The following is a 57,122-nucleotide window of genomic DNA, read 5'->3' on the forward strand; positions in this document are numbered from 1 at the left end:
ATCGGCTGGTCTCCGCACTGCTGACCGGGCCGATGTCTTCGTACGCCGAGGGCGCCCGTGGCGATGCCCACGCGTTCCTGCCGCTGGAGAACGGTCTTGCTGTGATCAGCCGGCACGCCAAGTCGCTCGGCTACGACGGCATCATTCTCTTCCTTGATGAGCTGATCCTCTGGCTTCAGGCACACATGTCGAACCGCGAGAAGGTGAACTCAGAGGTCAGCAAATTGGTCAAGCTGATCGAGTCGGGGGACAGCGCGCGGCCGGTACCCATCGTTTCGCTCATCTCCCGACAGCGCGATCTTTCCCAGCTCGTCGGTGCCGATGTAGTGGGCGCTGATGTGAAAAATCTGGAGCAGCAGGTCGAGTACCTTGCTGGACGCTTCGACGTGATCAGCCTTGAAGACCGCAATCTGCCGGAGATCATCAAGGAGCGAATTCTCAAGCCCAAGGATCAGCTCGCCCGGGCCGCCCTCGATGACGCCTTCGCGACCATCGAGTCGAGCAACTCGCAGGTCAAGGATGTTCTGCTCGACGCCCACGGTGCGACACATGCTGATTGGTCAGATTTTCGCGCGGTATATCCCCTTTCGCCTGCATTGCTCAACGTTCTCGTGGCGCTCTCCGGCGCCCTGCAGCGCGAACGCACCGGTCTGAAGCTGCTGCAGGAGATGCTTCGGAGGCGGCGCGCGGATATCAAGCTGGGCGAACTGATTCCGCTCGGTGATCTGTGGGACGTGCTCTCGGACGGTACCGGGGAAGCCTTCACCGACCGGCTCAAGAACGAGGCCGAGGCCGCGCACACCTTCCACGCCAAGGTCCGGGCGCATCTCCTGGAGAAGTACGGCTCCGAGCAGAGCGAAAAGTTCATCGCCGACGACAGGTTCGTCAAGACCCTGCTTCTTGCCGCGCTCGCCCCCGATGTTCCGGCGCTCAAGAGGCTCACCGGCGGGCGGATCGCCGCGCTGAACCACGGCTCGATCCGCTCGCGTACGGTCGCCCCCGGCTCGCTCGTGGTGACCCGACTGCGGGAATTGCAGGCCGAGTTCGGTGAAATCCGTGCCGATGGCGACCAGGACCCCGTGTTCACCCTCCACCTCTCCGACCTGGACATTGAGCCGCTGCTCGACATGGTCGCCGACGAGGACAGGACCGGAGCCCGGCGTATCTGGGTCAAGGATCAGCTGTGGAAGGCGCTCGGACTCAAGGATTCCGGAGCCTTCGTGTGCGAGCACGAACTCGTGTGGCAGGGAACGAAGCGCACCGCCGAGTTCGTCTTCGAAAACGTCCGCGACACCGCGCAGCTGTCCGCCGACCAGTTCCGCCCAGGCGTGGACGGGCGGGTGCGGTTCATTCTGGACTACCCGTTCGACGACGGTCAGCATTACCCGAATGACGATGCGCAGCGCGTGGAGGCGCTTCGGTCCGAAGGGCTTATGGCTCCGACGCTGGTCTGGCTGCCCTCGTTCTTCTCCGAGCAGAAGAGCGCCCAGCTCGGACGGCTGATCAAGATCAACTATCTGTTGGAGCGGGACCGGCTCGACGACTACGCAGGCCACCTCCACTCCGACGACCGGGTGCGGGTGCGTCACCAGCTCGCCGCCCAGCGCGACACCCTCACATCGCAGCTCACCGCGACGCTCGCTCAGCTGTACGGCATCGCGAAGGTGGACGAGAACAGCGTCTCCGCGGAGGTGAGCGAGGGCAAGCACATCCTGTCCCTGCTGCCTGAGTACGCGAGGCCGCAACTGCAGGGCGGCAAGTCCTTCCAGGACAATCTGCAGCACCTGGCCGACGGTGTCTTTCGCGCTCTTTACCCCAAGCACCCCGACTTCAGCAGGACCGGAGACCGCAAGGCTGTCAGCCTCGGAGAGCTGAAGACGGCACTGACCTGGATCACCCGTGCCATGGACGACGGCGGCCGCCGCATCGAGGTCGACAGCCACCATCTCAAGATCGTCAAGCGAATCGTCGAACCGCTGGAACTCGGCCAGGTTCACGACGGCCCGCTGGTTCTGCGCAACGACTGGCGTGCGCGCATCAACCAGGCCGCCCACCAGCACCGCCCCGGGGTCGAGGACCTGACGGCCGAGGAGGTCCGTACCTGGATTGCTGAGGATCTCGGCTGGACCGGCCTCGACAAGAACACCAGCAGCCTGATCATCGCGACCTACGCACTGCTCGACGACCGTGCCTGGACCTACCACGGCAGCCCGCTGCCCCAGCCGCCCGAGCTGGAGCGCATCGGCGCCGGCTACGGGCTGCGAGCACAGCAGTTGCCGACCGATGAGGAATACGCGACCGCGAGGGTGCGGGCGGCAAAGCTCTTCGGCGTGCCCGTCCAGCCGACACTGTTCGCCCGGAATGTGAACAAGCTCTTCACTGGCGTCAGTGAGAAGGTCGCGGAGTACGAGCGGCCGGTCAATGCCCTGCGCACCTCGCTGAACAGGCATGCGGAGGCACTCGGTATGGACCGGGAGACGAGCGAAAGGCTGTCTTCCGGCAAGGATGCAGCGGACCTGCTGGCCCGCCTCGGGCGTCACCGGGACGCGACCGCGCTCGTACGGGAACTGGCAGGCGCCTCCCACGACACCGGTGACGCCGTGCTCGCCACCGCGCTCACCTCGGCACCCGACGTCCTTCAGGCGCTCGACGACGCGGACTGGGCGCTGCTGGAAGGCGTGCGGGGGTTCGCGGGGCGTCAGGACAGTGTGGGGGAACGGGCCGAACGGCTGATCGCGGAGATCGCGGACGCTGCCGCGACCACTGAATTCGAGCGCTCGCTGATCCCCGTACTCGAATCGATCCGGACTAAGGCCGTTGGCCTGGTCCAGGACGCGGCACGGCTGACACAGGTGGAGACCCCCGTCGCACCGCAACCGGTGGCGGTTCCCGAACCGCCCGCTGCCGACGACGTATCCCTCACCCGGCACGGCACGCCGTCCGTTCCCTCCATCAGCACCTCCGCAACCATGAACCCCGCGCAGCCGAGCACGGGCCGCTCCCGTACGGTCAGGCTCCAGCCCAGCCACGTCGAGAACTCGCTGAACAAGGCCATTGACAACCTCTGGGACGAGATCCTGGCCTACTCGGCCGCACACCCCGGCATGGCTGTGGAAATCACGTGGCAGGTCGTCCCTGCCGAGAACAGCACCGAGAGCTCCACGGAAGACGAGGCACAGTACTGATGGCCCTCCGGCCGCTCATCGACCGGCGGATCGTCGAAGCGCTCCTCGAGACCGAGCTGCGCCGTGCCGCGGACCGCAGACTCCTTCTCGTCAACGCACGGTACGACAGCACGGCTCCGACGGAGTTCGCTGCCCGGATCGACGGCAGGCAACGGCAGGTAAGGGTCACCGACCAGGACTCAGTGCTCGGGATCGTTGCCGCCTGGCAGGAGCTCCTAGACGGCTCCGACCGCGAGCAGCTGCTCGTCGTCACCAGCGACGTACCCGCGACCGTGCTGGGCTGGGACGTTCGCGCACACGCGGTGGGGCGCCGCAGCCTCGGTGTCGACCGGGCCGAGATCGTCAAGCAGCTGTTCGGTGCCGCTGACCTCGATCCCCGGATGATCAGGGAGACGTGGCTGCTCACCGCGCTGCTGGAGGCCGAACCGGTGGACGGCTGGCCGCGCAGCGGCTCGGTTCTCACCCGGGACGCCGCGGTGCGGGCGCTGGTCGGCGAGCGGCTGGGCCTCGGACGTGGTTCCGTCGGCCACCGCCTCGAACTGGACACAAATGCTCTTCTCGCCTGGTCGCGGACGACAGCCGGTCCTGCCCGGTTCCGGGAGTTGCCGCGGGCGGAACGCGACGGCCTGACCGCCTGGCTCACCGACACCGTCGGAGCAGCCGCACCCACTCTGCTCTCCCTGGTCGCCGACGGCCGGGGGCAGGACGCGATGGCACTCGGCGTGCTGGGCTCCGTACTAAGCGCACCGGAGGCCCCTGCCGGGACGAGCTTCGCGCTCGGGGGCCTCTTCGGCTCCACTCTGCGCTCGGTGGAGGACCTGCCGAAGTTCACCGCCACTGTGATCGGCACCCTCGCCCGCTGGATCACCGAGGCGGAGGTCAGCACCCCTGCGGGCGCCGAGGCACGGCAACGTGTGTACGCCGTGCTCGACCGGGCCGACGAACTCGCCTCCGAAGCAGGGCTGGGGCAGGCGCTGCGCGTCGACCCGCTGTTGCCGTCGGGCTTCAGGGCGCGGCTGCGGGATCTCGCCGCTGCCCTCCCGGATTCCCCCAAGACGGCCGAGGCCGCTCTGGACCACGTACTGGCACACCAGCTGGCACGACTGCACCCGGCGAGCTGCGAGGCGGCGCGGATGGCAGTGAGAGTGGTGCGGTGGCTCGACGGGCCGACCCCGACGGCCGAGTCCGTCGGCCAGGCCGTCGGTGAGCAGTTCGCCCAGTGGGGGTGGACCGACCGCGCCTTGCGCGTCCTGGCGGCCGGGGACCCCATGGGCGATCCGGTTGTGGGACAGGCGTACCACCTGCTCATCGGCAGTGCACGAGCACGGCGCAGCACCCTTGACGAGCAGTTCGCCACACGGCTCGCCGGCTGGACCCGCACCGCGTCGTCCCAGGCGCCTGGGGGAGCCCTCCTGATCGAGGAGGTACTCAAGACGCTGGCCGTGCCGTTGGCGTCGACAACGAGTCCGCTGGTGCTCGTGCTGGACGGTATGAGCGCCGCGATAGCGGCCCAGCTGGGCGACGAGATCGACCGCCGGGTATGGACCGAGATCGTGCCCGCACCGCAGACTGCTGCTCCTCCGCGACGCCAAGCCGCCGTTTCCATGCTGCCCTCCGTCACCACCATCAGTCGCGTATCCCTGCTCTCGGGGGCACCGGCGAACGGCAAACAGGCCGCGGAGATCACTGGGTTCGAGGCGTTCTGGAAGCGGCATCGGCGCGTCGGCAGGCTTTTCCACAAGGGGCAGATCGGCGGTGCCGAGGGGCATCGGCTGGCCCCCGAACTGCTGGTCGCGCTCGCCGGGGACGACGTCGTCGCCGTCGTACTCAACACCATTGACGACGCTCTCGACCACGGGCAGGAAGGCGAGCGCACCAGCTGGCGGCTGAGGGACATCAGCCACCTGCTGGATCTGCTCAACGCGGCGCGCGGATACGGCCGTCCCGTCATGCTCGTGTCCGACCACGGGCATGTGCTCGATCGTTCGCCGCAGGGGCAGGGGCCCCTGAAATCGCCCGGGGCGCAGAGCGCCCGCTGGCGTACCGGTGAGGCGGGCGAAGGCGAAATCGAGCTCAGCGGCCCGCGGGTGCGAGAAGGCGGCGGCACCATCATCGCGCCATGGCGCGAGGACATCCGATACACGCCACGCAAGGCCGGCTACCACGGCGGCGCAGCGCTCGCCGAGGTGACCGTGCCCGTGATCATGCTCGTACCGTCACAGGAACTGCTGCCGTCCGGCTGGGTGGTGCTGCCGAACGAGCAGACCGTGCCCGTCTGGTGGCGGGCCGGCGACGACGCCGCGACACCATCGGTGGAGGCAGGGGAGCAGACGGTCCGCAAGGCTCGGCGCCGAGTGGAAGCCCAGGCCGGCGAGGCGCTCTTCGCCGCTGATGAGGTGACCCCGGCGACGCTGACCCTCGGTGGAAAAGTCGTCGGCTCGCAGCGTTACAAGACCCAACGGAAATTCGTACGCCGCCCGCCGGACGGCAAGGCCGTAGTCGCCGTCATCGACGCGCTGGCCGACGCCGGTGGCAAGCTCACCCCGGACGCCGTGGCCGCAGCAGCAGCCGAGGCCACCGGTCGGTCGCAGCGGAACGCGGAAGTCTTCGTCACCGTGGTGCAGCGGCTCCTGAACATCGAGGGATACGGCGTGATCAACCTGGTGGACGCGGGGCGGACCGTGGAACTCAACATCCCGCTCCTTCAGGAGCAGTTCGGAACGGAGCAGCCATGACCGGTGCACCCGAGGTCAGCGCGGCACGCCGCCGCGAAGTGGTGGACGCCCTGCGCCGCGGAACCGTACCCCAGTCCGGGCTCGATCTCTTCGCAGTCGGCCTCGACTATTTCAGTGGGGCGCTGAACGACGACATCGCGACCGTCGCACGTGGTGGCTCCGCTTTTCACGCCATCCGTGGTGAGTACGGTTCCGGCAAGACCTTCTTCGCAAGGTGGCTCGCCGAGCGGGCCAAGCGCGCGGGCCTCGCCACCACCGAGGTTCAGATCTCCGAGACCGAGACACCATTGCACCGGCTGGAAACCGTCTACCGACGGCTCACCGAGCGACTCACCACAGCCACCCATCAGCCCAGTGCCCTGCGGGCCGTGATCGACTCGTGGTTCTACACGCTGGAGGAGGAAATCCTCGACGCGGGTGAAGTGGAGGACGACGACGAGAAGGCCCTCGGGACAGCCGTCGACGCGCTCATGGAGCAGCGCCTCGCCGAGGTGGCCCGCACTACTCCCGCCTTCGCCGCAGCCCTTCGCGGTTACCGCGAAGCGCGGGCTGCCGGGGACGCGGCTACGGCCGAGGCGCTCATCGCGTGGCTCGGTGGGCAGAAGTCGGTCGCATCCTCCGCGCGGCGTGCGGCCGGTGTGCGCGGCGATCTCGACCATTTCGGTGCACTGGGCTTCCTCCAAGGGCTCCTGACCGTGCTTCGGGACTGCGGCCACCCCGGACTGCTTGTGGTGCTCGACGAGATCGAGACCTTGCAGCGCGTCCGCGGAGACGTACGCGAGAAGGGCCTCAATGCCCTGCGACAACTGCTCGACGAGATCGACACGGGCCGCTTTCCCGGCCTCTTCCTGGTGATTACGGGAACACCCGCCTTCTACGACGGACAGCAGGGCGTGCAACGACTTCCCCCGCTTGCCCAGAGACTCGCCACCGACTTCACGACCGACCCGCGATTCGACTCACCGCGCGCCGTGCAACTGCGGCTGGCCGGATTCGATCTGCCGCGGCTCGGGGAACTGGGGAGGAACGTGCGCGACTTGTACGTGGGAGCGGCCCGGAACCCCGAGCGGATCGCGGCGCGCGTTGATGACACGTACATCAGTGAACTGGCCACCGCGGTGACGGGTGGCCTCGGGGGAAAGGTCGGCGTGGCACCGCGGCTCTTCCTACGCAAGATCGTCGCCGATGTGCTCGACCGGGTCGACGAGTTCGACGAGTTCGATCCTCGGCAGCACTATGCGCTCACCGTGTCCAGCGCCGAGCTGAACGAAGTGGAGCGCAACGCGGCGGCATCGAGTGCCGACGGCATCGAACTGGAACTGCCGTGAGCCCCCTCGATGATCTGGATCCGGTCCTTGTGCACCACATCGTCAACTCTCTCGGGTGGCGCGGACTGCGTCCCCTGCAGGAGGAGTCGATCGGGCCTGTCATGGCCGGGGAGGACGCCATTCTGCTGGCTCCCACAGCAGGAGGGAAGACCGAGGCAGCCGGTTTTCCTCTGCTGTCGAGGATGACGGCGGAACGCTGGTCGGGCACGTCGGTGCTGTATGTCTGTCCGCTCAAGGCCCTGCTCAACAACCTGCTGCCGCGACTCGAGACGTACACCGGCTGGCTCGGGCGTACTGCGGCTCTCTGGCACGGGGACGTGACCGCCGGCCGGCGGAAGAGGATCCTGGCCGACCGGCCGGACGTGCTGCTCACCACACCGGAATCTCTCGAAGCGATGCTGGTCAGCGCCAACGTCGACCACAGAGCATTCTTCTCGGGTCTGCAGACGATCGTCGTGGACGAAGTCCATGCGTTCGCCGGTGACGACCGCGGGTGGCACTTGCTGGCCGTGCTGGAGAGGCTTCAGAAGACGGTGGGCCGACCCGTGCAACGCATCGGGCTCTCCGCGACCGTGGGCAATCCTGCCGAGCTGCTCCACTGGCTCCAGGGGTCAGCCGCGGGCCGCCGTTCGGCCCGTGTGGTCGCGCCGCATCTCGACGAGCCGCAGCAGCAGGGTGCGCATGCGGTGCCGGGCGATATCGAACTCGATTACGTCGGGTCGGTCGAGAACGCGGCGACTGTGATCGCTGCACTTCATCGAGGTGAGAAACGCCTCGTGTTCTGCGAATCGCGCCGCCTGGTCGAAGAGCTGGGCGAAAAGCTTCGACTGAGAGGCGTCACCACGTTTCTTTCGCACGCGTCTCTGTCCGTGGACGAGAGGCGCCGTGCGGAGCAGGCATTTGCCGAGGCGCGCGACTGTGTCATCGTTTCGACCAGCACGTTGGAACTCGGCATCGACGTGGGTGACCTGGACCGAGTGATCCAGCTCGATGCCCCTATGACGGTGGCATCCTTCCTGCAGCGTCTCGGGCGCACCGGCCGCCGCGCGGGGACGAGGCGCAACTGTCTCTTTCTCGCGCTAACCGAGGGCGGACTTCTTGCCGCAGCCGCTCTGTTGCTCCAATGGAAACGCGGCTGGGTCGAGCCCGTCGTCGCACCCCCGGAGCCCCGCCACATCGTGGCGCAACAGCTCCTCGCGCTGTGTCTCCAGGAACACCAGGTGGGCGACAAGCTGTGGCAGGAGTGGTGGAACGGCTTCGGCCCCTTCGGGCAGCCGGCCGAGCCGATCGTGCGCCATCTCGTCGAAGAGGGATACCTGGACCAGGACGGCGGCATGCTCTTCATCGGTCCCGAGGCGGAACGACGCTTTGGGCACCGGCACTTCATGAACCTCACCGCCGTCTTCACCGCGCCGCCCCAGTTCACTGTTCTACAGGGCCGCAATGAAATCGGCAGAACCGATCCCGACCTGCTCACCGAGGAGATCGAAGGGCCGCGCAAGCTGCTCCTCGCAGGGCGGAGCTGGCTCGTGACGTACATCGACTGGCATCGCAAACGCTGCTTCGTCGAGCCGACCGACAGCGGAGGGAAAGCCAAGTGGAGCGGCCTCGGCTTCGAACGTGCCACTGCGTTCGAACTTATGCGAGCCATGCGTGAGGTGCTGCTCGGGGCCGACCCGGACGTAGCCCTTTCGAAGCGTGCCGTCACGGCGCTCGCCGAGGCGCGGGACCACTTCATGGATGTTGTGCACCCGGGCGGCACACTCATCACTCGTGCTTCCGGCGGGCAGGTGCGCTGGTGGACCTGGGCGGGTCACCGGGCCAATGCCACGCTCGCTGCGACGCTCGGCACCGTTGTTGCGCCCGCCCAGCGGGTGAACGACTGCTGGATTCGGCTACGGGAGGACGTGGACCGGCAGCACTGGAAGCAGGCCGTGGCCGATGTGTCGGACCAGCTCTGCCTGCCCGAGGTCGACGAACGGGCCGTAAAGGGGCTGAAGTTCGGTGATGCGCTGCCGCCTCGCCTTGCGCAGGCGACTCTGGCGACGAGGTTCTCCGACCTCGAGGGTGCACGGGCCGTCCTGGAAGAGCCGGTCAGATTTGTCACCCTGACACCTTCCTGACGTCACGCTCATCGGCGGATACGGTCCGCCCCCGGTACCTGTTCGGTACCGGGGGCGGACCACCGGGGCAGTCGTGCAAGCGAGAGGGTCAGCGCAGCTGCTCGTACGCCGGCAGGGTCAGGAAGTCCGCGTAGTCCTGGTCCAGGGAGACCTGGAGCAGGAGGTCGTGGGCCTGCTGCCACTTGCCCGCAGTGAACGTCTCCTCGCCGATCTCGGCGCGGATCGCGGTCAGTTCCTCGGCGGCGACCTTGCGGGCCAGGTCCGCCGTGGCGTGCTCGCCGTTCTCGAAGATCACGTCCGCGTTGATCCACTGCCAGATCTGCGAGCGCGAGATCTCGGCGGTGGCCGCGTCCTCCATCAGGTTGAAGATGGCGACGGCGCCCATGCCGCGCAGCCATGCCTCGATGTAGCGGATGCCGACGGCGACGGCGTTCTGCAGGCCCTCGTACGTGGGCTTGGCGTCCAGCGTGTCGATGGCGATCAGGTCGCCGGGCGCCACGGAGACGTCCTCGCGCAGGCGTTCCTTCTGGTTCGGCTTCTTGCCGAGGACCGCGTCGAAGGAGGCCATGGCGATCGGGACGAGGTCGGGGTGGGCGACCCAGGAGCCGTCGAAGCCGTCGGCCGCCTCGCGGTCCTTGTCCGCCTTGACCTTCTCGAAGGCGACCTTGTTGACCTCGGCGTCGCGGCGCGAGGGGATGAAGGCCGCCATGCCGCCGATCGCGTGGGCGCCGCGCTTGTGGCACGTGCGGACCAGGAGTTCGGTGTAGGCGCGCATGAACGGGGCCGTCATCGTGACGAGGTTGCGGTCGGGCAGTACGAACTTGGCGCCGCCGTCACGGAAGTTCTTGACGATGGAGAAGAGGTAGTCCCAGCGGCCCGCGTTCAGCCCGGAGGCGTGGTCGCGGAGCTCGTACAGGATCTCCTCCATCTCGTACGCCGCGGTGATCGTCTCGATCAGGACGGTCGCGCGGACCGTGCCCTGCGGGATGCCGACGTAGTCCTGGGCGAAGACGAAGATGTCGTTCCAGAGGCGGGCCTCCAGGTGCGACTCCGTCTTCGGGAGGTAGAAGTACGGGCCCTTGCCGAGCTCGATCAGGCGCTGGGCGTTGTGGAAGAAGTAGAGGCCGAAGTCGACCAGCGCGCCGGGCACCGGGGTGCCCTCGACCTGGAGGTGACGCTCGTTCAGGTGCCAGCCGCGGGGGCGCATGACGACCGTCGCGAGCTCGGCTGCGGGCTTGAGGGCGTAGGACTTGCCCGAGCCGGGGTCGGTGAAGTCGATCGTACGGTTGTAGGCGGCGGTCAGATTGAGCTGGCCGAGGATCACGTTCTCCCACGTGGGGGCGGACGCGTCCTCGAAGTCGGCGAGCCAGACCCTGGCGCCCGAGTTCAGGGCGTTGATGGTCATCTTGCGGTCGGTCGGACCGGTGATCTCCACCCGGCGGTCGTTGAGCGCGGCCGGGGCCGGCGCGACCTTCCAGGAGTCGTCCTCGCGGATCTGTGCGGTCTCCGGGAGGAAGTCGAGAGTGGAGGTGCGGGCGATCTCGGCACGGCGCTCGCCCCGGCGGGCGAGCAGCTCGTCACGGCGGGGCGTGAACTGCCGGTGCAGTTCGGCCACGAACGCGAGGGCCGCGGGGGTCAGGACCTCATCCTGCCGGGGCAGGGGCTCGGCATCGACAATGGCCAGCGTGGACGGCGCTGGTGCGGACATGAGCTGTCACTCCTTCAGCGGGCGGTGCGAGCGGCCTCTCACGGCCGCCGGGTCGCCAGAAATGGCACGGCGTGCCAGGGCTCCGAGATACGGCAATGGGCGCCGTCTGGGGTTCAGAGGGCTTCTGACCAGTGGATAGTAGTTTCCTCATGGTGGAAGTTCAATGGTTTGTTGATGTCGAGATTCTCCGGGTCGACAGATGTGGGCGGCTGCTGGCGCAGCGTGCCAGGGCCGCCACGGTCCGTTCGTCCGAGTCATTCGAGGTGCGTCAGATCCTCCACCGTGTCGATGTCGTACGCCTGAGCCACATCGGAACACTCGACGAGCGTGATCGCATCGCGATGCGCCCGCAGATACGTCCGCGCCCCCTGATCACCGACCGCGGCCCCCGCGATGTCCGCCCAGCGCTCGGCGCCGAACAGCACCGGATGGCCGCGTTCCCCGTCGTACGAGGCCGCGACGAGGCTCGACCGCGAGCGGTACGCCGACCGCACCCGGGACACCGCATCCGCCCCGATGCCCGGCTGGTCGACCAGGAGGACGAGCGCCGCGTCCGCGCCGGTGGCGGAGAGCGAATCGAGGCCGGCCCTGAGCGAGGAGCCCATGCCCTGTTCCCACCTCGGGTTGACGGTCACCGTGCACCCGGAGAGGTTGGACCGGGACCGCACCTCTTCGGCCGCCGCGCCAAGCACCACATGGACCGGGTCGCAGCCCCCGTCGCGCAGCACTCGTACGGCGTGCTCGACCAGTGGACGGCCGCGGTGTTCCAGGAGCGCCTTCGGCCGGCCGCCGAGCCGACGGCCGCCACCTGCGGCAAGCAGGAGACCGGCGATCACCGGGTTCTCTGATGGAGGAGACATGCGCCCTGGATACCACCGCGCCGTTCGCACAGGCGAAAGACACGTCACCCGCAGGGGTAACCATGAATTCTGTCCACGGAGTGGCGCACGCCACCTTCGATGGCGTTAACTTGCGGACAACCCCGGGCACTTGACCACGGTCCGGGGTCTGGTCGAAACACCGGCACAAAGGCGTGCGAGGGGGAGTGCTTTGTTGCGAAGCGTGGGGCAGAAGCGGGTGGCCGGAAGCGGTGAGGACCCGAGAGTGACGGAGTTGCGTACGGCCGTCTCCAGGCTCCGCCGTGAACTGGCCGGACATCCCGCGGAGTTCCCGGACCGCGGGATCGCCGAGGACGAGCTGGCGGCGCTGGACGCCATGGCGATCAGCGGTGCCCCGGAGATTCCCAGGCTGCGCCGCTCGCTGCTGCTGATCGCGGGGGCGATCGGCTCGGTCAGCGCACTGGCTCCCGGGCTCCGGGAGGTACGGATCGCGGTGGACCTGTTCGGGGAGCCGCCGCGCCGCTGAACCGCGTACAAGCCGCTGAACCGCGTACAAGCTGAACCACGTACAAGGGGGAGCGTCAGCGGCGGATCAGGCGCCGTGCCGTCGCCGTCGCGACCGCCGAGGTGCGCGAATCCACACCCAGCTTGGCGTAGATGTGCACCAGGTGGGACTTCACCGTCGCCTGGCTCAGGAACAGCCGCTTGCTGATCTGCTGGTTCGACAGGCCCTCTCCCACGAGCTGGAGCACTTCCAGCTCACGCTTGGTCAGTGCCTCCGAAGGCGTCCGCATCCGGTCCATCAGCCGGTGGGCGACCGCCGGGGCCAGCGCCGAGCGGCCGGCCGCCGCCGTACGGACCGCGGCGGCCAGTTCCTCCGGCGGCGCGTCCTTGAGCAGATAGCCGCTCGCGCCCGCCTCCACCGCCGCCAGGATGTCGGCGTCGGAGTCGTACGTGGTGAGGATCAGCACCCGGGGCGCGTCCGGTGCCGCGGTGATCGCGGCCGTCGCCTCCGAGCCGTGCATGCCCGCGCCGAACTGGAGGTCCATCAGGACCACGTCGAACGCGCCGGTCGCGGCAAGGGCCACGGCCTCCTCGGCGGTCGCCGCCTCCGCCGCGACCCGGAAATCCGGTTCCGTGTCGAGTACGGCGCGCAGCCCCGCCCGTACGACCGGATGGTCGTCGGCCAGCAACAGGCTGATCGGCGTGTTCACGCGGCGTCCTCCGTGGGGTGCGGGAGCGGCATGGTCACCGCGACCGCGGTGCCCTGGCCCGGGGCGGACTCGACACTCAGGGTGCCGCCCAGCGAACGGGCCCTGGACCGCATCGCGGGCAGTCCGAAACCACCGTTGCCGGAGGCCGGGCCGGACCGGGCGCCCGGTTCGAAGCCGCAGCCGTCGTCCACGACGTCCAGCGACACCGAGGTGTCCATGAAGCTGAGGGTGATCTCCGCCCGCCCCGCCCCGGCGTGCTGCACGGCGTTGGCCAGCGCCGACTGTGCGGTACGGAGCAACGCCACCTCGTACGGAGTGGGCAGCTCCACCGGGGTGCCGCTGACCGCGAACTGCACGGTGAGGGCGGGGGACGTGGTGCGGGCGCGGAGGCGTTCCAGAGCGGCGGCCAGCGAGCCGTGCTCCAGGTCGGGCGGGGTCAGGGCGCGTACGAAACGGCGGGCCTCGGCCAGATTGTCCTGGGCGGCCTCGCGGGCCTGGCGGACATGGGCGGTGGCGGTGCCGTCGGCGGGCAGCGAGCGCTCGGCCGCCCGCAGCAGCAGCTGAATGCTGGAGAGGCCCTGCGCCAGGGTGTCGTGGATCTCGCGGGCCAGCCGTTCCCTTTCGGCGAGCGTCCCAGCGGTGCGTTCCGCGACGGCCAGTTCCTCCCGGGTGGCGACCAGTTCCTCGATCAGCTCGCGGCGCCGCTCGCTCTCCCGGAACAGCGCGTCGTACCCGAGCACCGTCGCCACCGCCACGGCCGCGCCGAGCAGCGGACCGATGAACGTGCCGGGCGTGACCTCCTGGCCATGCAGTACGAAACTGGTGATCGCGGCAGCCGCGGTCGCCACCACGGCCGGCAGCGCCCAACGCATCGGCAGCAGATGCAACTGGAGGAAGTAGAGCGGGAACGCCACCCACAGGGCGTCGGGCGAGAGCGCGAGCAGCGCAAGCCAGACCGCGCCGAGCGCGCCCAGCCAGACGGCCGCGGCCCGGTTCTGCGGCTGGACGGCGGGGGTCAGGGCGCCTGCGGCGTAGACCGCTGCCATCACACCCGTCATGACGAGGACCGCCGTGCCGCGCGCGGCGCCGTCACTGACCGCGCGCACCGCGACGAGCGCCAGCAGCCCCACCAGCAGGGCGTGCAGGCAGAGCCGCAGCGTGGCGGTGACAGGTGTGTGCGAACGCGAATCCATGGTCCGTCCAGCGTAGACGCGGCGGCCGGATCGCAGGTCAATCGAAAGGTTGAGGTCGGGCCCCTCCGCCGCGCGATGTTTCCGCAGGTCCGCCGCGTGAGTCTGGATACATGTTTGTCGCATGGAGAGATCTGCGGTTCGCCAGGGGCCGGTTCGCGCTGATGGGCACGGTCGTGGTGCTGATCACGCTGCTCGTGGGTCTGCTGTCCGGTCTCACGGCCGGTCTGGCCAGGGAGAACACCTCGGCCGTCACGGGGCTGAACGCCGACCGCATCGCGTTCGCCGCCCCGCCCGACGGCCAGTCGGTGTCCTTCACCAATTCGACCGTCGAGGAGCGCGCCTGGCAGACCTGGGCGGAGCAGCCGGGCGTCGCCGCCGCCGAGCCCCTCGGCATCCGGACGCTCAACGCGGCCGTGGTCACGGGGGACCGTACGGCCGGCGTCTCTGCGTTCGGTGTCGAGCCGGACGGGGGGCTCGCACCTGAAGGGGTTCGGCCGGGGAAGGCGGTGCTGTCGGAGCAGGCCGCGGAGGATCTGGGGGCAGCGGCCGGTGACCGGGTGCGGCTCGGCAGCGTAGAACTGACCGTCGCCGCCGTCGCGGGCGATGCCTCCTACAGTCATACGCCGGTCGTGTGGACCTCCCTGGACGACTGGCAGGAGCAGGGTCAGGAGCAGGGTCAGGAGCAGGGTCAGGGGCGGGAACAGGCCACCGTCATCGCCCTGACCACCACCGGCGAGGCCGACCTGGCGGCCGGTGACGCGGCTGCGGGCACCAGCACGTCCACCCTCGACGATTCCCTCACCGCGATCGGCTCCTACCAGGCCGAGAACGGCTCGCTCCAGCTGATGCGCGGCTTCCTCTTCGCCATCTCCGCCCTGGTCATCGGCGCCTTCTTCACCGTATGGACGATCCAGCGCAGCGGCGATGTCGCCGTTCTGAAGGCGCTGGGCGCCTCCACCCCGTATCTGCTGAGGGACGCGCTCGGCCAGGCCGTGGTCATGCTCGCCATCGGTACGGGGGTGGGCACCGCCCTCGCCGCGGGCATCGGCGCCCTGATCAGCGGCGGCGCCGTGCCGTTCGTCCTCGACGCGGCGACCGTCCTCGTACCGGCGGCCGTGATGATCGCCCTCGGCGCGCTGGGGGCGGCCCTGTCCATACGGCGGATCACCGCCGTCGACCCGCTCACCGCACTCGGGAGTGCCCGATGACCCTCACCCTCGCAGATGTCACCCTCACCTACCCCGACGGCGACGGCCGGCTCACCGCACTCGACCGGGTCTCGCTCGACGTCCCCGAGGGCTCGCTCACCGCGGTCGTCGGACCGTCCGGTTCCGGGAAGTCCAGCCTGCTGTCGGTGGCGGCCACACTGGTCACGCCCGATGAGGGGCGGGTGGTGGTGGCCGGTACGCAGACCGCCGGGCTCGGCCCCGCTGACAAGGCGGCCCTGCGCCGCGAGCGCATCGGCATCGTCTTCCAGCAGCCGAACCTGCTGCCGTCGCTGACCGCCGCCGAGCAGCTTCAGGTGATGACCCATCTGTCGGGCAGAGCGGCACGGGCGGCCCGCGGCCGTGCGCTCGAACTGCTCGACGCGGTGGGGCTCGCCGACAAGGCGGACCGCCGGCCGCACCAGCTGTCGGGCGGTCAGCGCCAGCGGATCAACATCGCGCGGGCCCTGATGAACGACCCGGCGGTCCTGCTGGTCGACGAGCCGACGAGCGCGCTCGATCACGAGCGGGGGGCGGCGGTGCTGGATCTGCTGGTCACGCTGACCAGGGAGCGGTCGACGGCGACGGTGATGGTCACGCACGACCGGGCCCATCTGGACCGGATGGACCGGGTGATGGTGATGGAGGACGGACGGCTGTCGCCGGCTGCGGACCGCGTGGCGTGACCTGTCCTGCAATCGCCGGGCGGGCGTGAGATCAAGCCCGCCCGGCGATTGCAGGACACAGCCTCAGCTTGTGGCGCCGCTGCTCGCCAGCGCCTCGGAGAGCTCCTTCGCGACCTGCTGGAGAATCGGCACGATCCGTTCCGTCGCCGTCTCCGTCACCCGCCCCGCAGGACCCGAGATCGAGATCGCGGCCGACGTGGGGGAGTTGGGTACGGAGACCGCCAGGCAGCGGACCCCGATCTCCTGCTCGTTGTCGTCCACCGCGTACCCCGACCTGCGCACCAGGTCGAGCGCGTCGAGGAAACCGTCCGGGGTGGTGATCGTCTTCTCGGTCGCGGCCGGCATGCCCGTCCGGGCGAGCAGCGCGCGTACCTCGTCGGCCGGAGTGTGCGCGAGGAGCGCCTTGCCCACGCCCGTGGAGTGGGGGAGGACCCGGCGGCCCACCTCGGTGAACATGCGCATCGAGTGCTTCGACGGCACCTGGGCGACGTACACGATCTCGTCGCCGTCCAGCAGGGCCATGTTCGCCGTCTCGCCGGTCTCCTCGACCAGGCGCTGGAGGTACGGGCGGGCCCAGGTGCCGAGCAGCCGGGACGCGGACTCGCCGAGCCGGATGAGGCGCGGGCCGAGCGCGTAGCGGCGGTTGGGCTGCTGGCGGACGTAGCCGCACACGACGAGTGTGCGCATCAGCCGGTGAATGGTCGGCAACGGCAGTCCGCTGCTCGCGGAGAGCTCACTCAGCCCGACCTCGCCCCCGGCGTCCGCCATCCGTTCCAGCAGATCGAAGGCGCGTTCAAGGGACTGCACACCGCCGCTGGGGCCGGCGGGCTTGGAGTCGGATGTGCTGGCGTCGGACGGCGGCACGTCAACGGTCCTTTCGAAGCGGAACAGCAAGGCAGCAGCCTACCGGGCGGTTCCCGATCGGCCCACTGCCCCGGGGGCGGCGTCCTTGCCGGTCAGGGGCTGTTTTGTCCCGGTGCCGCAGGTGGGTGGGGCGGTCGCCCGAGGTCCCTCCTGGTCCATGCTACATTCCGCTCTACGAAATTACTCTTTTACTTCGTGGAAACGTCCAATCGCCTCGGCGGGTGGCCGGCTTGCTGTCCGGCGAGGACAGTGAGGGTCTTGACGAGGAAGAATCCCCGATGAAGACTCCTTCAACAGTTCGTTGAAACCACAAGGTGAGGAGCACGGGTGTCCGGTGCGGACGTGAACCTGGTACTGCGCTCGACGCGCGTCGTCACTACGGAGGGGACGCGCCCCGCGACGGTCGCCGTCGCCGACGGGACGATCGACGCCGTCCTTCCTTACGACGCCGAGGTGCCCGAGGGTGCCCGGCTTGAGGACTTCGGGGACGACGTCCTGCTCCCCGGCCTCGTGGACACCCATGTCCATGTGAACGACCCGGGCCGCACCGAGTGGGAGGGCTTCTACACCGCCACCCGCGCCGCCGCGGCGGGCGGCATCACCACCCTCCTCGACATGCCGCTCAACTCCCTCCCGCCGACCACGACCGTCGACAACCTCCGTACCAAGCAGCAGGTCGCCGCACCCAAGGCGCACGTCGACACCGGCTTCTGGGGCGGTGCGATCCCGTCCAACACCAAGGATCTGCGTCCGCTGTACGAGGCCGGGGTCTTCGGCTTCAAGTGCTTCCTGTCGCCTTCGGGCGTCGAGGAGTTCCCGGAGCTGGACCAGGAGCAGCTGGCCCGCTCCATGGCCGAGATCTCGGGGTTCGGCGGACTCCTGATCGTGCACGCCGAGGACCCGCACCACCTGGAGGCCGCCCCGCAGCGCAGCGGACCGGCGTACGCCGACTTCCTCGCCTCCCGCCCGCGCGACGCGGAGAACACCGCGATCGAGGGCCTCATCGCCCACGCCAAGCGGCTGAACGCCCGCGTGCACGTGCTGCACCTGTCGTCCAGCGACGCGCTGCCGCTGATCGCCGCCGCCAAGCGCGAGGGCGTCCGCATCACCGTGGAGTCCTGCCCGCACTTCCTCACCCTCACCGCCGAGGAAGTCCCGGACGGGGCAACGGAGTTCAAGTGCTGCCCGCCCATCCGGGAAGCCGCCAACCAGGACGTGCTGTGGCAGGGGCTCGCCGACGGCACGATCGACTGCATCGTCTCCGACCACTCGCCCTGCACCACCGACCTCAAGACGCCGGACTTCGCCTCCGCGTGGGGCGGCATCTCCTCCCTCCAGCTCGGCCTCCCCGCCATCTGGACCGAGGCGCGCAGGCGCGGCCACTCGCTCGACGACGTCGTCCGCTGGATGTCCGCCGCCCCCGCCGCCCTTGCCGGACTGACCCGCAAGGGTGCCATCGAGGCCGGCCGCGACGCCGACTTCGCCGTTCTCGCCCCCGACGAGACCTTCACCGTCGACCCGGCCGAGCTCTTCCACCGCAACCAGGTCACCGCCTACGCGGGCAAGACCCTGCACGGCGTCGTGAAGTCCACCTGGCTGCGCGGCGTACGGATCGCGGCCGACGGCGTCCTGACCGAAGCCACCGGCCGCCTCCTCGAAAGGAACTCCTGACCATGACGGCGATCCCGCACTTCACCGGTGACGCGAGTCCGTACGGGGGCGGCGATCCGTACGCGGACTACCGCACCGCGGACTTCCCCTTCGCCCACCTCGTCGACCTCGCCGACCGCCGTCTCGGCGCCGGGGTGATCGCCGCCAACGACGAGTTCTTCGCCGAGCGCGAGAACCTTCTGAAGCCCGGGCCCGCCGAGTTCGACCCCGAGCACTTCGGCCACAAGGGCAAGATCATGGACGGCTGGGAGACCCGCCGTCGCCGCGGTGCGAGCGCCGATGAACCGCACCCCACCGACGAGGACCACGACTGGGCGCTCGTCCGGCTCGGGGCGCCCGGCGTCGTACGCGGACTGGTCCTCGACACCGCGCACTTCCGCGGGAACTACCCGCAGGCGGTCTCCGTCCAGGCGGTCTGCCTTCCCGGCTCCCCGTCACCCGCCGAACTGCTCGCGCCCGACGTGAAGTGGACAACGCTCGTCCCCCGCACGGCCGTCGGCGGCCACGCGGCGAACGGCTTCGCCGTCGACGCCGAGCAGCGCTTCACGCACCTGCGGGTCAACCAGCACCCGGACGGCGGAATAGCCCGGCTGCGCGTGTACGGAGAAGTGGCCCCCGACCCCGCCTGGCTGGCCGCGCTCGGCACCTTCGACCTCGCGGCCCTGGAGAACGGCACGCAGGTCGAGGACGCGTCCGACCGCTTCTACTCCCCGGCCACCAACACCATCCAGCCCGGCCGCTCCCGCAAGATGGACGACGGCTGGGAGACCAGGCGTCGCCGCGACAAGGGCAACGACTGGATCCGCTACCGGCTGGCCGCGCAGTCGGAGATCCGGGCCGTCGAGATCGACACCGCCTACCTCAAGGGCAACTCGGCCGGCTGGGCGACGCTCTCGGTGCGGGACGGGGAAACCGGCGACTGGGCCGAGATCCTGCCCCGGACCCGGCTCCAGCCCGACACCAACCACCGCTTCGTCCTGCCGGAGGCCGTCGTCTCCACCCATGTCCGGATCGACATCTTCCCGGACGGCGGTATCTCACGGCTCCGGCTCTTCGGTTCGCTGACCCCGGAAGGGGCGGCGGCGCTCTCCGCACGCCACCGCGAACTGGGCGGCTGAGACACGTCCGGCGGGCCCCCGGTCCTTCGGGTGCCGTTTTGTCCTCCATGGACGAACGGGCTTGAATGGGGACCCGCCGGACGTCCCGACCAGGAGTTGCCATGATCTTCATCGCCGTCAAATTCACCGTGCGCAGCGCCGAACGGGACAACTGGCTCCCGGCCGTCGACGACTTCACCCTGGCCACCCGCAAGGAGCCCGGAAACGTCTTCTTCGAGTGGTCGTACAGCGTCGAGAACCCGGACCAGTTCGTCCTTCTCGAAGCCTTCGCCTCGGCGGAGGCGGGCGAGGCGCACGTGAAGTCCGCTCACTTCGCGGCGGCGATGGACACGATGTCCGAGCTGGTGTCCGAGGTGCCCGAGATCATCAACGTAGAGGTGCCGGGCGAGGGCTGGGGCCGCATGGCCGAGGTCACGCCCCGCAACCGCTGACGGCCCCTGCGCACCCGCCTCGTGGGGTTACGCGGCGTGGCCGCCGTCCACCACCACCTCCGTACCGGTGATGTAGGCGGCGTCGCCGCTCGCCAGGTAGGAGATCAGGGAAGCGATCTCGTCCGTCGTGCCGAACCGGTCCAGCGCGGTGGCCGCGCGCTGACCCGCGGCGTACGGCCCGTCGGCCGGGTTGAGGTCGGTGTTCACAGGACCCGGCTGGATCAGGTTCACCGTGATGCCGCGCGGGCCCAGCTCGCGGGCGAGCGGCTTGGTGAGACCCGACAGAGCGGACTTGCTCATCGCGTAGAGCGTGCCGCCGGGGCCGCCCGCGTACCTGCTCAGGGCCGTACCGACGGAGATGATGCGCCCCCCGTCGCTCATCCGGCCGGCCGCCGCGCGGCAGGCCAGGAACACGGCCCGTACGTTCACGGCCAGGACCCGGTCGACATCGGAGTCGGTGAGCGAGGAGATGGGGCCCAGGACGCCGATTCCGGCGTTGTTGACGAGGATGTCGAGGCGGCCGAGGGCGTCGGCCGCCTCGTTCACGGCAGCCGCGGGCGACGCGGCGTCGGCGGCGTCCGCACGCAGGGCGACCGCCCGGCGGCCGTACCCCTCGATCTTGCGGACGACGGCCTGCGCACCCGCCTCGTCCTCGACGTAGGTCAGGGCCACGTCCACACCGTCCTGCGCCAGCCGGAGGGCGGTGGCCGCCCCTATGCCCCGGCTGCCGCCGGTGACGAGTGCGGTCCTGTTGCTGCTGGTCATATCGGGATTCCTTGCCACTCGGTAAGCGCCGCCGTGCTGGCGACAAGGTCAAGGAAAGCCGTCCGGAGCCGTGGACACCGGCGGGAAACGGACACCCACCACGCACGCCGGGTGGACCGATGAGTTACGGGTGACAGTGGGGTCAGAAGGAGTGCGAGCGCGGACCGGCCGGCGGTCCGGCGGACTCCCGAAGGAGAGCGGAGCCATGACGAAACTGACCCTCACCACCTTCATGTCCCTGGACGGCGTCATGCAGGCCCCCGGCGGGCCCGACGAGGACCGCACCGGCGGATTCGAGTACGGCGGCTGGGTCGTGCCCTTCGCGGACGAGGGCATGGGGCAGTTCATGACCGAGGTCTTCGGCCGGTGCGGGGCGTTCCTCCTGGGGCGACGCACCTACGACATCTTCGCGGGCTACTGGCCCAAGGTCACCGACCCCGAGGACCCGATCGCGGGCCCCCTCAACGCGTATCCCAAGCACGTCGTGTCCACGACGTCGTGGCAGCCGGAGTGGGCGAACACGACCGTCGTCACCGGCGATGTCCCGGCAGAGGTGGCACGCCTGAAGGAGCGGACGCAGGGCGGCGAGCTCCAGATCCACGGCAGCGGCATGCTGGCCGGTTCCCTGATGGCGCACGACCTGATCGACGAGTACAACCTGCTGGTCTTCCCGGTCCTCCTCGGCCACGGCAGGCGGCTCTTCCCGGACGGCGGCCTGCCCACCGGCTTCGAGCTCACCGCGTCCAGGACCACGTCCAGCGGCATCGCGATCCACACCTACCGGCCCACAGGACGGGCCGAGTTCGGAACGTTCGCCCTCGACGAGTGAGCAGTCGGGCCCCAGGGAGTGTCCGGCGGATCTTGGCGCTCCGCACCGGAGGTGCTGACCGACTGGATCATGGAGCCGGCACGCCGCGGGCCCGCCGCCCCCTGAGACGGGTGTTCCCGTCGGCGTAACCGCCCGGTACGGTGATCGTTCCGCGTGCGAGCCAGCGAGGTCTCCACATCGTTCTGTTGTGGAGAACCAGGAGCCCAGGTGTCCTCGATCGCCGTGCCCGCTCTCGCCCCGCCGCGCCGCGCCTGGCTGACCGATCTGCCCGTACTGCTGGTCGCCGTCGTCTGGGGCGCCAGCTATCTCGCCGCCAAGGGCATCACGACGACCCACACCGTCATCGCGGTCCTCGTGCTGCGGTTCGCGATCGTGCTCCCCGTCCTGGTGGTCGCCGGATGGCGCAGGCTGCGCGCGCTGAGCGCGGCGCAGTGGCGCGGTGCCGGGGTGCTCGGGCTCGTGCTCAGCGGCATCTTCCTGCTGGAGACGTACGGCGTCGTCCACACCTCGGCTACCAACGCCGGGCTCATCATCAGCCTCACAATGATCTTCACCCCGCTCGCCGAGGCCGCGGTGACCAGGATCAGGCCGCCCGCGGCCTTCCTCGCCGCGGCCGGGCTCTCGGTGGCCGGGGTGCTCCTCCTCACCCAGGGCGGCGGCTTCACCAGCCCCTCGACGGGCGATGTCCTGATGCTGCTGGCCGCCCTCGCGCGTACCGTCCATGTCCTCCTGATGGCCCGGATCAAGTCCGTCCAGGAAGCCGACTCGCTCTCCCTGACCACGGTCCAGCTCGGCAGTGCCGTCGCCGTCTTCGCCGTACTCGCGGCCCTTCCCGGCACCGGCGCCTCGCCCTGGACCGTCGCCGCGGACTTCGGGGTCCGGGAATGGGCAGGGCTGATCTTCCTCTCCGTCTTCTGCACGCTCTTCGCGTTCTTCGTGCAGATGTGGTCCGTACGCCGCACCTCGCCGTCCCGGGTCAGCCTGCTGCTCGGTACGGAACCCCTGTGGGCCGCCGCGGTGGGCATCGCGATCGGCGGGGAGCGGCTCGGCGCCCTGGGGGTGCTGGGCGCGGGGCTCGTGCTCGCGGGCACCGCGTGGGGGCGTCGTAGCGCGGACAGCGCTGCCGTCACGTCCTGATCCGGTCCGCCGCGATCATCACGGCGACGCCCGTCACCACCAGCACGATGTTGACGAACATCCCGTGCCCGTCCAGGAAGTCGAACCGCCGCACCACGGCCCAGAGCCGGAACCAGCCCGTCCACTCGTGCAGCAGCCCCGCGGCGCCCTGCAGGCAGACGATGAACCCGATCGACTCGACGAATTTCTTCATGATCCGAGCCTGGTGCGTACGGCCCGGCGGCTGCGTCGGCCACCGGTCTGCGAGGCTGCGCCGAAAGTCTTCGGGTGGTACGACTTTGGTCGCTTCCCCGGGCTCGGAGCCCGTTCCCGGCCTCCCGCCTGCGTAGCTTTGTCGATATGACGCGTACGGAGTACCGCTGGCTGCAGCCCTCGGCGATGGCAGACCCCGAGCTGCCGGGCGACCGGGGCCGGATGCGCCGCACCGCGCGGGACTGGGCCGTCGACATCACGGCCTTCCTCTGCGCCGCGGCCGTCGGCATGCTCGCCGCCGACGCGATCGACGCCGACCAGAGCACCCCCGACGGAGTCGTGTTCGTCGACTCGCTGATCGGCGCCGCGGCCTGCTGCGCGCTCTGGGTCCGCAGGCGCTGGCCCGTCGGGCTCGCAGTGACGCTCACCCTCGTCGGCATCGTCGAACCGGTGGCGGCCGGCCCCCTGCTCGTCTCGCTGTTCAGCCTGGCCGTGCACCGGCCGTTCAAGCCGGTCGCGATCGTCGGCGCCCTCGCCCTCGCCGTCGCACCGCTGCAACCGCTCCTGCGCCCCGACCCGAGCACCTCCTTCATCGTCTCCACCATCATCGGTGTGCTGCTCGTCCTGCTGGTCATCAGCTGGGGCATGGTCGTACGGTCCGGACGCCAGCTCGTTCTCAGCCTCCGCGAGCGGGCCCACCGGGCGGAGGCCGAGGCCGAGCTCCGCGCCGAGCAGGCCCAGCGCCTGGCCCGCGAGGCCATCGCCCGCGAGATGCACGACGTACTCGCCCACCGGCTGACGCTCCTCAGCGTCCACGCCGGGGCCCTGGAATTCCGCCCGGACGCACCCCCGGCCGAGGTCGCCCGGGCCGCCGGAGTCATCCGGGACAGCGCCCACGAGGCGCTCCAGGACCTCCGGGAGATCATCGGTGTCCTGCGCGCCCCCGGCGAAGGCGACGAGAACGACCGGCCGCAGCCCACCCTCCTCAGCCTGGACGCCCTGATCGCAGAGTCCCGGCTCGCCGGCATGAAGGTCACCCTGGACAACCGCGTCGCCGACCCGGCAGCCGCCCCCGCCGCCCTCGGCCGCACCGTCTACCGCATCGCCCAGGAGTGCCTCACCAACGCCCGTAAACACGCACCGGGCACCGAGTTCACCCTCACCCTGACCGGCGGTCCCGGCGACGGGCTCACGATCGAGGCCCGCAACCCGGCCCCCACCGAACCCTTCGAGCGGGTCCCCGGGTCCGGCCAGGGACTCATCGGCCTGACCGAACGCGCCACGCTCGCGGGAGGCCACCTGGACCACGGCCCCGAACCCGATGGCGGGTTCGGCGTCACGGCCTGGCTACCGTGGGCGCCATGAACACCCCGACGCCCCCGGCGGCGCAACCGGTCCGGCTGCTCATCGTCGACGACGACCCGCTGGTACGGACGGGGCTCAAGCTGATGCTCGGCGGCGCCGACTCCATCGACATCGTGGGGGAGGGCGCCGACGGCACCGAGGTCGAGGGCCTCGTCGAGCGGCTGCGCCCCGATGTGGTGCTGATGGACATCCGTATGCCGGGCATGGACGGGCTGAGCGCGACCGAGGCCGTACGCCGCCGCCCCGACGCCCCCGAAGTCGTCGTCCTCACCACGTTCCACGCCGATGAGCAGGTGCTGCGCGCCATCCGCGCCGGGGCCGCGGGATTTGTCCTGAAAGACACCCCGCCCGCCCAGATCGTCGAGTCCGTGCGACGCGTCGCCGCCGGTGACCCGGTCCTCTCACCGGCCGTCACCCGTCAGCTCATGGCCCGCGCGGCGGGCGGCGCACCGGACGACCGGGCCGGCCGCTCCGACCGGGCGCGGGGGCGGTTCGCCGAGCTCGCCGAGCGTGAACGGGCTGTGGCGCTCGCGGTCGGACGTGGCGCTTCCAACGCGGAGATCGCCGGCGCGCTGTATCTGAGCGTGGCGACGGTGAAGACACACGTCTCCCGCATCCTCGCGAAGCTCGGTCTCAACAACCGTGTCCAGATCGCGCTGTTGGTGCACGATGCCGGGCTGCTCGACGAGGACGGCGGCGGGGGCGGCGGCATAGGCTGAACCGACCGGACCGGAAGGGGGCGGCCATGGCCGTGGTCGATCTGCGCGAGATGCCGGGCTTCACGGAGAATCCGTATCCGCACTACGCGAAACTGCGCGCCGATGGCCCGGTGCACGCCATCCGCGCCGAGGGCTTCGAGCGGGTCTGGCTGGTCGTCGGATACGAGGAGGCCAGGGCGGCGCTCGCGGACCAGCGGTTCAGCAAGGACTGGGGGACGACGGACCACTGGGATCCCTCGGGCAGCCCGGTCGGCGTGAACATGCTGGAGATGGACGCACCGCACCACACCCGGCTGCGCAAGCTCGTCGCCCGCGAGTTCACCGCCCGGCGGATCGAGGCGCTGCGGCCGAGGGTCCAGGAGGTCACGGACCAACTGCTCGACGCCATGCTCCCCGCGGGGAGCGCCGATCTCGTAGACGCGCTCGCCTTCCCGCTGCCGATGACCGTCATCTGTGAACTCATCGGTGTCCCCGACCTGGACCGGGACGCCTTCCGCCGGATGTCGGGCGGCGTCGTCGCGCCGGCCTCGTTCGAGCAGGGTAACGAGGCGGTCGAGGCCATGGGCGCCTACCTCGTCGAGCTGATCGAGGACAAGCGCTGCGCTCCAGGCAAGGATCTGATGAGCGCCCTCATCGAGGCGCGCGACGAGGGCGGCGACCGGCTGTCCTCCGACGAACTCGTGGGCATGGCCTTCCTGTTGCTGGTGGCGGGCCACGAGACGACCGTCAACCTCATCTCCAACGGGGTACGGGCGCTGCTCGACCACCCGGAGCAACTGGCCCTGCTCCGGGCCGATCCCGGGCTCATCGACGGCGCGGTCGAGGAGATGCTCCGCTACGACGGACCGGTGGAGACAGCAACGTTCCGCTTCGCCCGGGAGCAGGTGACGATCGGCTCTACGGTCATTGGGGCGGGCGATCCGGTGGTCGTCGCACTGGCCTCCGCCGACCGCGACCCCGGCCGCTACCCGGAACCGGACACCTTCGACATCCGCCGCGAGGCCCAGGGACACCTGGCCTTCGGCCACGGCATGCACTTCTGCCTCGGGGCCCCGCTCGCCCGCATGGAGGGCCGGATCGCGGTCCGTACGCTGCTGGAACGGTGCCCCGGCCTCGTACGCGACCCGGAGGGCGGCGAGCCCGACTGGCTGCCGGGTCTGCTCATGCGGGGGGTCCGTCGGTTGCCGGTGCGCTGGTGAGGTAGGAACCTGTCATGAGCACACTCGATCTCCAGATGGCCCAGAAGGTCCTCGACAGCCAGCCGTTCAGTGTCCTCGTCGGGGCGCGCGTCACGGCCTTCGGGGACGGCGCAGCGACCCTCGAAGTCGACGTCCGGCCTGAACTCCAGCAGCAGAACGGCTTTCTGCACGGCGGGGTACTGGCGTACGCGGCCGACAACGCCATCACCTTCGCCGCCGGTACGGCGCTCGGCCCCGCCGTGCTGACCGGCGGGTTCTCCATCCAGTACGTGCGCCCGGCCACCGGGCGCACCCTGTCAGCCCGCGCCACCGTCGTGCACTCCGGCCGCCGCCAGGCCGTGGTCCGCTGCGACCTGCTGACCGCCGGGGACGACGGCGAGGAGACGCTGTGCGCGGTCGCGCAGGGGACGGTGCTCTCGGCCGGGCTGTCCTGAAGGGACCTCGGGGGCCGTTCAGGCCCCCGGGACCTCACTCAGGTCCACCGGCCGGCGCTCGCGCCGTGACCACTCGCATGCCTCCGCGATCCGCAGCGCGTACAGCGCCTCCCGGCCGTCGCACGGGTTCGCCAGCTCGCCCCTGACCACGTGGACGAACGCGTCCAGTTCCGCTTCGTACGCCGCCGCGAACCGCTCCAGGAAGCCGGGCCACGGCTTCGCCGGTGCGCCCGGGCTCTGCGGTTCCACCGATGTGAGCGGCGTTCGGTCGTCGAGGCCGACCGCGATCTGGTCCAGTTCGCCCGCGAGTTCCATGCGTACGTCGTACCCGGCACCGTTGCACCGGGTCGCCGTCGCTGTCGCGAGTGTCCCGTCGTCCAGGGTCAGCAGGGCCGCCGCCGCGTCGACGTCTCCCGCCTCGCGGAACATCGGGGGCCCGGCGTCCGACCCCGTCGCGTACACCTGCGTCACCTCGCGGCCCGTCACCCACCGCAGCATGTCGAAGTCGTGGACCAGGCAGTCCCGGTACAGGCCGCCGGAGAGCGGGAGGTAGGCGGCGGGCGGGGGCGCCGGGTCCGAGGTGATCGCTCGCACCGTGTGCAGCCGGCCGAGCCGGCCCTCCCGTACGGCGGCGCGGGCCGCACCGTAACCGGCGTCGAAGCGGCGCATGAAGCCCAGTTGCAGGACCGTGCCCGCCGATTCGACCTCGGCCAGGGCGCTCAGCGTGCCCGGCAGGTCGACGGCGATGGGCTTCTCGCAGAAGGCGGGGAGGCCGGAGCGGGCAGCACGGGCGATGAGTCCGGCGTGGGCGGCGGTCGCGGATGTGATCACCAGGGCGTCGATGGCGGCGCCGCCCGCGAACAGTTCGTCCACCGGAAGCGCGGTCGCGCCCGTTCTGGCGGCGGTCAGGGCCGCCCGTTCCGGGTCGGCGTCGGCCACCACCAGTGAATCCACGGCGGGGTGACGGCTGAGCACCTCCGAGTGGAAGGTGCCGATACGTCCCGTTCCGATGAGTCCGATGCGCATGGCCCCAAGGTGGCGTTCGCCCGGTGTCATGTCAAGCGTTTGTCCTGACAAATGAAACGGGTCGTGCGCCCGTTCGGAACGGCATGGCTTTGTCAGGACAATCGAACTAGGCTCGTTCCGTGCCCACACAAGGAACCGACCATGGAACCGGCCAGGCGCTCCCGCTGAGCGTGGACCGCACCAGCCCGGTGCCGCTCTACTTCCAGCTGTCGCAGCAGCTGGAGGCGGCGGTCGAGCAGGGCAGGCTGGCCCCCGGCAGCCTCCTCGGCAACGAGATCGAGCTCGCGGCCCGGCTCGGTCTGTCCCGTCCCACGGTCCGTCAGGCGATCCAGTCGCTCGTGGACAAGGGGCTCATGGTCCGCCGCCGGGGCGTCGGTACGCAGGTCGTGCACAGCCAGGTCAGGCGTCCGCTCGAACTGAGCTCGCTCTACGACGACCTGGAGAAGGCCGGTCAGCGCCCCGCCACCCGCGTCCTGCGCAACACCGTCGAACCCGCCACCGCCGAGGTCGCCGCCGCGCTCGGCGTCGCGGAGGGCAGCGAGGTCCACCTCGTCGAGCGCCTGCGGTCTGCGCACGACGAACCCATGGCCCTGCTCCGTAACCACCTGCCCCCGGGGCTGCTCGGCCTCTCCACCGAGCAGCTGGAATCCACCGGGCTCTACCGGATGATGCGCGCCTCGGGCATCACCCTGCACAGTGCCCGGCAGTCCGTCGGCGCGCGGGCGGCCACTGCGGAGGAGGCCGCGCAGCTCGCGGAGTCCGAAGGGGCGCCGCTCCTGACGATGGAGCGCACCACGTTCGACGACACCGGGCGGGCGGTCGAATTTGGCAGCCACGTGTACCGGGCCTCGCGCTACTCGTTCGAGTTCCAGCTGCTCGTACGCCCCTGAACGACCGTTCCGAATGAGCGGCTGCGTAAGAATGTTCTGACAAACTATTGACGGTGGTCATACAACGCCGCTAGAACTCCCCCAGCCGCACTCCGGCGGCCGGGGAGAGAAGGCGGGCCCACCATGCGCACGACTCGCACGGCAACAGTCCTGATCGCCATATGCGCCCTCGCCCTCGCCGGATGCAGCGGTTCGGGCGGCAAGGACTCCGAGGACGCGTCCGGAAGCGGCGGCGGGGGAGGCGGCAAAGCGGTCTCCACCCCACGTATGAAGATCGCGATGGTCACGCACTCCGGGCAGGGCGACACCTTCTGGGACATCGTGCAGAGCGGCGCCGAACAGGCCGCGGCCAAGGACAACGTCGAGTTCCTCTACTCTGCCGACAAGGAGGGCAAGGAACAGGCCCAGCTCGTCCAGGCCGCCATCGACCAGAAGGTCGACGGCATCATCGTCACCCTCGCCAAACCGGAAGCCGTCAAGGCGGTCGTCGCCAAGGCGGTCAAGGCCGGGATCCCCGTCGTGACGATCAACTCGGGCGCGCAGCACTCCACCGAGGTCGGCGCGCTCAGCCACATCGGCCAGGACGAAGCGGTCGCGGGCGAGGCCGTCGGCGAGGAGCTCAACGGCCGGGGCAGGAAGAAGGCCCTCTGCGTGATCCACGAACAGGGCAACGTGTCACTCGAAGAGCGCTGCGCAGGCGTGAAGAAGACCTTCGGGGGCCAGGTCGAGAACCTCAACGTCGAAGGCACCAACATGCCGGCCTCCACCTCCTCCATCGAGGCGAAGCTCCAGGCCGACAAGGGCATCGACGCGATCGTCACCCTCGGGGCCCCCTTCGCCGCCGCGTCCGTCAAGGCCAAGGAGGGCTCCGGCTCCACCGCCGAGGTCGACACCTTCGACCTCAACGCCGAAGTGGTCAAACGTCTCAAGGCCGAGGAGGTCGGCTTCGCCGTCGACCAGCAGCCCTACCTCCAGGGCTATCTCGCCGTCGACGAACTCTGGCTCAACAAGACCAACGGCAACGTCATCGGCGGCGGGAAGCCGGTCCTCACCGGACCCGCGATCGTCACCGCGAAGGACGTACCGCAGCTGGAGAAGTACACCGCGCGCGGCACCCGGTGACCCGCCCCCTCAGCGCCGTGCCGCCGCACCGCCTCGCCCCTGCCGGGCAGCGCGGACACCCCCTCGGGGATACTTGGGCAGCCGGGCCGGGAGCGCACTCTCCCCGGCTCCACCAAGCAGCACAGCGAGCAGCACCAGAAGGGCACGGCGTCGTGGCAAGGGTTCGGACAGGGGTACGCGCGATGGGCGCCGTGCTGGCAGCGGTGCTCGGGGCCTCCCTCATGGGATGCAGCAGCACCGGCGGCAAGCGGGCGGAGGAGCGCGCGGCCGAGGCCGCGGAGGGCCGGTCCGCGGTGAACACTCCGCGCTGGACCTTCGCCATGGTCACCCACTCGGGCGACGGCGACACCTTCTGGGACATCGTCCAGAACGGCGCCGAGCAGGCCGCGGCGAAGGACAACATCAACTTCCTCTACTCGCACCACGACGAGGCGCAGCAGCAGGCCCAGCTCGTCCAGGCGGCCATCGACAAGAAGGTCGACGGGCTGATCGTCACCCTCGCCAAGCCGGACGCCATGAAGGCCGTCGTGGCCAAGGCCACCGCGGCCGGCATCCCGGTCATCACCGTCAACTCGGGCTCCGCGGAGTCCAAGGACTTCGGCGCCCTCACCCACATCGGCCAGGACGAGTCGATCGCCGGTGAGGCCGTCGGCGACGAGCTCGACGAGCGGGGCCGCAAGAAGGCTCTCTGCGTCCTGCACGAACAGGGCAACGTCGGCCACGAGCAGCGCTGCGACGGAGCCAAGAAGTCCTTCGGCGGCACGATGCAGAACCTCTACGTCGACGGCACCAACATGCCCGACGTCCAGTCGTCCATCGAGGCCAAGCTCCAGGCCGACAAGAGCATCGACGCCGTCGTCACCCTCGGAGCGCCCTTCGCCGACGCCGCTGTGAAGGCGAAGGAGACCGCGGGCAGCGAGGCCGAGGTCGACACCTTCGACCTGAACGCCAAGGTCGCCACCGCGCTGAAGGCCGGCACGCTCGGCTTCGCCGTCGACCAGCAGCCCTACCTCCAGGGGTACGAGGCCGTCGACCTGCTCTGGCTCTACCGCTACAACCGCAATGTGCTCGGCGGCGGCCTGCCCGTCCTGACCGGCCCCCAGATCATCACCGCCGACGACGCGCCCGAGCTCGCCGAGTACACGAAGCGGGGGACCCGATGACAGCGACCGGCCAACCAGCGGCTCCGGCCCCGGGCCGGCCCGACGAGCGGCTGCTGCACACCTCGCCGCTGCGCAGACTCCTCGGCCGCCCTGAACTCGGCTCGGTCGTCGGCGCGGCCGCCGTCTTCCTCTTCTTCGCCGTCGTCGCGGACAGCTTCCTCCAGGCGTCCAGCTTCGGCACGGTGCTGTACGCCGCATCGACCATCGGAATCATGGCCGCCCCGGTCGCGCTCCTGATGATCGGCGGCGAGTTCGACCTCTCCGCCGGTGTGCTGGTGACCAGCTCCGCGCTGATCTCCTCGATGTTCAGCTACCAGATGACCGCCAACGTCTGGGTCGGCGTCCTCGTCTCCCTGCTGGTCACCCTGGCCTTCGGCGCCTTCAACGGCTTCATGCTGACCCGCACCAAACTGCCGAGCTTCATCATCACGCTCGGTACGTTCCTGATGCTGACCGGTCTCAACCTCGGCTTCACCAAGCTGATCAGCGGCACCGTGTCGACGAAGTCCATCGGCGACATGGAGGGCTTCGAGTCGGCCCGCAAGGTCTTCGCCTCCCAGCTGACCATCGGCGACATCGAGCTCAAGGTCACCATCCTGTGGTGGGCCGTGCTCGTCGCGATCGCCACCTGGATCCTGCTCCGCACCCGCTTCGGCAACTGGATCTTCGCGGTCGGCGGCGCGGCCGACGCCGCGCGGGCCGTCGGTGTACCGGTGATCCGTACGAAGATCGGGCTCTACCTCGGCGTGGCCTTCGCCGCCTGGGTCTCCGGACAGCACCTGCTGTTCAGCTACGACGTCGTGCAGTCCGGTGAGGGCGTCGGCAACGAGCTGATCTACATCATCGCGGCCGTCATCGGCGGCTGCCTGATCACCGGCGGCTACGGCTCCGCGATCGGCTCGGCGGTCGGTGCGTTCATCTTCGGCATGACCAGCAAGGGCATCGTGTACGCGGAGTGGAACCCCGACTGGTTCAAGTTCTTCCTCGGAGCGATGCTGCTCCTGGCCACCCTGCTCAACGCATGGGTTCGCAAGCGCGCGGAGGCGACGAAATGACCGCGACCCCGGCCCCTGCCCAGGCCCCCGGCCAGGATGCTGTCCAGGCACTCGTCGAACTGGACGACGTCAGCAAGTTCTACGGAAGCATCAAGGCGCTCGAACACGTCTCGCTGGAGGTCCACGCGGGCGAGATCACCTGTGTGCTCGGCGACAACGGCGCCGGCAAGTCCACCCTCATCAAGATCATCGCGGGACTGCACCGGCACGACGGCGGCACCTTCCTGATCGACGGCGAGGAGACCACCCTCGCCAATCCGCGCGACGCCCTGGACCGGGGCATCGCCACGGTCTACCAGGACCTCGCCGTCGTACCGCTCATGCCGGTCTGGCGGAACTTCTTCCTCGGCTCCGAGCCGACGAAGGGCGCGGGACCGTTCAAGCGTCTCGACGTACAGCTGATGCGCGAGACGACGCGCGCGGCGCTGCTGCGCATGGGAATCGATCTGCGCGACGTCGACCAGCCCATCGGGACCCTGTCCGGCGGTGAGCGCCAATGCGTGGCCATCGCCCGCGCCGTCCACTTCGGAGCCAAGGTCCTCGTCCTCGACGAACCCACGGCGGCGCTCGGCGTCAAGCAGTCCGGTGTCGTGCTGAAGTACGTCGCGGCGGCCCGCGACGCGGGCCTCGGCGTGGTCCTGATCACCCACAACCCGCACCACGCCTACCTCGTGGGCGACCGGTTCGTGCTGCTCAAGCGCGGCGCCATGTCCGGCAGTCACACCAAGGGCGGCATCACGCTGGACGAGCTGACCCGGGAGATGGCGGGCGGCAGCGAACTGGAGGAGCTCAGCCACGAGCTGGGGAAATCGGACCTGTCCGGAGAATGACGACAAAACGGATGCCGGACGGACCGGGGCAGGCAATGGCAGAATCGACCACGGCGGGCACAGTCCGCTGCCGGCGGCAGCACGCACCGGCCCCCCGACCGACGCAGGGACGATGAGCACGTACCGCGACTTCGCACACCGCGGCTCCGCCCGCGCGACCGTCCTGAAGACCGTCGGCACGCGTGAGCGGCGCTCGCACCTCACGGCACCCCGCGTCCCGACGGTCGGCATCGACATCGGCGGTACGAAGGTGATGGCCGGCGTCGTCGACGCGGACGGCAACATCCTGGAACAGCTGCGCACCGAGACGCCCGACAAGTCCAAGAGCCCCAAGGTCGTCGAGGACACCATCGTCGAGCTGGTCCTCGACCTCTCCGACCGGCACGACGTGCACGCCGTCGGGATCGGCGCGGCGGGCTGGGTCGACGCGGACCGCTCCAAGGTCCTCTTCGCCCCGCACCTCGCCTGGCGCGACGAACCCCTGCGGGACGCCATCGCCTCCCGCCTCGTCGTCCCCGTCATGGTCGACAACGACGCCAACACCGCGGCCTGGGCGGAATGGCGCTTCGGCGCGGGCCGCGGCGAGGACCACCTCGTCATGATCACGCTCGGTACCGGCATCGGCGGCGCGATCCTGGAGGACGGGCACGTCAAGCGCGGCAAGTACGGCGTCGCGGGTGAGTTCGGCCACATGCAGGTGGTGCCCGGCGGGCACCGCTGCCCGTGCGGCAACCGAGGCTGCTGGGAGCAGTACAGCTCGGGCAACGCCCTGGTGCGCGAGGCCAGGGAACTGGCCGCAGCGGACTCCCCGGTGGCGCACTACCTGCTGGACCGGGTGAAGGGGAACATCCCCGACATCACCGGACCGCTCATCACCGAACTCGCCCGCGAGGGCGATGCGATGTGCATCGAACTCCTCCAGGACATCGGCCAGTGGCTCGGGGTCGGGATCGCCAATCTGGCCGCCGCGCTCGACCCGTCCTGCTTCGTCATCGGAGGCGGCGTCAGCGCCGCGGACGACCTCCTGATCGGCCCCGCCAGGGACGCCTTCAAGCGCCACCTCACCGGCCGCGGCTACCGCCCCGAGGCACGGATCGCGAAAGCGCAGCTCGGGCCCGAGGCGGGTATGGTCGGCGCCGCCGACCTGGCGCGCCTCGTCGCCCGCAGATTCCGCCGCGCCAACCGGCGCCGGGTCGAGCGGTACGAGCGGTACGCACAGATCTACGACCAGGCGGCGAGCACCATCCGCAGCACGCGGAGCGCCCGTACCCTCGACTGATCCGCGCCGCTCCGCCGCCTCCGCCTTCCGTACTCCGTATCCGCAGCACCTGGGGACCACCGACCATGATCGCAGCCGAGCACGCCGCCGAGCCGCGCCCGACCTCGCCGTCCGGCGACGGCGAAGGGCCGCCCCCGCAGGACCGTCGCAGGATGATCCGCCGCAGGCTGATCACCGCGACCACCATCGTGCTGCTGATCGGCATCCCGGCCGGCTACCTGGTGATCTCCGCCGGCCAGAGCCGCCGCTCCGGCAAGGACAAGGAGGCCGAGGCCGCCGCGCAGGGACTGCGGGAGGACTGGCCGTCCGGCATGCAGCGGCGGATCTTCGAGATCCCGATCCCCGGCAACGCGACGGGCGTCCAGTACTACGAGACCAACAACTGGAAAGCCAGCCGGATGTACGTGAAGTTCCGTACGACGTCCGCCGGCCTCGACCGCTTCCTCAGCAATACCGGCACGGGCCGGGCCGCCCTGAAGCCCGGTGCCGTCACCATCGGCCCGCGGGACATAAAGATCACCGGCTGGTACTTCGGCCCCGGCGTGTACTGGGCGGGCGTGACCCACACCAACAAGGACCCGCGCCCCACCCAGAACATCACCGTCAATATGACCGACCCGGCCAGTCCCGTCGTGTACGTGGTCTCCGCGGCGACCCCCTGACGGGTCGAGGACCGTTGCCGTCGCGGCCGTGCTGCTCAGCGGCATCATCGGCCTGAGCCCCACCGGGAGTGACTCAGGGAGTGACGATGGCGAAGTTCGGGTCGGGGGTGTCCAGGAGCCCGACCAGGCGCTTGAGGACACCGGGGTCGCCCTCCACCCCGACACCGTCGAGGCCGTGCCCCGCGATCACCCCGAGAAGCTGCGGCTTGGTGAGGGTCATTGTCAGATCGGCCGTCGTGGCGGCAGGTGCTCCGGAAGCGGTGCGGTAGGTGAGCGCGCCGTTGGAGAGCACGATGTGCCAGGTGCGGTCCTGGTCGGTGAGATGCCAGTCCATGGTCAGGTCGGTGTCCCAGGCGCGTGGCCCGTCGATGCGGATCGCGAGGGAGTCGACGAGCTGGTCCACGGTCAGGGCCATGGCCATCTCGGGGTTCCCGAGGTCGACGCCGACGGTGGCGATGGTGCCGCGCAGTTCCATCGCGGCCGTGAGGTAGAAGTTGCGCCACGTGGCGTTCTCGGCGCCCTGGCCGAGCCGGTCGTACACGGTGGCGAGCGCCTCCCGGACGCCCGCGTGACCCGGCTCCGCGAAGACGCCGTGGTTGAGGAGCGTGGCGGCGAAGCGCAGATCGCCGTCGTCGGCGTACCGGCGGCCCTTGGCCACCAGGGCTTCGATGCCGCCGTAGTCGGCGGTGAAGCGCTTGGCGAGCTCGGTGGGCGGGTGCTCCCACAGATGCGCGGGGTTGCCGTCGAACCAGCCCATGTAGCGCTGGTAGATGGCCTTGACGTTGTGGCTGACCGAACCGTAGTAGCCGCGCGCGCCCCAGGAGTTCTCCAGGGCCGGCGGCAGGGAGATCTCCTCGGCGATCTCCGGGCCGGTCAGCCCCTGGTTGAGCAGCCGGAGCGTCTGGTCGTGGAGGTACGCGTAGAGGTCGCGCTGGTTGGTGAGGTACCCGGTGAGTTCGCTCTCGCCCCAGGTCGGCCAGTGGTGGGAGGCGAAGACGACATCGGCCCGGCCCTTGAACATGACCAGGGCCTCGGTGATGTAGTGCGCCCAGATCCGCGAGTCGCGCACGACCGCGCCGCGCAGGGTCAGGATGTTGTGCAGGGTGTGGGTGGCGTTCTCGGCCATGCACAGGGCGCGGTGGTCGGGGAAGAGGAAGTTCATCTCCGACGGCGCCTCGGTGCCCGGCGTGAGCTGGAAGACGATACGCACGCCGTCGAGGGTCAGTTCCTGGCCGGTGTGGTTGATGTCCACGGTCGGCGCGACGAGGCTGATGGTGCCGAGCGAGGTGACGGTGCCCAGGCCGCAGCCGATCTGGCCCGTGGGGCTCTGGGGAAGGCGGACGCCGTACATGAACCCGCCGCGCCGGGCCATGGCGCCGCCGGCGTAGACGTTCTCGGAGACCGCGTGCTCCATGAACCCGGACGGCGCGATGACGGGGATGTCGGTGACGCCGTGCGGGACGATGGCACGGGAGCCGCCGAAGTGGTCGCCGTGGGAGTGCGTGTAGATGAGGGCCTTCACCGGACGGTCGCCCCGGTGCGTGCGGTACAGGGCCAGACCGGCCGCGGCGGTCTCCATGGACATCAGCGGGTCGATCACGACGACGCCGGTCTCGCCCTCGACGAGGGTCATGTTGGAGATGTCGAGGCCACGGATCTGGTAGATCCCCTCGGTGACCTCGAACAGACCACTGCGCGCGCAGAGTGCGCCCTGGCGCCACAGGCTCGGGTTCGCGGTGTCGGGGCACTCCGCGTCGAGGAAGTCGTACGCGGAGGTGTCGAACACCACCTTTCCGGAATCGTCCTTGATCACCGGATCGGGCAACGCCGCGATGAACCCGCGATCGGCATTGGAGGCGTCGGTGGTGTCGTCGAACTGAAGGCCTGCGGTGCCCATGAGCTCCCCTGCGGTGCGCGTCTCGGAACAAAGTATTTTGTCCCATTACGCACCATTTAGCCCATATGTGCACGTGGGCTGACCCGTTCGGGCGTACGGGGTCATGGCCGATCTGACAAGGAGTCGGCGAACACGCGCGCTCACCTCCGGGTAACCCCTGGGCGGCCACCATGTGGCTGTGATGAGACGTGAGGAAGCAGTGGTACGGCTCGATTCGGTGAGCAAGGTGTACGGCGACGTCACCGCGCTGGACGAAGTGAGCCTGGAAATCCGTCACGGTGAGGCCGTCGCGGTGATGGGCCCCTCGGGGAGCGGGAAGTCGACCCTGCTCAACATGGTCGCGGGTCTTGACCGGCCGACCTCCGGCTCGGTGGTGGTCAACGGCGAGGACCTCACCGGCATGGGGGAGGCGGGACTCGCCCGCTTCCGGCGCCGCCGGATAGGCATGGTCTTCCAGTTCTTCAATCTGCTGGACGACCTGCCCGCGTTGGAGAACGTCGCACTGGCCGGCCGGCTGGTCGGCGTCCCGGCACGCAAAGCCCGCGCCCGCGCCCAGGAACTGCTCGACGAGCTCGGCCTGGCCCATCGCCGCGACGCCTACCCGGCCGTACTCAGCGGAGGCGAGCGGCAACGGGTCGGGGTGGCCCGGGCACTGATGAACCGGCCGGCGCTGCTGCTGGCCGACGAGCCGACCGGAGCCGTCGACAGCAGGACCGGCGACCAGGTCATCGCCCTGCTGCTCGACCTCAACCGGCTGGGCCAGACCCTGCTGCTCGTCACCCACGACGAGCGACTGGCCACCCAGTGCGCCACCCGGCTGGTCACCGTCACGGACGGCCGGATCGTACGGCAGGCCGAGCTGGAGAGGGGCAAGCCGTGGAGCGCCCGCTGAGCGCGGTCCGGACGGTCGCACGGGCAGGCGTGCAGCGCCGCCGGCTGCAGACGTTCAGCATCGGCCTCGTCGTCTTACTGTCCACGACCGCCCTCGTGTTCGGTCTCAGCCTGCTGGCCTCCGCGAACTCACTGTTCGACGACGCCTTCGAGCGGGCCAACGGGGCGCACGCGACCGCCTCCTTCGACTCCGGCGACGTGACTGCCGACCAGGCCGGGGCCACCGGGCGGGCGAGCGGCGTCACCGACGCCGCGGGCCCTTTCCGGACCGCGGTGCTCAGCGGAGCGCGGGTGTCCGAAGGGATGCCGCTCGGAGACGATCAGTTCCTCGTGGTCGGGCGGGCCGACCCGGGCGGCCCGGTGGACCGGCTCACCGTCACGTCGGGACGGTGGGCCCGCGCGCCGGGCGAGATCGTGCTCCGGGGCGAGCCCAACGGCCCGGTACGCCTCGGAACGACCCTCACCGCACCGGGACTTCCGCCGCTCGACGTCGTGGGCTTCGCCACCTCGATGGCGGACGGAACCGGCGGCTGGGTGACACCGGACCAGGTCGGCGAACTCCGGCCGAGCGGGCTGCAGATGCTCTACCGGTTCGCCCGCGCCGCCGACTCGCCCCAGGTCCAGCAGAGCCTGGCCGCGGCGACCGCCGGCCTGTCCATGCGGGACAACGAGTCGTACGTCACCGTCAAGCAGCGGTTCGAGGAGGAGTTCAACTCACTGACCCCGTTCATCACGGTCTTCGGGGTGTTCGCCCTGGCCGTGTCGGTCTTCATCATCGGCAACGTGGTCGGCGGAGCGGTGGCCTCGGGCTTCCGGCACATCGGTGTCATGAAGGCACTCGGGTTCACCCCGGCGCAGGTGACAGGTGTGTACGTAGTGATGTTCACGGCCCCCGCGTCGGCCGGCTGCACGCTGGGCATCCTCGCCGGTCACCTGCTCACCGTCAGGGTGGGGCAGGGCGTGGCCGACAGCTTCGGGCTGCCGTCCGCCGGGGGAGGTTCCCTCCTGCTGGACGCGGTGGCGGGCGGCAGCGTCATCGCGCTGGTGATGCTGAGCGCCCTTGTCCCGGCACTGCGGGCCGGCCGGCTGCCGGCGGTCGCGGCGATCAGCGCCGGGACAGTGTCCCGCCGCGGCAGCGGCCGGCGCGTGCAGCGCCGGCTCGCCCGCACCCGGCTGCCCGTTGCGGTCGGCCTGGGGCTGAGCCTGCCCGTCGCCCGCCCCGCCAGGACGGCGCTCACCGTCGCGGGGCTCTGTCTGGGCGTGACCGCGGCCACCATGGGCCTCGGCCTCCACCAGACGGTCACGAAGATCCTCACGGCGGACACCGAAGGACACACGTCCGTCAGCGTCGGCATCGCACCGGGAGCCCAGCAGCAGACGGACCTGAGCGAGCAGGAGGTCCTCACCCTGCTGCGCGGCCGGCCGGGCACCGCCCACATCATGTCCTTCGCCCCCATGACCGGGCGGAGCCCGGGAATCCCCGCGGACCTGACGGCCGAGACCTACAGCGGTGAGTACAGCCGCTTCCTGGGCGACAACCTCGTCCGCGGACGCTGGTTCGCCCGCGCCGGGGAAGTAGTGCCGGCCGAAGGCCTTATGCGGCTCTACCACTTGGACGTGGGCGACACCCTTGACCTGCGGGTTGGCGAGGAGCAGACCCAACTCAAGATCGTCGGCTCCTTCACACATCCCGACACCGACCGGCTGATGCTCGACGCCGCCAGTCTGCGCAGCGCCGACGGCGGACTCGGCCAACGGCCGTTCTCGGTGATCGTGACACCGGGGACCGATCCGGCCGCCTACGCCGCCGGCCTCAACGAGGCGGCCTCGGGAACCGGGCTGTACGCCGAGGTCAGCGAGCCGGACTTCGGAGACAGCCTGGTCTTCAGCAGCCTGTTCCTGCTGTTCTCGCTGTTCATCTGCGGGGTCGCGGCGCTGGGCGTGCTCAACAGTGTGGTGCTCAGCAGCCGGGAGCGCAGCCGCGACCTGGGCGTGCTCAAGGCCATCGGAATGGCCCCACGGCAGGTGGTCCTCATGATGGTGACGTCGATGGCCGCTCTGGGGATCATCGGCGGCGTGCTCGGGGTCCCGCTCGGCGTCCTGATCCACCACGGCGTAGTGGAACTCACCGGCGACATGACCGGAGGCGGCATGGCTGCCTCGTTCATCGACGTCTATACCTGGCCCCTGCTCGTACTTCCGGCCCTCGCCGGAGTGGTGATCGCCGTCCTGGGCGCATGGGTGCCCGCCGTCCGCGCGGCAGCCACCGGCACCGCCGCCGTACTCCGCAGCGAATGAGAAGAACGCGCACGCCTCGGCCTAGGTGAGGACAGGGAGGACGGGGAGGACGGGGAGGACCACGGTGATGGTGAGGCCGCCGTCCGGGTTGGGCGTGGTCGTCACCGTGCCGTCGTGCGCATGGGCGATGGCGGCGACGATGGACAGGCCGAGCCCCGCACCCTCGATCGATCCGGTGCGGTCGGCATGCAGCCTCCGGAACGGCTCGAAGAGCGCCGCCACCTGCTCGGGGCGGACGAGCGGGCCGGTGTTGCGCACCACCAACCCGGCGTCCGGGGACAGTTCGGCCAGCACACGCCCCCCGGCGTGGTTGTGCCGGATCGCGTTCTGCACCAGGTTGGCGACCAGCCTGAAGAGCATCACCTCGTCGCCGGCGACCCGGACCGGGTGGGTGGCGGCGGTGATGGTGACGGCGCCGCGTCCGGCGAGCGCCAGATGGTCCGCGACCACCTGCTCGACCACGGATCCGAGGTCCACCGGGGCCCGGGTTTCGAGGCCCCGTTCGCCCTGGGCGAGGACCAGCAGACCTTCGATGAGCCGCTTGGACCGCTCCGTGTTGCGCAGCAGTTCGGCCCGGATCCGGGCGACCTTCTCGGGGGTGGGGTTGGCCAGGCCGACTTCGAGGGCGGTCTGCTGGATGGCCAGGGGGGTACGCAGTTCGTGCGAGACGTTGGCGACGAAACGGCGCTGCCCGGCGACCGCGTCCTCCAGCCGGTCGAGCATCGCGTCGAAGGCGTCGGCGAGCTCCTTGAGCTCGTTCTCCGGTCCGGTCAGCGCGATGCGCTCATGCAGGGTGGACAGCGACAACTGGTGTGCGGTGGAGGTGATCCGGTGCAGAGGCCGTAGCAGCCGCCCGGTGAGCCACCAGCACACCCCGAATGCCAGCACCGTGATCACCGCGATCGCGATCAGCGTGACGAGCCGCTGCGAACCCACCAGGTTCGCCTGAAGGTCCCCGGCCTCCGCGATGCCCGAATCGGGCTGGTAGGGGACGCTCGTACAGGAAGGGGCCCCGGACGGGCGCTCCTCGCACGGAATCGTGTTGAAGGGATATCCGAAGGGGACATCCTGCAGGCTTTCGCTGACGATCTTCTGCTGGAGCAGCTGCGCCACGATCAGCACGCCCATGGCGATCACCGTGAAGAGTCCGCCGTAGAGCAGCGTCATCCGGGTCCGTACCGAACCCTTGGTCATCTTCCTGAGACGCCGCACGATCCTCATCAGCCTCTCACAGCCGGTACCCGCTCCCGGGGACGGTGACGATGACCGAAGGGGCGCCGAGCTTGGCCCGGAGCTTGCTCATGGTCACCTTGACGATGGTGGTGAACGGGTCGATGCGCTCGTCCCAGGCCCGCTCCAGGAGCTGCTCGGTGCTGACCACCGTTCCCCGCGCCTCCATGAGCACCTTCAGTACGCCGTACTCCTTGCGGGACAACGGCAGGAGACGGCCGTCGCGGAACGCCTCCTGCCGCGCGGTGTCCAGTGTGATGCCGCCGTACTCCAGCACCGGGGGGAGCGGCGGCAGGCTCCGCCTGCCCAGCGCGTTGATCCGGGCCACCAACTCGTCGAATGCGAACGGCTTGGCCAGGTAGTCGTCAGCTCCCAGGTTCAGACCGGAAACCCGGTCGTGCACCGTTCCGGAGGCGGTCAGCATCAGAATGCGCACCGGTGCCCCACGCCGGGCCAGCTCCGCGCAGATCGTGTCACCGTGCACCTCGGGAAGGTCCCTGTCGAGTACGAGGACGTCGTAGACGTTCACGCCGAGCCGCTCCAGCGCCCCTGCGCCGTCGTAGGCGACGTCGACCGCCATCGCCTGCTCGCGCAGACCTTCGGCCACCATGTCGGCGAGGAAGCGTTCGTCCTCGGCCACGAGAATCCGCATGGGCCGATTACTTCAGTCCGACGGTAAAGCGGCGGTTAACGGCATCAGCAGGGCCCGGGAAGTCGCACGGGGTGGCTATGGACCGGCAGCGCTGTCAGTGGCCCGGGATACGGTGCGGAGTGATTGGCCGGACGGAGATCGTGAGGGACTCGCGGCCATGGGGGGTGGGTCGGACAGGCCCTGGCAGCCAGCTCGGGACTGGAGGTATTTTGCCGTGTCCCCACCCCCCAACTCCGCGTACTGGCACGGGCACTCTCGTGCTTGATGATGCACCAGCTCACACGAAGCCTCCTCGGGGAGGAGCGGTGTTGTTGTTGGTGGTGGTGTTACGGGGCGAGGTTCTGGCCCAGGCGGGTGGCGGTTTGGGTGCCGAGGGTGGTGCGGCCGTAGTGGGTGCCGGTTCCGGTGCTGTTGAGGTACTGGATGGCGCCGTCGCCCTTGTCCTCGCCGCTTGCGCCGAAGACGCGGTCGGCGCGGGTGGTGCCGGTGGTGTCGGCGAGTGAGACGGCGGTGCCGAACTGGTCGCCGGTTTCGGTGGATCCGGGGATTCCGGGACTGTCCTGGGTGTAGGCGGCGGAGCCGGTGGCGGTGAGGCCGGTGGTGGAGCCCTTGAGGAGGAGGGCGGTTCCGGCGTCGGTGCGGTTGATGGAGTCGCGGGTGCCGTCCTCGCCGGGTACGCCGGTCAGGACGTCGGCGTATCCGTCGAGGTCGAAGTCGCCGATGGCGACGGAGGTGCCCATCTTGTCGCCTGCCTCGGCGGCGCCGGGTACGCCGGAGGTGGACTGGGCGATCGTCGTGACGCGGGTGGTGGACAGGCCGGTTGCGGACCCGTAGAGGGCCTGGACCTTGCCGTCGGTACGGGCGGTGGCCTCGTCGGTGTAGGGGTCGCCGATGATCAGGTCGTCGAAGCCGTCGGCGTTGAGGTCGCCTGCTGCGACCGACCCGGCGCCGGTGTACAGGACGGTGGTGGCGGGCTTGGGGCCGGTCGCGGATCCGTACAGGGCCCGGGTGGTGTCGCGGCCGGTCGTGTCGCGGTAGTTGACGGCGGCGTCGGGGTAGCCGTCGGCGTTGAAGTCGCCGGTGGCCACACCGTTGCGGGTCGGGCCGGTGGGTGCGGAGGTCGCGGCGGCGGTGGCGGAGTCGAAGTGCCACCAGCGGCCGGTGCCGCCGGGGGCGAGGGCGAGGAGGTCGGCGCGGCCGTCGGCGTTGAAGTCGGCGAGGGCGACCTTGGTTCCCAGCTTGGCGCCGGTGGTGCGTGAGGCGGAGGGGATGGAGTGGGTGGTGCCGGAGGTCAGGGCGGGTCCGTAGAGGATGGTGACGGTGCCGGCGTCGTTGTTGCCGGAGGAGTCGTCCTCGCCGGGTGCGCCGATGGCGAGGTCGGCGTGGCCGTCGGCGTTGACGTCGCCCCATGCGGTGGCTGTGCCGAACTCGTCGCCGGTCTCGGCGGATCCGGGTACGCCGGTGGATGCCTGGCCGATGGTCCTCTTCGCGGTGGTGGCCGGGCCGGTGGGGCTGCCGGGGAGGACGGTGACGGTGCCGCCGCCGGTTGCCTTGGGCGTACCGGCGACCAGGTCGGCGGTCCCGTCACGGTTGACGTCGGCGGTCGGTGCGGCGGCGGATGCGGTGGGACCGGCCGCGGCCGCACGGAGCTTGGGGAGCTGGGTGTAGAGGTTCGCGCCGGGGCAAGCGGTGGCCATGACGTCGCGGTGCGAGATGATCCGGTCGACCTCGACCTGCTGCCCGGCGGTGTGCTTGCCGTTGTCGAACTCGGCGGTCAGCGTGGTCCTGGAGAGCGGGTCGGCACCGTACTGGCCGAGCTTCCACCCGGCGATGCGGGCGATCGCGGCGCGTGCGGCCCTGGTCGGCTTGGCGGTCTCCATGTTGCCGAGCAGCGAAATCCCGACGGTGTCCGGGTTGAAGCCGAGCGTGTGACGCGCTTTGACGGGCAGGTCGGCCCCGCCCCTGCTGCCCTCGAAGATCCGGCCGCACTTGTCGACGACGAAGTTGTAGCCGATGTCGCCCCAGCCCTGGGTCTTGACGTGGTACGCCTGGATGGAGCGGATCATGGCCGGGGACTGGGTGCAGCTGTAGGTGTTGGTGCCGGCCTCGTGGTGAACGATCACGGCCTTGACGGCCGGGCTGTACAACGTGGGGCACTGCACGATCGCCTCGTCGGCGCCCCACTGGCCGCGGGTGACCATCGGCGGGCGTTTGACCTTGCCGTCGGCGGGCCTGGCGGGTGCGGTGGTGAGGCCGGTCAGGCATTGCGGCCCGGTGACGGACGTCGCGGTCGGGGTTGGCGTCGCCGTTTCGGCGGCATACGCCACGGGCTCGGCCGCCACGACGTCCGATGCTGTGGGGGCTGCTTCCGATCTCGTACCGGGATCGACGAGGTCGAGCCTGAGCCCGCCTCCCGCGGGACGGCCACCGACCCGCGCCTGGACGCCGTTCGACGGCCCGACCCACAGCGGCTCGGTCGCGCCGCGTGCGAAGTCCACCGGGGTGTCGTGCACTTCGAGGTCACGCCAGTCGCTCCACTTCCCGCTCTCACTGCCGCGGGTCCGTACCTCCACCGCGCCTGTGGGCCGGGCGGTGGGAGAGGCCCAGCTCACCCCGAGCATCGAGAACGCCTCGGTGCCGGTCTGCCCCCGCTCCTTGTCGAACCCCAGCGTCCGTACGGTGGCGGGCCGGTGCGCTTCGCCGGAGCCGCCCGATGCGCCGGGCGAGCCTATGGCGAACGCTGCGAGCAGCCCGGAGGCCAGCAGGGCGCTGCCGAGCGCGGGTACGCCTATTTTCAGCAGGCGTTGGCGCGGCAGTCTTCTCTTGCCGTTCAAGTGAACTCCGTACGGTGATGGGGTGTTGAACACGTGCATCTGTTACAGCGCATCCGGACCGCAAAACGTCTCAGCGCGGTCGCGGACTTCGTGGCCACGGGCCGGGCAGGGGTGTTCTCTACCTGTCCTCGACGGGGATTTCGGCGGTGCAGGTGGCGCGGCCGTACGGTCCGGAGGCGGTGGCCGCCTGTACCTCCCGGCCGCGCAGCAGCACCGTGCAGGTGGCTTGCCCGCCCTGTCCGCCGAGCTGAACAGTGACGGTGGCCGGACCGCTCTTCGGGGTGACGGCCGCGGTGCGGTGCCAGGGGAGTTCGGCGGAGGACTCGTGCCCTGAAGCAGCCTTTTTGCCGCTGACACCGGCGTGATAGGTGATGTCGGCCTTCCCTTCACCCGTGACTTCATAGGCCACCGGCACCGTGTAGGGCGGAGGCGTCTCGTCAGGGCCGGGCCACACGAGCACGGTGACAACGGCGAGTGCGGCGGCGAGCACACATCCGCTTGCCCACGCGAGCGTGCGACGGGGTTCGGCAGTGGCTGTCGTCGCCTCGGCTTGCTCGGCCGCCTCAGTCGGACTGTCTGTGGTCACGAGTGCTGTTTCCTTGCTGCTCACGGGGCGAGGACGTCGCCGATGTGGGCGCCTGCGGGGACGCCGTACGTTCCGATGCGTTGCCCCTCGCTGCCGATCCCGGTGATGCCGGTGCCGGCTTCGCTACCGTCGGGCACATCGGTGGACTCCTGGTTGATCACGGTGCTCCGGGCCGGGGCGAGCCGTGTGGTGGAGCCGTAGTACGCGGTGACCCGACCGCCGGTCACCGCTGTGGGCTGGCTCAGGTAGAGCGGGCTGGTGCTGTCCCTCTGTGCAGACGGCAGCGACAGGGCGCCCGCGCTGCTCGCCATCTCTTGCGGGGTGGTGTCCTTCACGGTGCGGGTTGCGCCGTCGATGACCGCCATTCCGTCGCCGTTGATGTCACCCCACGCGGTGGCGGAGCCGAAGGCGTCTCCGGTCTTTGAACTGCTGGGCAGGTCAATGCCGCTGGCCAGGCTGTTCTGGGTGACGGTGGTCTTGGTTTCACCGTTGGAGCCGGTGGCGGATCCGGGCGCGATGGATGCTGCGCCCGCACCGGTGACGGTGACATCGGCGGCCTGTGGAATACCGACCGTCAGGTTGGTTTCGCCGTCCTGGTTGAAGTCGGCGTTGGGCGGGGCGGCAGCGGCAACAGCCGTACCAGGAAAGGCAAGCGCAGCCACATGGACGGCGGTGGCTACGCCGATGCATGGGCGCAGACGGGCGGACACAAGCGCCATAACGGGCTCCTCGGTGCACAAGGGTCATGGGAGATGGCGCCGTGGCGGTGGGGATCGGCCAGAGATCGCACACTGCCGCTCGCACACGGGCTGGATGGTTATACCCCACCGGTTAGAGCCAGTTGAAGCTTCAGTTCGCGCAAGCCGTAGGCAAAGCAATGCAATTCGGGTGACAAGCCGTCAGCGAATGTGATCTGGATAACAAACCATCCGTTCGGTGTGATGACTCTGCGCGGACTTTCGCTGTGGATCTCGAGTAGGACGTTGGGGCGTACTGCTCACCCCGTGGCCACTGCGCCGCGAACCATCAGGGGCTGACTGCTGCGCGCTCAATGGCTCTTCGGTGGGCGCGGCGTTGTCGGCCCTGCTGGCAACGTCGCTACCTCAAGTCGCGTACGCCAAACCGGCCTCCGACGCAGATGACGGCAAGGGCGTCATCGACACCATCGGCAACCTGGGCCGCTCATACTTCGGCGCGTATGGCGTGGTGGGCGCCGTCACCGCGCAGGCGGCAGTCGCGCAGGATCTACCAGACCACCTGGTGGTTGGCGGAGTAGCGGTAGTTCTTCGACTGCTCGGCAACCTTGTGATCGCGTGTGGGCACCAGGGTGCCGTCCACGAACGCACGCGGTCTCAGCCCCGTGAACGGGGCCATCCAGGACGACTCGAACGCAGTGATCACAGCAGCCACGGCAGGACACTCTCTGCGAAGGAGTCACAGCCAGGCTGCCCGCTCCGTACGATCGGCACCGCCATCGCCATCCACCACGTAGGTCAGCGCCTCTGCGAAGCTCGTGCCCAGCTGCCACATGAAGCCCGCTCCCACGGCGATGACACGCCCGCTCGCCGCCACGTATGACTTGTACTGGATTGACCACATGCCCAGAGGGCTGTAGTTCTCCCCGTATCGGCGCCTCAGGCTCTGAGCCTCCGCAGACGCGTCGATACAGGCGTCAACGGGATCCAGGTACAGCGACGAGGAAGGGACACGAGCCGGAGAGCTCTTGATCGTCAGATCGCCGAACTCTGCCCAAGCCGCTGTCGCCACGTCGTTGAACTCGAACCCCGCCGCCGCGAGTCGTCGTGTCCAGGTCTCAGTGTCGATCCGTCGTCCTGCTCTCCACCCGGCAGTTCCGAGCGCTTCCAACACCGAGGGCCCGCAGCCCGTCAACAATCCACCGATGCGCTCTATGCGCCCACCCCGTCCACTCAGCGAGCCTGCTCTTACGAACGTCTGGCAGGCGCGGGCCCGCACAGTACAGGGCGGCGCGGCGCGTGTCAGCAGGGAGATCACTTTCGGGACAGCCCTTCCGAGCTCGCGCAGGGCCTTGCGCCGGCGCGCCCGACCGGTCTGGACGCCGAGGCCCTGATAGCCGGCATCGGCCAGAATCGCCTGCTCCGAAGCCGCTCCGTCGTCGGCCTGTGGGGGAGGCGGTCTGGAAGTAGACGCGCATCGGCAATGTACGGCTGGACAGCGAGGCGTCCTTCGTCGCGCTGTGCGGGGTCGGTCCCCTCGCCTCAACCGCTGCGCGGCCCGGAAGGTCTTCCACCTGGTCAAACAGCTACAGCCAGGACCCCGCTCATAGGGGCTGCCGTGACAGATGAGAGGGTCGGGCGGGTGAGCGAGACACCCCCGAACACCCTGAAATACTGCTTTGACGGGCCGGACGACGCCCCGGTCCTGGTCATAGGTCCCTCGCTGGGTACCACATGGCACATGTGGGACCGGCAGATACCCGAGCTCTCCCAGCACTGGAGGATCTTCCGGTACGACCTCCCGGGCCACGGCGGTGCCCCCGCGCACCCCGCCACCGCCGTCACCGAGCTCTCGGACCGGCTGCTCGCCACCCTCGACAGCCTTGGCGTCCAGCGCTTCGGGTACGCGGGGTGCTCCATCGGCGGTGCGATCGGTGCCGATCTGGCGCTGCGCCACCCGGACCGGGTGGCCTCGCTGGCCCTGGTGGCGGCCTCGCCCCGGTTCGGCAGCGCCGATGAGTTCCGGCAGCGCGGTGTGATCGTCCGTACCAACGGTCTGGAGCCGATGGCCCGGACCGCGCCGGAAGCCTGGTTCACCCCCGGCTTCGCGGCGGCCCAGCCGGCCATCGTCGAATGGGCGGTCCAGATGGTCCGCACGACCGACCCCGGCTGCTACATATCCGCGTGCGAGGCGCTGGCCGCCTTCGACATACGTACGGAACTCGGCCGCATCAGCGTTCCTACTCTCGTCCTCGTCGGCGCGGAGGACCACGTCACCGGGCCCGCCGAGGCCCGCACGCTCGTCGCCGGGATACCGGACGCCCGGCTCGCCCTCGTTCCCGGCGCCTCCCACCTGGCCCCCGTCGAGCAGCCCGGAGCCGTCACGGACCTGCTCCTCATGCACTTCTCCACGGCCTGGCAGGACACCACGGGGTTCATCCCCGTGCCGCCAGTCGTCCCGGCACTCTCGGCCCCGGTGATGCCCGTCGCGGAGATCGCCGCAGCTCCCGTGGCCGTGCCCGAGGCCGGGGGAGCGGCCGGCCGCGACCTCTACGACAGTGGAATGAAGGTTCGCCGCGAAGTGCTGGGCGATGCCCATGTCGACGGTGCCACCGCCGCCGCCGACGCCTTCACCGAGGACTTCGAGGAGCTCGTCACCCGCTACGCCTGGGGCGAGGTCTGGAACCGCGAGGGCCTCGACCGCCGTACCCGCAGCTGCGTCACGCTCACGGCGCTGGTCGCCTCGGGCCACCTGGAGGGCCTCGCATCCCACACCAGGGCGGCGCTGCGCAACGGGCTCACGCCCGACGAGATCAAGGAAGTGCTGCTCCAGTCCGCCGTGTACTGCGGCATCCCGGCCGCGGGCGCCGCGTTCGCCATCGCCAGGTCCGTGATCCAGGAGGAAACCAGACCGCCCGCGTAGCAAGATGGGCGCATGGACGCATCACCTCTCACGCTCACGAAGAAGACGCACTCCTGCATCCGGCTGGCACGGGACGGGCAGGTGCTCGTCATCGATCCCGGCGGCTTCTCCGAGGACGACGCGGCGGTCGGCGCCGACGCGATCCTGGTGACGCACGAGCACCCCGACCACTTCGACGAGGCGCGGCTGCGCGCAGGTCTCGAAGCGAATCCGGCGGCCGAGATCTGGACCCTGCGCAGCGTGGCCGAACAGCTCTCCGCCGCCTTTCCCGGCCGGGTCCACACCGTGGGCCACGGAGACACGTTCACCGTCGCCGGCTTCGACGTGGAGGTGCACGGCGAGCTGCACGCGGTGATCCACCCGGACATCCCGAGGGTCACCAACATCGGCTTCCTGATCGACGGTTCGGTCTTCCATCCCGGTGACGCGCTGACGGTCCCCGACTGTCCGGTCGACACGCTGATGCTGCCGGTGATGGCCCCCTGGAACAAGATCTCCGAGGTCATCGACTACGTACGCGAGGTCCGGCCGCGCCGCGCCATCGACATCCACGACGCGCTGCTCACCGACCTGGCGCGCCCGATCTACGACAACCAGATCGGCAAGCTGGGCGGCACCGACCACGGCAGGCTGGCCCCCGGCGGCGCCGCCGAACTCTGAGCGGCGGCGCCGGGAGGCGGGGAGCCGGGCGACTGTCAGTGGGAGGGGTTAGGTTTACTGCCATGCGCATCGCCACCTGGAACGTCAATTCCATCACCGCCCGTCTCCCGAGGCTGCTGGCCTGGCTGGAGAGCACCGGCACCGACGTGCTGTGCCTCCAGGAGACCAAATGCTCCGACGAACAGTTCCCGTACGAGGCGCTGCGCGAGCTGGGCTACGAGTCCGCGGTCAACGCGACGGGACGGTGGAACGGGGTCGCGCTGATCTCGCGCGTGGGCCTCGCCGACGTCGTCTCCGGCCTGCCCGACGGCCCCGACTACGAGGGCGTGCAGGAGCCGCGCGCGATCTCGGCGACCTGCGGCCCGGTCCGCCTCTGGTCGGTGTACGTGCCGAACGGCCGCGAGGTCGCCCACGACCACTACGCGTACAAGCTGGCCTGGTTCGAGGCCCTGCAGAAGGCCGTCGCCGCGGACGCCGCGGGCTCGCAGCCCTTCGCCGTCCTCGGCGACTTCAACGTCGCCCCGACGGACGAGGACGTCTGGGACCCGGCGCTCTTCGAGGGGGCCACGCACGTCACCCCGGCCGAGCGCGCCGCACTCGCGACGCTGCGCGAGGAGGGCTTGTCGGACGTGATGCCGCGCCCCCTCAAGTACGACCGCCCGTACACCTTCTGGGACTACCGCGAGCTCCGCTTCCCGAAGAACAAGGGCATGCGGATCGACCTCGCCTACGGCAACGCCCCGTTCACGGCCGCGGTCAAGGACAGCTACGTGGACCGTGAGGAGCGCAAGGGCAAGGGCGCGTCCGACCACGCCCCGGTCGTAGTCGACCTCGACCTCTGAGCGCGTACGCCCTCAGTGGACGGAGAACCCGCCGTCGACGAAGAGTGACTGTCCGGTGACGTAGGCGGAGGCGCCGCTCGCGAGGAAGACGGCCGCGCCCGCGAAGTCCTCCGCCAGCCCGTTGCGCTTGACCATCGTGCGCGCGGCCAGCGCTGCCACCTTCTCCGGGTCGGACGACAGCCTGGTGTTGAGCGGCGTCATCACGAAGCCGGGCACCAGGGTGTTGCAGGTGACCCCGTGCGGTGACCACGCCTCCGCCTGCGAGCGGGCCAGCGACTCCAGTGCCCCCTTGGAGACCCCGTAGGCACCGCTGTTGACGAACGCCCGGTGCGCCTGCTGCGAGGTGATGTGGATGATCCGGCCGAAGCCCCGCTCCGCCATGCCCGGCCCGAACCGCTCGCCCAGCAGATAGGGCGCCTTCAGGTTCACCGCCATCGTGGTGTCCCAGACGTCCTCGCCGAGCTCGCCCATCGGCGGTCGCAGATTGATCCCGGCGCAGTTGACGAGGATGTCGGGCTCCCCGAACACCGAGGCCGCCTCCTCGGCAGCCGCGCGGACGCCCTCGGAGGTGCCCAGGTCGGCGCTCACCCAGGCCGCGCGGCAGCCGTCGGCCTTCAGTTCGTCGACCGCGACGGTCAGTTCGGACTCCCTGCGTGCCACGATCACGACGCTCGCGCCGGCGTGGGCGAGGGCGCCGGCGATGGACCTGCCGATGCCCGAACTGCCGCCGGTCACGACGGCGACGCGACCGTCCAGGGAGAAGAGTTCGGAAAGGTACGACTGCGTGATCATGACCAAACCCTAATCCCGGGCCCGCTCCGCCCCACGCCCGGTCACCGCGTAACTCGGTCCGGGCCGGTCCGTTTTGATGTCTGTCTTGACTTATCCGGTCTCAGGACGGAATCAGCCGCGCGCCCTGTGGTGCGGAACACGTCAGGGATGGGATCCTAGTGGTATGAACATCCCTTTCTTGGACAACTGGCGTAAGCGTCAGGGCGGTACGCAGGGGGTCGCTCTCGCGGCTGCCGTCGAAGCCGACCCGGACGGTGTGGCCGAGCTGCTCGCCGAATGCGAGCTGCTGCGTGTCCGAGCGGAGCAGAACGGACTCGAACTGGACGACAGTCCTGCCTCGTTGACCGCCCTCGATCAACTCCCGCCCCGCTGGCGCGACGATCCCGAGGAACTGCCCTGGCTCGGCAACGACGCGGGCCTCTATCTCGGCACCGTTCTCGTGCGTAACGTGCCCGGCGCCGTGTGGCACATCCGGCCCAGCGGCCAGCCCGTGGTGTGCCTGGATTCCGGGCGGGAGATCGATGTGGTCGAGGCCGGTCTCGACTGGGCGATGTCGGGCAGCCCAGAGCTCTCCCAGGTGTACGCGGAGTCCGCCGAGAGCTGACGAAGATAAACAGCCTTATCGCCCCCCAATGCGTGTCGCCTGCTAAGTCCCGTACCGGGGCGGATAGTTTGCGCAGACTTCAACACAAGCGACATATGGGTAGGGCAGTGTATGGCCGTCGATCCGTTGATCGAGCTGCGGGGCGTCAACAAGCACTTCGGGGCGTTGCACGTACTGCAGGACATCAATCTCACCGTCGGCCGCGGGGAGGTGGTGGTGGTCATCGGCCCCTCCGGCTCCGGCAAATCGACGCTGTGCCGGACGATCAACAGACTTGAGACGATCGAGTCCGGCCACATCGCACTCGATGGCAAACCCCTCCCCGAGGAGGGGAAGGGGCTCGCACAGCTCAGGGCCGAAGTCGGCATGGTCTTCCAGTCGTTCAACCTGTTCGCGCACAAGACCGTGCTGGCGAACGTCTCCCTCGCGCAGATCAAGGTCCGCAAGCGCAAGAGGGAAGAGGCGGACAAGCGGTCACGGGAACTCCTGGAGCGCGTGGGGCTCGCCGCGCACGCCGACAAGTACCCGGCCCAGCTCTCCGGCGGCCAGCAGCAGCGCGTGGCCATCGCCCGCGCCCTGGCCATGGACCCCAAGGCCCTCCTCTTCGACGAGCCCACATCGGCGCTCGACCCGGAGATGATCAACGAGGTGCTGGAGGTCATGCAGCAGCTCGCGCGCGAGGGCATGACGATGGTCGTCGTCACCCACGAGATGGGCTTCGCGCGGTCCGCCGCCAATCGCGTCGTCTTCATGGCCGACGGAGCCGTCGTCGAGGACCGCAATCCGGAGGAGTTCTTCACCGCCCCGTCGAGTGACCGCGCCAAGGACTTCCTGTCCAAGATCCTCAAGCACTGACGGGGGGATTCATGGTGCGTACGAGAAAGCCCCGGAAGACCCTGGCCGTACTGGTCTGTCTGCTGCTCGCCCTACTCGCCGCGGGCTGCGGCAAGGACGGCAGCCCGCCGGTCAAGGGACCCAAGCCCGGGGCGCTGCCCCGCTACGAGGTTGCCACCGGCTTCCAGCTGCCCGATTCCAGCACCTGGCGCAAGGCCGAGAAGCGGGGATACCTGGTGGTCGGAGCCAAGGAGGACCAGCCCTACCTGGGCGAGAAGGACCCGGCCAGCGGCGTCTACTCCGGCTTCGACATCGAGATCGCCCGCATGATGGCGGCGTCCCTCGGCTTCGAACCGAAGACCATCCGCTTCAAGACCATCGCGTCCGCCAACCGCGAGACCGCCCTCCAGAACGGGCAGATCGACTACTACGTCGGCACCTACACCATCAACGACATGCGCAAGAAGCTCGTCGGCTTCGCCGGACCGTACTTCATGGCCGGCCAGGGCCTGCTGGTTCGTACCGACGAGGACGACATCAAAGGGCCGCAGGACCTGGGCGGCAAGACCGTCTGCTCCGCCGCCGGATCGACTCCGTACCAGCGGATCGCCGAGGACTATCCCGAGGCGGACCTCGTCGCCTACGACACGTACTCGATCTGCGTCGACAACCTGCTGACCTTCCAGGTCGACGCCGTCACGACCGACGACGCCATCCTGCTGGGCTTCGCCGCCAAGGCACCGGACGAGATGAAGGTCGTCGGGAAGCCGTTCTCCGAGGAGCCGTACGGCATCGGCGTCCCGCGCAGCGACAACGCGCTGCGCTTCGCGCTGGACGACGCGCTGGAGGCCAACGAGAAGAACGGCAACTGGAAGAAGGCGTTCGAAGCGACGCTGGGGCTCTCCGGAGTGCCCGCGCCGACGCCGCCGCCCATCGACCGCTACCCGGCGAACTGAGGGGACCGGCCAGCACATGGATGTACTCACGGAGAACTTCTCCCTCTACGGCGAAGGGTTCCTCGGCACCGTCGAACTCACCGTCTACTCCTCCGTCCTCGCCCTGGTCCTCGGCTTCCTCATGGCCTCGTTCCGGGTCGCACCCGTCGGCTCCTTCCGGGTGCTCGGCACGGTCTGGGTGACGGTCCTGCGCAACACCCCGCTCACCCTGCTGTTCTTCGCGGTGCTGCTCGGGCTGCCGCGCTTCGGCCTCGTCCTGCCGTTCGAGGTCTTCGCCGTCCTCGCGCTCGGGTGCTACACCTCCGCGTTCATCTGCGAGGTCCTGCGCTCCGGCATCAACACCGTGCCCACGGGGCAGGGCGAAGCGGCCCGCAGCCTCGGGATGAGCTTCGGGCAGACACTCAACGCGGTCGTTCTCCCGCAGGCGTTCCGCTCGGTGATCCCGCCGGTCGGATCGACACTCATCGCCCTCGCCAAGAACTCCGCGATCGCCGGCGCGTTCAGCGTCACGGAACTGCTCGGCACCTACAAGACCCTCAATGAGCTGGGCTACAGCATCATCTGGTCCTTCGTGTGGATCGCCGTCGGCTACCTGCTCATCACCCTGTCCATCAGTGCGCTCTTCAATGTGCTGGAGAAGCGCTGGGGAGTCGCCCGATGACCCACTCCGCGCCCTCGGCCACCGCGCTCTACGACATCCCTGGACCGCTGACCCGTAAACGGCACCGTCTGTACGGCATCGTGTCCACGGTCCTGATCCTCGCGCTGCTCGGCTGGATCATCTATCTGCTCTTCGACACCGACCAGTTCACGGCCGAGAAGTGGACGCCCTTCGAGTACAAGGGCATCCAGGAACTGCTGCTGCGCGGGCTCGGCAACACCCTCAAGGCGTTCGCGTACGCGGCGGTGCTCTCCCTCGCGCTCGGCGCCGTACTCGCGGTCGGGCGGCTCTCCGTCCACCGGCCGCTCCGCTGGATCTCGACGCTGCTCGTCGAGTTCTTCCGGGCGATGCCCGTCCTGGTGATGATCTTCTTCATCTTCGTGGCGCTGAAGGTGCAGCCGCTGCCCGCCCTGGTCGCGGGGCTGACCCTCTACAACGGTTCCGTGCTCGCCGAGGTGTTCCGTACCGGAATCCATTCGGTGGACCGGGGCCAGCGGGAAGCCGCCTACGCGCTCGGCATGCGCAAGACACAGGTCACGACCTATGTGCTGGCGCCCCAGGCGGTACGGGCCATGCTGCCCACCATCATCAGCCAGTTGGTGGTGGCACTGAAGGACACCTCGCTCGGATATCTGATCACCTACGAGGAGTTCCTCCACGCGGGGAAGCTGATCGCGTCTAACCTCGACTACGATCTCCCTTTCATCCCTGTGGTGATGGTGATCTCGCCCATTTACATCGGGCTCTGCATGCTGCTCTCATGGTTCGCCACGTGGGTGGCCAAGCGGGAGCGGCGCAACGTCAAGACCAAGGCCGTCAAGATCGCCCCTGCGGAACCGGGATCGCTGCTGCCCGGCGGGCGGTAGCCGAGCGGTACCCGCCCGGCAGCAGCCGGTGATCACTTCTCGCGCAGCGGGACCGGGACATGGAACCGGGTCCGTGCCGAGTGAGGAGAAGGTCAGCTGTGCGCCGGTCGGGTTGTGCTCGATAGGCCGAGCGGCCCCACGTCGTGAGTTGTGCGACGAAGGGGCCGCTCTCCTCGTTCCCGGGTCAGCTCGTGGCCCGGTGCGAGGTGCGCGGGGCGGCCGGCAGAGGCGCCTGGGCGGCACGGGTCACATCGGCGACCTGCTCCACGACATCGGGGCCGTACGCCTGCGAGTTGACCACCTTCAGCAGCAGACAGAAGGTGTTGTTGCCGTGTTTGCGGTGCAGCTTCTCGTAGTTGCGGCTCAGATAGCGGGATGCCGCCTGGTTGGTGATCGCCTGCTGCCCGCAGAACAGAAAGACCGGACGGGTGTCCTGGCCGGCCGTCAGCCGGGCGAGGAGCACGTACTCCGAGACGCCCTTCTCGGCCAGGTAGCGCTCGGAGCCGATCTGGAACGCGCCCCGCTCGGGCCCGGGTTCCGGGTCCGTGTTCACCCGCACACCGGGGAGCAGCGAATGCAGATGGGCGGCCATCCTGCGATTGGAGCCCGGTCCGCCGACACAGAACTCCGTGCGCTCACCGAACCCCTGCTGGGCGACGTCGTGGGAAATGATCTGGGCGTGCGCCTGACAGTCCTTGATCAGCGCGGAGAGTTCGAGCAGGGCGAAGACGTCGTACCGGTGGACGGCCCCGTTGCCGCCCGCGTCGCGGTTGACGACCAGCAGGCACTCGGAGTTGCCGGGCAGGCCGAAGAACGCCTGCTTGCGGCGGAGCCTGCGCCGCCAGAGGTAGGTGCGGGCGAGCCAGCCCAGAGCGGCGCTGATACCGGCCGCTACGACACCCAGCACGATGTTGCGTACGTCGTCGGTCATGGGCGGGCATGTTAGCGGTCGTACGGGTACTTGTTCGAGGCGGTCCTGACGATCGGGGCGGGACAGCGTTACCCTGCGCGGACGACCCTTCACTGGAGGTGCGCATGCGTCGTTCCGTCGGGCGGAATGTCTCGTTCTTAGGTGTTCTCGCCGTCATCGCATCGGTCGGGGCAGCCGCTCCCGCCGGTTCCGCGACACCTGCGGGACCGCCGCCCAAGTCGCCTGTGGCGGTGGGCTACGGAGGCGCGGTGGCGAGCGTCGACGCGGACGCGTCGGCCGCCGGTATCGAAGTTCTCCGCAACGGCGGCAACGCGGTCGACGCGGCCGTGGCGACCGCGGCGGCGCTCGGGGTCACCGAGCCGTATTCGGCGGGCATCGGCGGCGGTGGCTACTTCGTCCACTACGACGCCGCCAGCCGCACCGTACAGACCGTCGACGGCCGCGAGACGGCCCCGCGCAGCGCGGACTCCTCGCTCTTCCTGGAGAACGGGAAGCCGGTCCCGTTCGCCGAGGCCATGACCAGCGGGCTCGGCGTCGGAACGCCCGGCACCCCGGCCACCTGGGACAGCGCGCTCGACGCCTGGGGCAGCAAGTCCCTGCGCGAACTGCTGAAACCGGCCCAGCGGCTGGCCCGTGACGGCTTCGTCGTGGACGGCACGTTCCGCTCGCAGACCGAGGGCAACCAGGCCAGGTTCGCCGACTTCCCGGCCTCCGCGAAGCTGTTCCTGCCGGGCGGCCAACTCCCGGTGACGGGCTCCGTCTTCAAGAACCCCGACCTTGCGCGTACGTACGAGAAGCTGGGCCGCGAAGGCGTCGACGCGCTGTACCGGGGCGAGCTGGCCGAGGACATCGTGTCGACGGTCCGCAACCCGCCCGTCGATCCGGCGGCGACCCGGGTGGTGCGGTCCGGTGATCTGACGGCCAAGGACCTGAAGAAGTACCGCACCGTGCACCGGGCCCCGACGAGGGTCGGCTACCGCGGACTCGACGTGTACGGCATGGC

The 57,122-nt window shown here is 69.6% G+C and carries 51 protein-coding genes and 1 pseudogene (2 of these 52 running past the window's edge); 34 read left to right on the forward strand and 18 right to left on the reverse strand.

From position 1 onward, the window contains the following. The 4 genes in view from ACWGO0_RS11920 to ACWGO0_RS11935 are tightly spaced (each overlapping or abutting the next) and all read left to right on the forward strand, a layout consistent with a single transcriptional unit that may run on beyond the window. On the forward strand, positions 1–3,185 hold the 3' portion of the coding sequence (locus ACWGO0_RS11920) for a PglY protein (RefSeq protein WP_453531880.1). Its footprint begins 673 nt before the window's first position; the window shows 3,185 of its 3,858 coding nt (coding positions 674–3,858); its start codon lies off the left edge, out of view; it ends in the stop codon at positions 3,183–3,185. Then, on the forward strand, positions 3,185–5,920 hold the full coding sequence (gene pglZ / locus ACWGO0_RS11925; RefSeq protein WP_453531883.1) for a BREX-2 system phosphatase PglZ: 2,736 nt from the start codon (positions 3,185–3,187) through the stop codon (positions 5,918–5,920). Before ACWGO0_RS11920 ends, pglZ begins: the two co-directional genes overlap by 1 nt. Further along, a complete protein-coding gene (gene brxD, locus ACWGO0_RS11930; RefSeq protein ID WP_453531886.1) occupies positions 5,917–7,248 on the forward strand; it encodes a BREX system ATP-binding protein BrxD in 1,332 nt (443 codons plus the stop codon). The genes pglZ and brxD overlap by 4 nt, the downstream gene beginning before the upstream one ends. Then, complete coding sequence (locus ACWGO0_RS11935; protein ID WP_453531889.1) at positions 7,245–9,371, forward strand: DEAD/DEAH box helicase; 2,127 nt, start codon at positions 7,245–7,247, stop codon at positions 9,369–9,371. Before brxD ends, ACWGO0_RS11935 begins: the two co-directional genes overlap by 4 nt. 88 nt (positions 9,372–9,459) lie before the next feature. Here the strand turns inward: ACWGO0_RS11935 and aceB are convergent, their stop codons facing one another. Beyond that, complete coding sequence (aceB, locus tag ACWGO0_RS11940) at positions 9,460–11,079, reverse strand: malate synthase A (protein ID WP_453531892.1); 1,620 nt, start codon at positions 11,077–11,079, stop codon at positions 9,460–9,462. Between the two features lie 254 nt (positions 11,080–11,333). After that, entirely contained in the window at positions 11,334–11,939 is a 606-nt protein-coding gene (locus tag ACWGO0_RS11945) for a nucleotidyltransferase family protein (protein ID WP_453531895.1), read from the reverse strand. A gap of 190 nt (positions 11,940–12,129) precedes the next feature. Here ACWGO0_RS11945 and ACWGO0_RS11950 point away from each other — a divergent pair, with 190 nt between their 5' ends. After that, positions 12,130–12,444 carry a DUF5955 family protein gene (locus ACWGO0_RS11950; protein WP_453531898.1) on the forward strand — a complete coding sequence of 105 codons (315 nt, stop codon included), beginning with the start codon at positions 12,130–12,132 and terminating at the stop codon, positions 12,442–12,444. Between the two features lie 55 nt (positions 12,445–12,499). Here the strand turns inward: ACWGO0_RS11950 and ACWGO0_RS11955 are convergent, their stop codons facing one another. Further along, a complete protein-coding gene (locus ACWGO0_RS11955) occupies positions 12,500–13,132 on the reverse strand; it encodes a response regulator (RefSeq protein WP_453531901.1) in 633 nt (210 codons plus the stop codon). Then, positions 13,129–14,325, reverse strand: a complete 1,197-nt coding sequence (locus tag ACWGO0_RS11960; protein ID WP_453531904.1) for a sensor histidine kinase — start codon at positions 14,323–14,325, stop codon at positions 13,129–13,131. The genes ACWGO0_RS11955 and ACWGO0_RS11960 overlap by 4 nt, the downstream gene beginning before the upstream one ends. A gap of 110 nt (positions 14,326–14,435) precedes the next feature. On the opposite strand from ACWGO0_RS11960, the gene ACWGO0_RS11965 reads away from it, so the two are divergent. Both ACWGO0_RS11965 and ACWGO0_RS11970 read left to right on the forward strand, forming a co-directional pair. After that, positions 14,436–15,533, forward strand: a complete 1,098-nt coding sequence (locus tag ACWGO0_RS11965) for an ABC transporter permease (RefSeq protein ID WP_453531907.1) — start codon at positions 14,436–14,438, stop codon at positions 15,531–15,533. Beyond that, positions 15,530–16,216, forward strand: coding sequence for an ABC transporter ATP-binding protein (locus tag ACWGO0_RS11970; RefSeq protein WP_453531910.1), 687 nt, complete (start codon positions 15,530–15,532; stop codon positions 16,214–16,216). Before ACWGO0_RS11965 ends, ACWGO0_RS11970 begins: the two co-directional genes overlap by 4 nt. A 63-nt stretch (positions 16,217–16,279) precedes the next feature. On the opposite strand, the gene ACWGO0_RS11975 is transcribed toward ACWGO0_RS11970, so the two are convergent. Beyond that, complete coding sequence (locus ACWGO0_RS11975; RefSeq protein WP_453531913.1) at positions 16,280–17,080, reverse strand: IclR family transcriptional regulator; 801 nt, start codon at positions 17,078–17,080, stop codon at positions 16,280–16,282. 327 nt (positions 17,081–17,407) lie between these two features. Here ACWGO0_RS11975 and allB point away from each other — a divergent pair, with 327 nt between their 5' ends. From allB to ACWGO0_RS11990, 3 genes are all read left to right on the forward strand, one after another. Next, positions 17,408–18,751 carry an allantoinase AllB gene (gene allB / locus ACWGO0_RS11980; RefSeq protein WP_453531916.1) on the forward strand — a complete coding sequence of 448 codons (1,344 nt, stop codon included), beginning with the start codon at positions 17,408–17,410 and terminating at the stop codon, positions 18,749–18,751. A 2-nt stretch (positions 18,752–18,753) separates the two neighbouring features. After that, on the forward strand, positions 18,754–19,869 hold the full coding sequence (gene alc / locus ACWGO0_RS11985; protein WP_453531919.1) for an allantoicase: 1,116 nt from the start codon (positions 18,754–18,756) through the stop codon (positions 19,867–19,869). A gap of 101 nt (positions 19,870–19,970) precedes the next feature. Then, positions 19,971–20,300: a putative quinol monooxygenase gene (locus tag ACWGO0_RS11990; protein WP_453531922.1), complete on the forward strand. Its 330-nt coding sequence runs from the start codon at positions 19,971–19,973 to the stop codon at positions 20,298–20,300. Positions 20,301–20,327: 27 nt separating this feature from the next. Here the strand turns inward: ACWGO0_RS11990 and ACWGO0_RS11995 are convergent, their stop codons facing one another. Then, entirely contained in the window at positions 20,328–21,065 is a 738-nt protein-coding gene (locus ACWGO0_RS11995) for an SDR family NAD(P)-dependent oxidoreductase (protein ID WP_453531925.1), read from the reverse strand. Between the two features lie 205 nt (positions 21,066–21,270). Here ACWGO0_RS11995 and ACWGO0_RS12000 point away from each other — a divergent pair, with 205 nt between their 5' ends. Next, complete coding sequence (locus ACWGO0_RS12000) at positions 21,271–21,894, forward strand: dihydrofolate reductase family protein (protein ID WP_453531928.1); 624 nt, start codon at positions 21,271–21,273, stop codon at positions 21,892–21,894. A gap of 207 nt (positions 21,895–22,101) precedes the next feature. Next, the gene (locus ACWGO0_RS12005) at positions 22,102–23,031 is read left to right on the forward strand and encodes a DMT family transporter (RefSeq protein WP_453531931.1); all 930 of its coding nucleotides are present in this window, start codon (positions 22,102–22,104) and stop codon (positions 23,029–23,031) included. On the opposite strand, the gene ACWGO0_RS12010 is transcribed toward ACWGO0_RS12005, so the two are convergent. Next, a complete protein-coding gene (locus ACWGO0_RS12010; RefSeq protein ID WP_453531934.1) occupies positions 23,021–23,224 on the reverse strand; it encodes a hypothetical protein in 204 nt (67 codons plus the stop codon). The two genes, ACWGO0_RS12005 and ACWGO0_RS12010, sit on opposite strands and share 11 nt — an antisense overlap. Positions 23,225–23,370: 146 nt before the next feature. Here ACWGO0_RS12010 and ACWGO0_RS12015 point away from each other — a divergent pair, with 146 nt between their 5' ends. Genes ACWGO0_RS12015 through ACWGO0_RS12030 form a run of 4 tightly spaced genes read left to right on the forward strand, consistent with a single transcriptional unit; the run spans position 23,371 to position 26,940 of the window. Continuing rightward, positions 23,371–24,588, forward strand: a complete 1,218-nt coding sequence (locus ACWGO0_RS12015; RefSeq protein WP_453531937.1) for a sensor histidine kinase — start codon at positions 23,371–23,373, stop codon at positions 24,586–24,588. Next, on the forward strand, positions 24,585–25,307 hold the full coding sequence (locus tag ACWGO0_RS12020) for a response regulator (protein WP_453531940.1): 723 nt from the start codon (positions 24,585–24,587) through the stop codon (positions 25,305–25,307). Before ACWGO0_RS12015 ends, ACWGO0_RS12020 begins: the two co-directional genes overlap by 4 nt. Before the next feature lie 26 nt (positions 25,308–25,333). Next, positions 25,334–26,506: a cytochrome P450 family protein gene (locus tag ACWGO0_RS12025; protein ID WP_453531943.1), complete on the forward strand. Its 1,173-nt coding sequence runs from the start codon at positions 25,334–25,336 to the stop codon at positions 26,504–26,506. Positions 26,507–26,520: 14 nt separating this feature from the next. Next, positions 26,521–26,940 (forward strand): PaaI family thioesterase, encoded by a 420-nt coding sequence (locus tag ACWGO0_RS12030; protein ID WP_453531946.1) that lies wholly within the window; start codon positions 26,521–26,523, stop codon positions 26,938–26,940. A gap of 18 nt (positions 26,941–26,958) precedes the next feature. On the opposite strand, the gene ACWGO0_RS12035 is transcribed toward ACWGO0_RS12030, so the two are convergent. Continuing rightward, positions 26,959–27,966: a Gfo/Idh/MocA family protein gene (locus tag ACWGO0_RS12035; protein ID WP_453531949.1), complete on the reverse strand. Its 1,008-nt coding sequence runs from the start codon at positions 27,964–27,966 to the stop codon at positions 26,959–26,961. Between the two features lie 119 nt (positions 27,967–28,085). On the opposite strand from ACWGO0_RS12035, the gene ACWGO0_RS12040 reads away from it, so the two are divergent. From ACWGO0_RS12040 to ACWGO0_RS12070, 7 genes are all read left to right on the forward strand, one after another. After that, positions 28,086–28,856 (forward strand): GntR family transcriptional regulator, encoded by a 771-nt coding sequence (locus tag ACWGO0_RS12040; protein WP_453531951.1) that lies wholly within the window; start codon positions 28,086–28,088, stop codon positions 28,854–28,856. A gap of 123 nt (positions 28,857–28,979) precedes the next feature. After that, a complete protein-coding gene (locus ACWGO0_RS12045) occupies positions 28,980–29,978 on the forward strand; it encodes a sugar ABC transporter substrate-binding protein (RefSeq protein ID WP_453531954.1) in 999 nt (332 codons plus the stop codon). A gap of 152 nt (positions 29,979–30,130) precedes the next feature. Next, the gene (locus ACWGO0_RS12050; RefSeq protein WP_453531957.1) at positions 30,131–31,141 is read left to right on the forward strand and encodes a sugar ABC transporter substrate-binding protein; all 1,011 of its coding nucleotides are present in this window, start codon (positions 30,131–30,133) and stop codon (positions 31,139–31,141) included. Beyond that, positions 31,138–32,196 (forward strand): ABC transporter permease, encoded by a 1,059-nt coding sequence (locus ACWGO0_RS12055; RefSeq protein WP_453531960.1) that lies wholly within the window; start codon positions 31,138–31,140, stop codon positions 32,194–32,196. The genes ACWGO0_RS12050 and ACWGO0_RS12055 overlap by 4 nt, the downstream gene beginning before the upstream one ends. Further along, complete coding sequence (locus ACWGO0_RS12060; protein WP_453531963.1) at positions 32,193–33,026, forward strand: ATP-binding cassette domain-containing protein; 834 nt, start codon at positions 32,193–32,195, stop codon at positions 33,024–33,026. Before ACWGO0_RS12055 ends, ACWGO0_RS12060 begins: the two co-directional genes overlap by 4 nt. A gap of 112 nt (positions 33,027–33,138) precedes the next feature. Beyond that, positions 33,139–34,305, forward strand: a complete 1,167-nt coding sequence (locus tag ACWGO0_RS12065) for an ROK family glucokinase (RefSeq protein ID WP_453531966.1) — start codon at positions 33,139–33,141, stop codon at positions 34,303–34,305. 65 nt (positions 34,306–34,370) lie between these two features. Further along, positions 34,371–34,967: a hypothetical protein gene (locus ACWGO0_RS12070; protein WP_453531969.1), complete on the forward strand. Its 597-nt coding sequence runs from the start codon at positions 34,371–34,373 to the stop codon at positions 34,965–34,967. Between the two features lie 73 nt (positions 34,968–35,040). On the opposite strand, the gene ACWGO0_RS12075 is transcribed toward ACWGO0_RS12070, so the two are convergent. After that, positions 35,041–36,864, reverse strand: a complete 1,824-nt coding sequence (locus tag ACWGO0_RS12075) for an alkyl/aryl-sulfatase (protein ID WP_453531972.1) — start codon at positions 36,862–36,864, stop codon at positions 35,041–35,043. A 181-nt stretch (positions 36,865–37,045) separates the two neighbouring features. On the opposite strand from ACWGO0_RS12075, the gene ACWGO0_RS12080 reads away from it, so the two are divergent. Continuing rightward, positions 37,046–37,756: an ABC transporter ATP-binding protein gene (locus tag ACWGO0_RS12080; protein ID WP_453531975.1), complete on the forward strand. Its 711-nt coding sequence runs from the start codon at positions 37,046–37,048 to the stop codon at positions 37,754–37,756. Then, the gene (locus ACWGO0_RS12085) at positions 37,741–40,053 is read left to right on the forward strand and encodes an ABC transporter permease (protein ID WP_453531978.1); all 2,313 of its coding nucleotides are present in this window, start codon (positions 37,741–37,743) and stop codon (positions 40,051–40,053) included. The genes ACWGO0_RS12080 and ACWGO0_RS12085 overlap by 16 nt, the downstream gene beginning before the upstream one ends. A 21-nt stretch (positions 40,054–40,074) precedes the next feature. Here the strand turns inward: ACWGO0_RS12085 and ACWGO0_RS12090 are convergent, their stop codons facing one another. The 7 genes and pseudogenes from ACWGO0_RS12090 to ACWGO0_RS12120 all read right to left on the reverse strand — a co-directional run bounded on the left by ACWGO0_RS12090 (position 40,075) and on the right by ACWGO0_RS12120 (position 47,224). After that, complete coding sequence (locus ACWGO0_RS12090) at positions 40,075–41,265, reverse strand: sensor histidine kinase (RefSeq protein ID WP_453531981.1); 1,191 nt, start codon at positions 41,263–41,265, stop codon at positions 40,075–40,077. A 16-nt stretch (positions 41,266–41,281) separates the two neighbouring features. Continuing rightward, the gene (locus ACWGO0_RS12095; protein ID WP_453531984.1) at positions 41,282–41,935 is read right to left on the reverse strand and encodes a response regulator transcription factor; all 654 of its coding nucleotides are present in this window, start codon (positions 41,933–41,935) and stop codon (positions 41,282–41,284) included. Between the two features lie 326 nt (positions 41,936–42,261). Continuing rightward, positions 42,262–44,769, reverse strand: a complete 2,508-nt coding sequence (locus ACWGO0_RS12100; protein ID WP_453531987.1) for an FG-GAP-like repeat-containing protein — start codon at positions 44,767–44,769, stop codon at positions 42,262–42,264. A gap of 118 nt (positions 44,770–44,887) precedes the next feature. Continuing rightward, entirely contained in the window at positions 44,888–45,355 is a 468-nt protein-coding gene (locus ACWGO0_RS12105; protein WP_453531990.1) for a hypothetical protein, read from the reverse strand. Positions 45,356–45,375: 20 nt separating this feature from the next. Next, positions 45,376–46,074 carry a hypothetical protein gene (locus ACWGO0_RS12110; protein ID WP_453531993.1) on the reverse strand — a complete coding sequence of 233 codons (699 nt, stop codon included), beginning with the start codon at positions 46,072–46,074 and terminating at the stop codon, positions 45,376–45,378. A gap of 532 nt (positions 46,075–46,606) precedes the next feature. Continuing rightward, positions 46,607–46,729, reverse strand: a pseudogene (locus ACWGO0_RS12115) (IS5/IS1182 family transposase); the annotation flags it as partial. Positions 46,730–46,789: 60 nt separating this feature from the next. Next, entirely contained in the window at positions 46,790–47,224 is a 435-nt protein-coding gene (locus ACWGO0_RS12120; protein ID WP_453531996.1) for an SUKH-3 domain-containing protein, read from the reverse strand. A 468-nt stretch (positions 47,225–47,692) separates the two neighbouring features. Here ACWGO0_RS12120 and pcaDC point away from each other — a divergent pair, with 468 nt between their 5' ends. From pcaDC to ACWGO0_RS12135, 3 genes are all read left to right on the forward strand, one after another. Continuing rightward, on the forward strand, positions 47,693–48,973 hold the full coding sequence (gene pcaDC, locus ACWGO0_RS12125) for a bifunctional 3-oxoadipate enol-lactonase/4-carboxymuconolactone decarboxylase PcaDC (RefSeq protein WP_453531999.1): 1,281 nt from the start codon (positions 47,693–47,695) through the stop codon (positions 48,971–48,973). A 12-nt stretch (positions 48,974–48,985) separates the two neighbouring features. Continuing rightward, entirely contained in the window at positions 48,986–49,633 is a 648-nt protein-coding gene (locus ACWGO0_RS12130; RefSeq protein WP_453532002.1) for an MBL fold metallo-hydrolase, read from the forward strand. A 62-nt stretch (positions 49,634–49,695) separates the two neighbouring features. Continuing rightward, entirely contained in the window at positions 49,696–50,475 is a 780-nt protein-coding gene (locus tag ACWGO0_RS12135; RefSeq protein ID WP_453532005.1) for an exodeoxyribonuclease III, read from the forward strand. A gap of 12 nt (positions 50,476–50,487) precedes the next feature. Here the strand turns inward: ACWGO0_RS12135 and ACWGO0_RS12140 are convergent, their stop codons facing one another. Next, on the reverse strand, positions 50,488–51,267 hold the full coding sequence (locus ACWGO0_RS12140) for an SDR family NAD(P)-dependent oxidoreductase (RefSeq protein WP_453532008.1): 780 nt from the start codon (positions 51,265–51,267) through the stop codon (positions 50,488–50,490). A gap of 163 nt (positions 51,268–51,430) precedes the next feature. On the opposite strand from ACWGO0_RS12140, the gene ACWGO0_RS12145 reads away from it, so the two are divergent. From ACWGO0_RS12145 to ACWGO0_RS12165, 5 genes are all read left to right on the forward strand, one after another. Continuing rightward, positions 51,431–51,871, forward strand: a complete 441-nt coding sequence (locus ACWGO0_RS12145) for a DUF6278 family protein (RefSeq protein WP_453532011.1) — start codon at positions 51,431–51,433, stop codon at positions 51,869–51,871. Positions 51,872–51,982: 111 nt separating this feature from the next. Then, complete coding sequence (locus ACWGO0_RS12150) at positions 51,983–52,726, forward strand: amino acid ABC transporter ATP-binding protein (RefSeq protein WP_453532014.1); 744 nt, start codon at positions 51,983–51,985, stop codon at positions 52,724–52,726. A gap of 11 nt (positions 52,727–52,737) precedes the next feature. Then, entirely contained in the window at positions 52,738–53,661 is a 924-nt protein-coding gene (locus tag ACWGO0_RS12155; protein ID WP_453532017.1) for a glutamate ABC transporter substrate-binding protein, read from the forward strand. A 16-nt stretch (positions 53,662–53,677) separates the two neighbouring features. Further along, entirely contained in the window at positions 53,678–54,322 is a 645-nt protein-coding gene (locus ACWGO0_RS12160) for an amino acid ABC transporter permease (protein WP_453532020.1), read from the forward strand. Further along, positions 54,319–55,188, forward strand: coding sequence for an amino acid ABC transporter permease (locus tag ACWGO0_RS12165; RefSeq protein ID WP_453532023.1), 870 nt, complete (start codon positions 54,319–54,321; stop codon positions 55,186–55,188). The genes ACWGO0_RS12160 and ACWGO0_RS12165 overlap by 4 nt, the downstream gene beginning before the upstream one ends. 184 nt (positions 55,189–55,372) lie before the next feature. Here ACWGO0_RS12165 and ACWGO0_RS12170 read toward each other — a convergent pair whose 3' ends face one another. After that, on the reverse strand, positions 55,373–56,119 hold the full coding sequence (locus ACWGO0_RS12170) for a hypothetical protein (RefSeq protein WP_453532026.1): 747 nt from the start codon (positions 56,117–56,119) through the stop codon (positions 55,373–55,375). Between the two features lie 104 nt (positions 56,120–56,223). Between ACWGO0_RS12170 and ggt the strand changes: the two genes are divergently transcribed. Then, positions 56,224–57,122, forward strand: partial view of a gamma-glutamyltransferase gene (gene ggt, locus ACWGO0_RS12175; RefSeq protein ID WP_453532029.1) — the 5' end (the start) only. The gene runs 901 nt beyond the window's last position; the window shows 899 of its 1,800 coding nt (coding positions 1–899); it begins with the start codon at positions 56,224–56,226; its stop codon lies off the right edge, out of view.

The organism is Streptomyces sp. NPDC055749, from assembly GCF_053617235.1.

Bases quoted from the DNA above. Each gene is read 5' to 3' on its own strand.
- ACWGO0_RS12140 (WP_453532008.1), bottom strand. From the start codon at position 51,267: ATGATCACGCAGTCGTACCTTTCCGAACTCTTCTCCCTGGACGGTCGC.
- ACWGO0_RS12025 (WP_453531943.1), top strand. From the start codon at position 25,334: ATGGCCGTGGTCGATCTGCGCGAGATGCCGGGCTTCACGGAGAATCCG.
- ACWGO0_RS11995 (WP_453531925.1), bottom strand. From the start codon at position 21,065: ATGACCAGCAGCAACAGGACCGCACTCGTCACCGGCGGCAGCCGGGGC.
- ACWGO0_RS12075 (WP_453531972.1), bottom strand. From the start codon at position 36,864: ATGGGCACCGCAGGCCTTCAGTTCGACGACACCACCGACGCCTCCAAT.
- ACWGO0_RS12070 (WP_453531969.1), top strand. From the start codon at position 34,371: ATGATCGCAGCCGAGCACGCCGCCGAGCCGCGCCCGACCTCGCCGTCC.
- ACWGO0_RS12165 (WP_453532023.1), top strand. From the start codon at position 54,319: ATGACCCACTCCGCGCCCTCGGCCACCGCGCTCTACGACATCCCTGGA.
- ACWGO0_RS12010 (WP_453531934.1), bottom strand. From the start codon at position 23,224: ATGAAGAAATTCGTCGAGTCGATCGGGTTCATCGTCTGCCTGCAGGGC.
- pglZ (WP_453531883.1), top strand. From the start codon at position 3,185: ATGGCCCTCCGGCCGCTCATCGACCGGCGGATCGTCGAAGCGCTCCTC.
- ACWGO0_RS11970 (WP_453531910.1), top strand. From the start codon at position 15,530: ATGACCCTCACCCTCGCAGATGTCACCCTCACCTACCCCGACGGCGAC.
- ACWGO0_RS12160 (WP_453532020.1), top strand. From the start codon at position 53,678: ATGGATGTACTCACGGAGAACTTCTCCCTCTACGGCGAAGGGTTCCTC.
- aceB (WP_453531892.1), bottom strand. From the start codon at position 11,079: ATGTCCGCACCAGCGCCGTCCACGCTGGCCATTGTCGATGCCGAGCCC.
- ACWGO0_RS12000 (WP_453531928.1), top strand. From the start codon at position 21,271: ATGACGAAACTGACCCTCACCACCTTCATGTCCCTGGACGGCGTCATG.
- ACWGO0_RS12110 (WP_453531993.1), bottom strand. From the start codon at position 46,074: ATGGCGCTTGTGTCCGCCCGTCTGCGCCCATGCATCGGCGTAGCCACC.
- ACWGO0_RS12015 (WP_453531937.1), top strand. From the start codon at position 23,371: ATGACGCGTACGGAGTACCGCTGGCTGCAGCCCTCGGCGATGGCAGAC.
- ACWGO0_RS12035 (WP_453531949.1), bottom strand. From the start codon at position 27,966: ATGCGCATCGGACTCATCGGAACGGGACGTATCGGCACCTTCCACTCG.
- ACWGO0_RS11945 (WP_453531895.1), bottom strand. From the start codon at position 11,939: ATGTCTCCTCCATCAGAGAACCCGGTGATCGCCGGTCTCCTGCTTGCC.
- ACWGO0_RS12130 (WP_453532002.1), top strand. From the start codon at position 48,986: ATGGACGCATCACCTCTCACGCTCACGAAGAAGACGCACTCCTGCATC.
- ACWGO0_RS12095 (WP_453531984.1), bottom strand. From the start codon at position 41,935: ATGCGGATTCTCGTGGCCGAGGACGAACGCTTCCTCGCCGACATGGTG.
- ACWGO0_RS12055 (WP_453531960.1), top strand. From the start codon at position 31,138: ATGACAGCGACCGGCCAACCAGCGGCTCCGGCCCCGGGCCGGCCCGAC.
- ACWGO0_RS12030 (WP_453531946.1), top strand. From the start codon at position 26,521: ATGAGCACACTCGATCTCCAGATGGCCCAGAAGGTCCTCGACAGCCAG.
- ACWGO0_RS12135 (WP_453532005.1), top strand. From the start codon at position 49,696: ATGCGCATCGCCACCTGGAACGTCAATTCCATCACCGCCCGTCTCCCG.
- ACWGO0_RS12020 (WP_453531940.1), top strand. From the start codon at position 24,585: ATGAACACCCCGACGCCCCCGGCGGCGCAACCGGTCCGGCTGCTCATC.
- ACWGO0_RS11965 (WP_453531907.1), top strand. From the start codon at position 14,436: ATGTTTGTCGCATGGAGAGATCTGCGGTTCGCCAGGGGCCGGTTCGCG.
- ACWGO0_RS12065 (WP_453531966.1), top strand. From the start codon at position 33,139: ATGAGCACGTACCGCGACTTCGCACACCGCGGCTCCGCCCGCGCGACC.
- ACWGO0_RS12145 (WP_453532011.1), top strand. From the start codon at position 51,431: ATGAACATCCCTTTCTTGGACAACTGGCGTAAGCGTCAGGGCGGTACG.
- ACWGO0_RS12080 (WP_453531975.1), top strand. From the start codon at position 37,046: ATGAGACGTGAGGAAGCAGTGGTACGGCTCGATTCGGTGAGCAAGGTG.
- ACWGO0_RS11990 (WP_453531922.1), top strand. From the start codon at position 19,971: ATGATCTTCATCGCCGTCAAATTCACCGTGCGCAGCGCCGAACGGGAC.
- ACWGO0_RS12155 (WP_453532017.1), top strand. From the start codon at position 52,738: ATGGTGCGTACGAGAAAGCCCCGGAAGACCCTGGCCGTACTGGTCTGT.
- brxD (WP_453531886.1), top strand. From the start codon at position 5,917: ATGACCGGTGCACCCGAGGTCAGCGCGGCACGCCGCCGCGAAGTGGTG.
- alc (WP_453531919.1), top strand. From the start codon at position 18,754: ATGACGGCGATCCCGCACTTCACCGGTGACGCGAGTCCGTACGGGGGC.
- ACWGO0_RS12170 (WP_453532026.1), bottom strand. From the start codon at position 56,119: ATGACCGACGACGTACGCAACATCGTGCTGGGTGTCGTAGCGGCCGGT.
- ACWGO0_RS12150 (WP_453532014.1), top strand. From the start codon at position 51,983: ATGGCCGTCGATCCGTTGATCGAGCTGCGGGGCGTCAACAAGCACTTC.
- ACWGO0_RS12045 (WP_453531954.1), top strand. From the start codon at position 28,980: ATGCGCACGACTCGCACGGCAACAGTCCTGATCGCCATATGCGCCCTC.
- ACWGO0_RS11960 (WP_453531904.1), bottom strand. From the start codon at position 14,325: ATGGATTCGCGTTCGCACACACCTGTCACCGCCACGCTGCGGCTCTGC.
- ACWGO0_RS12060 (WP_453531963.1), top strand. From the start codon at position 32,193: ATGACCGCGACCCCGGCCCCTGCCCAGGCCCCCGGCCAGGATGCTGTC.